Below are 57,671 nucleotides of genomic sequence, written 5' to 3'. Positions count from 1 at the left end.
CAAAAAGGTCCTCAGGCTGAAAACATTTCCGCGATCTGAACCTCGAGTTCAGTAATCGATTAAAAACGGGCCCTTGTGAGGGTGTGTAAAAACACTCTCTATACCGACAAAATACCCGCACCAATAAGTGCGGGTATTTTTTTATGCGTCATCTCAAAGGGGAACCCCGGCAGCAGAGCACTCTGTTTCCAGAAAGCTTAGATGATTATGTCTCGGCAGATAATCCTGTCAGGGTTATCGATGCCTACATGGATTCATTGGATATGCTAGCTCTGGGCTTTACTCAGGCCGCTACCAAACACACCGGTCGCAAACCCTATGACCCGGCCGACCTCCTTAAACTCTATACCTACGGGTACCTCAACCAAGTGCGCAGTACCCGCAGACTAGAGAAAGAGTGCCACCGCAACGTCGAAGTACTGTGGCTGATGAAGCGATTGGCGCCCGACTTCAAGACACTGGCTAACTTCCGTCAACAAAACAGCAAAGCCATACGCGAGGCCTGCCGCGGCTTCATTCAGTTTTGCCGTGACGCGAGCCTACTTGATAGTCGGATGATAGCGATTGATGGCAGCAAGTTCCGAGCGGCCGCCAGCATGAGTAAAACGTATAACCGTAAGCAGTTCGACGCGCTCCAGAAACGTTTAAACCGAAAGATTGATGATTACCTGCACCTGATGGCTAAATCCGAGCAATCGGATATGAACGAGAAAGGCTCCATCCACGAGGCATTGGGTCAGCTCCAGAAGCGCAAAGTAAAGCTCGACGGGCTCTCAAGCTCTCTAGATGAAGGGGCATCACAGTGCTGTGAAACCGAGCCTGAGGCCAAGCGTATGCGCTCCGGCCGGGAAGGCATTGTGGTTGGATATAACGTACAAAGTGCCGTTGACGTAGAGACTGGCCTGATCGTCCATCATGATGTCACGACCGAAGGTAGCGACAACCGTCAATTGGAGCCGATAGCAACGGCTGCAAAGTCGGAGCTTGGTGCAGATACACTTCAAGTTCTCGCCGATGCAGGCTACTCCAATGGGGAGCAGTTGGAGCGATGTGAGGAGCAAGGCATCGAACCCGCAGTTCCGGTCAATCGCGCTGTTAACAATAAGGGGAACTACTTCCAGAAAAGTGAGTTCACCTACGACAGTGAGCAAGATCAGTTTACTTGCCCAGCCGGTCAGTTGTTGACCTACCAGACCTACAATCGCAAGAAAAAGCACCGCCTATATGCCCGGACTGGTTGTAACGCCTGCCCCTTGCAGGGCCGGTGCACAAGCGCTGATAAACGCTGGGTCACCCGACACTTCAATGAAGACGCACTGGATCGTTCCCAGCAAAGAGTTGATGAAAATCCAGGTTTAATGCGGTTACGAAGTGCCGTTGTCGAGCGTCCGTTTGCTCAACTTAAGCACAATATGGGTATGCGGCGTTTCGGATGTTGGGGGCAATCCGGTGCAGAATCAGAAATGGGGTTGGCGGTTATGGCTTACAACTTAAATCGCATGATCAATGCTCTTGGGGTCCAGAGAATGCTGCAACTGATCTGATAGATGGGTTGTAAATTAGCCGCGCTCAGAAACAAAGAACCCTGCCAAATGACAGGGTTCTTTACCCGGGCCTGAGGGAACTGTGTTTTTACACAGCCTCCTTGTGGCCCGTTTTTTTTTGCCTGGGAATACGGCCTGACTTGAAACAGTTGATTTCCTAAACTTCTGTTGCATCCTTGTAACGGCGAATAAGTCCTTTGTATAAAGCCCGCTTTGTGCCGATAACTGGCCTAGGTCACGGCACGTCTAACGTCCGCTTTGAGCAATAGTTCGCTTAGAGCGCCGCAATCCGAGCTTCCGCAAAGGGCCAGAACTAGTCATGAGGACTGATTGCGTGAACGACGGTTTAGGGTCGGTGCGTGACGTCTACTGTACAGGCCCCCTTCCTTAGCGGTTAGGAAACAACCCTCACGAAGAAGCCTTTCGCTCAGCGGCGGTTCGTCATATCAAGCCAAGCATAATTTGCGCCCGTTAACAGACAGGGTGTACAACCAGAGGAAAAAGGGGTCTGTCCCAATTTTTTCATCCCCATTTTTTCACGGGCATCAGCCCAGGAGGTCCCGCCATGGCAGACAAACAGCTTCCGCAGAACTACGTGCAGTTTCGCAGCCGCTACAAGCGCCTCGCCGGCGCCGTCGACGAACTCGGCAAGGCGGCGCGGGACGAAGGCCCGCTGGACGAGAAAAGCGCCCAGCTGATCCAGCTCGCCGCCGCCGTCAGCTCCCGCTCCGAAGGTGCTGTGCACAGCCACGCCCGCCGCGCCCGCGATGCCGGTGCCAGCCCCGACGAGATTCGCCACGCCGTACTGCTGCTCGTCAGCACCATCGGCTTCCCCGCCGTGATGGCCGCCCTCAGCTGGGTCAACGACGTGTTGGAAAAAGGGTGACGCGTGACAGGTTGCGTGCAAAAGCAGGTAGGGCTTCCCTGAGCGGAGCCCTACCTGGATAGAGGGAAAAAGGGGGCGGTACCCTTTTTAGCACGAATCCCTCTTGAACAACTTGTTAGGTTTTTCTACCTAGATAAACGAAGAAAACACTTACAATACGTTTTTAAAAACACGAAGTAGGTAACGCTTGAAACTTAGCAACCGTTTAAAACTAGTCGAAAAAATGGTCGAAGCCCACTATATACACATTTGGGACTGTTGCTGCGATCATGGTTTTCTAGGGGCTTCCTTATTATCCAAAAAAACCAAAGCTACTGTTCATTTCGTTGATATTGTGCCGGATTTAATCGATGAACTCGAAACCAAATTGAAACGATTCTTTTCTGGTTCAGCATGGGAAACTCACTGCTTAGATGTATCCCTGCTTCCGCTGCAACGCTATGATGACAATCATTTAGTTATAATTGCAGGAGTTGGTGGAGATTTAACCGCTAAATTTGTTGAGTCAATTTGCACAAGAAACCCAAAATTAAACATCGATTTTTTACTATGTCCAGTTCATCACCACTTTTCTTTGCGACAAAAACTAATAGAGCTTAATTTGGGCTTAAAAGATGAAGCATTAATAAAAGAAAACCAGCGTTTCTATGAGGTTATTTTAGTTTCATCTGATGAAACAAATAATGAAAGCATCACCGCAGTCGGAAAAAAAATTTGGTATTCTGAATCGGCTCAAGAGTACTTAAATCAAACTTTAAATCACTATCAAAGAATACAGCAAGGACAAAAAAATGATGTCCAACATATCATTGATGCCTACAGCAAAGTGAACTTCGGCTGATTAAACCTAACGAATGAAATGGACTCGCCCTCTCTAGACTGCGAAATTGCAGAAATTGGGGTCAGAGAGAAATTGGGGTCTCAGAGTAACCTTTCTGCAAGGACGCGAGGTTCCGCTTCGTGCCGGTAGCTCGCTTGGAACACTGCAAGCCGAAGGTCTGCAAAGGGCCAACTCCTGATGAGACGACAGATTTAGGCTGGGCCACTCTGTCAGACAACACCTCCGCGCACAGACCGGACGTTGCGGGGATCCTCCCCGCTCGTCACGTTGGACCCCAAAGAGACATTTCATAGATCTTGATCTGCACAAAGAGCTGCCAGACGATAATTGCAAAGGAGGACTATACTTATCGGCACTATCGAGCAGTGTCTAAACTGCTAGGTTGTTATGTTTATTCTGAATCGCTTCGCTTCCGAAACTGCAGCAATATTGATTGGTATTGCAATATGGAGGATGTTTTGGTCGATGTTTAGCTCAAACTCAACTTCAAACACCTCCCACGATGACCATATTCATTTACCTCCCCGATACGTCAAGGATTATAAACCCGAGTTCCTTTCCGACTTGGAGCTAAAACGATTGAATCGACTTGTCAGAACCGAAGGTAAAGGAAAATCACTCAAGCAAATTCAAGCAGAGCTGATCAGGCGGGGCTTTTCAAAGCGAGAGATAGCTAACTTTCGATCTGAAGCTACCGAGGAGGAAAAGTACAAAAGAGTTAATTGGTCTGAGGTGTAACAGTAAGTGCCCCGGCTTGAGCCGGGGGATTCTATTTTATTGGTAGGACAGGACTCGCTTCCATGATCCAAACCATCGTATATCCCTTAGTGGCCGCCGTGCTCTTCGCAATTGCGATACATATACAACGACAGGCCACCCGCTCGCTAGACGACCGAACCGGTACCGTTGTGAGTGTGCTTTCAATAGCACTTTTATTCTGGTCGATTTCGGGGTGGCGTTTTGACCTATCGTATTGGTTCTCGGATGCCACACCATACTTTCTCGTAGCAGGAATTTTTTTCCCAGCCCTCGCGCAGCGCTTGCAGATTGTCTCGACCAAACATATCGGCCCCGCTCTTACTGGCGCGCTTGGCTCTTTCCTACCCTTATTCGCCGCCATTCCTGCGGTGTGGTTCTTGGGCGAGCATCTCACGCTACAACAATATTTCGGGATCAGCGTTCTGATTGGAGCGCTCTTTGTGGCAGCTATTGTGCGCGGTGTCAGCTGGCATAACGCAGGATTCTATTTGCTGTTCCTACCACTCGCAGCGACGCTTTCGCGGTCGATCGGATTCCCGATTGCCAAGGCGGGTTATAATCAACTTCCGGAGCCGCTTTTTGGCACGCTCGCAATGTCCACCGCATCTGCGGTAACGATTCTCGTGATGCGAATCATCTCTGGGTCTCCGGGCAAAGTGTTGGCTCTTTCGAAAGGACACGCATTCTTTGCCCTTAACGGCATATTGATCGGACTGGGTTTTATGCTGGTCCAGTTTTCTTTGAGTGCGGGTGCTGTCACGATTACCGCATCGATCGTCTCCAGCGTGCCGATCTGGACGCTGTTGTGCGGCGCACTCGTGTTCAAGAGTGAGTCATTGACGTGGAAACACGGCGTTATCGGGGTGGGAGTCTTTATTGGCGCGGTGATGATTGTTACTGGAGGAACGTCATCGTAAATCGGAATCAACGTGCTCAAACTGATGCGATCTTAGCTTGGCAACGCGGCGCTTTGGATTGATCCGAAGATTCAACGCAAGTTCGCAGTAGATCCGATAAACACGCCTGTGATTAACGGGGTAATGTTCAAGGTTACAGAGGTACTGGTAGCATTGGCCGAAACCCCAGTCAGTTTGCTCGGTAGTCAAACGAATGAGCCAATCCCCACTTCTGCATTTTCGTCTTCAAGATCTCTGAGTCGAGCCATCAAAGATACGTCCATGCCGCAATACTTGGCTCGCCACTTATCGAAGGTGGCGTTGCTCATGCCGTGTTCGCGAAACAGCTCTGCAAAGGGCACTCCGCTCTCGGCTTGCTTTCGAATCGCCAGGATTTGGCTGTCGGTATAACGTGACTTTTTCATGCAGAATTTCCTGCGTTTAGATTACGAGAAAATTCTACTTTTGACTCCTGTTAATTTTCGGGAGGATTAAGAAGCAGCAATTTCCTGACTACTGACCGTTCCAAAATATCGGCGCACGCTCTCTTGCCAGAACCAACCCCGCTATAAGCTCATTTTTGGGCACCGAAATACCAAGTTCATTCGCTCGCGCGACGATAAAGCCATTCAAGGATCCAATCTCTGTCGGCCGCTGGGCTCTAATATCCTGAAGCATTGATGGCTGATGGAAACGATGTTCCTGGCACGCAGAATCGATAAGAGAATGAAGCGCTTGTTCATCAACTGCGACTCCACTCGCAGTCGCGACAGCCACCGCTTCATCTGCCAGGGCATGCGCCTGAGATTTAAGCTCAGGTGTATCGTTAACCAACCCTGGTGAACCATCAGAAAGGGCGCAGATCGCATTCATTGCTACGTTGAAGCAGGCTTTTTGCCATATTTTTGGGGCGACGTTTTCCTGGTACTCTGCGGTCAGACCCGCAGTCACGAACATGTCTGCCAAATCTCGAGCTGCCTGTGACTCTATGGCTGATCTCAGGTTCAGGGGCCCCATCCATGTATCGCTGAATCCTTTGGATCGCACCACGCCGGGTTTAACCAATGTGGCTGGTATCATCGTTACACCCTGTACGATCGGCAAATCAGTACAAGCTGCGAGTCGCTCTCCGTTAGCCAAACCATTTTGAAGAGTGACCAAAACAGAATCGGGCGAGAGCTTGTTCAACACTGACTGGATTGCAGCCATGCTTTGATATGTCTTGGTGAAAAGCAGTACATATCGAGCTGCCGTGGCCTGGTCCGGTGTTGCTGCACTCGGATAGGTTTGCACTTTTCCCTGATCGTTCTCTAACGTCAAGCCATCACGTTTGATGACTGCAGCTGTTTCTGCACTCCGGTTTACCAGCTGAACAGAGCATCCAGACTGACTCAGCATGCCGCCGATATATGAGCCCAAAGCACCTGCCCCAAGAATCATCACATCGTTCATCAGTTTCCCCTTCCCGTTATTTTTCGCATCTAAAAACTGAACAGTCCTGAGCTATAGTTTTAAGCCATAGATCTGGTCAGAATCGCGCTGTTTGGTTGATCGATTCCAGGAAGCCAGCGACCAAGTCCAGAGTAATTCTGGCTTATCGATAAAGTCAGCATCAACGCGTGTTTTCAAAGGCCTGGCGGGCTAAATCGAGAGCACAGAATACTAGGATGACTTTGTCGGTAAGCCTCACAGGGCGTGCCCTGAAACATAGATCCAAGGCGCAGTGTTGCGAAGGACGACGGCCATTAGCCGCTAGAACCGCCTTGTCTCTCTGTATTTCCGGGCAGGCTGAAAATGCCATGGGCAGATTCGCGCTTGCTCAGTACTTCCAGCTCGGATCTTTTCGGTCAATTAAACGAAGCAAAGCGGGCCATTCCGGATGCCGGACTTTAGCGCCAGCCTGAGCTTCTCCACCTTCAAACTGCTCACGTGTTTTCTCCATGACCGCTTCAGGAATACGCTTTAATGTTCCGGCAGACATAGCATTTAGCTGAATTCGGGTGTTCTGTATAAAAGCCATATGGCGGACAAAGGCCCAGGTACAGTTGGGACCACCCGTTATCAAACCGTGGTTTTTCAGTACCAGCGTATGATTTTTGGCACCGAGGGCCTGAGTGATGCGAGGGCCTTCAGATCCATCAAGTACGATCCCTTCAAAGTCGTGATATCCGACACGTTCGTAGAACTGGCAGCCTTCCTGAGTAACCGGCACAACATCTTCGTCAATCGCGCAGATCGCCTGGCTGACCGGTTCATGGGTATGAATAACCGCATGCAGATCCGGGCGAGCCTGATGAATCACAGAATGGATTAGAAAGCCTGCACGGTTAACCGGCCAGTCGGTTTCGCTGAGGATGTTACCGTCCATGTCAATTCGCACCAGATCACTGGCCCTGATCTCATCGTACAGCATGCCGAAAGGATTGATCAGTACATGATCGGTGCCGGGAATTCGGCGACTGATGTGGTTATATACCACCGATGTCCAGCCATAGTGCGCAACCAGCCTATAGGTTGCAGCGAGTTCCAGTCGGACCTCCCACTCCTCGTTGCTGATACCCGCCGGTGGAGCAGGGAGTTCTAGGTCGAAGCGATTCTGTCTATTTATGTTTGTCATATCGGCTACGTTTCGGCTTGGTTTTTAGGTGGTGTTAACTCTGAAAGGCTAGGGTAGAAACTGGAACCAAATAGATCAAACAGATAGTATTTATAATAAATATAGAAACCATCTATCTTATGTCGAAAATTGACCTGAATCTGGTTCGGACCTTCGTAGTTCTGTACGAGACGAGGAGCGTAACGAGCAGTGCTGACAAGTTAGCCATCACCCAGCCGTCGGTTAGCTATGCGCTTTCCAAGTTGCGCGAACTGTTTGATGACCCGCTGTTCGTCAGATCTAAATCGGGTATGGAACCAACGGCACTGGCGACTGAACTGTTTAACGTGTTTAGCCATTCACTCGGCGAGATCGAACATAGTGTTGAACGGCTCAGAAATTTTGATCCCCTGCTATCTGATCGCCGGTTTACGATTGCACTGACTGATCTCGGAGAGATGGTGCAACTCCCTCTGATATTCAATGCCTTAAATGAACAGGGCCCCAACATTAGTTTGAATGTGGTTCCGGTTCAGATCGATAAAGTGGTCGACTGGATGCAGAGCGGTAAGATAGATGCCGTTATTTGCAGCACCAAAATACTGGATAAGAGAGTTCAGCGTAGCGTTATTCATAGTGACAGCTACGTTTGTGTTGCCGGGCTGAAATCGAAGATCAATACCCTGTCGCTTGAGGCATTTGAAGCGGCGCAACATATCCAGGTAAGCCGATCTCTGGGACATGGCTTTGTAGACGAGGTTATTCTGGAGAAATCGATCCGGCGCGAAGTGCGTTTATCAGTTCCGCACTTTAGTTCGCTGCCATCCGTATTGGCCAGCAGCGAGTTGCTCGCGATTGTGCCCTCTTATATCGCGCAGCATTATGCTGACGAGTATGGGCTAAAGGTATTTCCACTCCCCTTCCCTGTGAGTGAGGTAGAGATCGCCATTTACTGGTCGACGAATAAAGACAGCTCAACCTCTAATCAATGGTTCATTCAGGTGGTAAAGGATGCGCTTAAGGATGGATGGTATTCCTTGCGATAGACACGTAGAGGCCGGCCTCGAGGAAAATTACTCGGTAGAATCCCCCCCGGATATTAGCCGTATTTTACTGCGATAAGCACGGGGTTGCTTGCGGCGTCGCGAGACCGGGAATCCGTCAGTCCGGGAAGAAAAGGCCCGCCAAGGTTGTCTTGGCGGGCCTTTTCCTGACACTGGATTTAGCTATGAGCTTTTAACTCGGCTCAAGCATAAAGACATCAAAGAATTTCGATAGCTCCGCGTGAGCCGACACGGGCAATATAGCGGCGACATGTTGATCAGGCCTTACGATCACAATGCAGCCCGCGGAACGGTCAATGCCGCGCAGGTCATAGATGTCGTTGCCTTCTTCGGCTTGAAACACCTTTTCATAATCCCGCAGCCCGTATTTTCCTTTTGCAGGCCACAGATAGTCTTGTAGGTCGTGCATCGATAAATCCTGTTGCTGGAAAACAGCATAGGTGTCGAAGACCGAGTCAATATCAGCCCCCTTAGGCGTGTACTTCTGCACCGGTGAGGATTGATCGTTGGCGAGGAAGTCGATGAATTGATACGCCGCCGATGACGGATCTGTGGGGCTTTGTGTGTCGCCAAACAGGAAGATGCGCCAGCGGCCATCTGCCTTTACAAGGTGTCCAAGGTGCTGGCTTCTGCCATCGGCTACACGCGTTGCTTCAGCTGAGTGGAAGCGTTGACCGATATTAAAACCACTGGCCAAGTGCTGGTTTTCCTGTCCCGTGCAGATGAATGACGGGAAGTACTCTATAGAGGTACCGGCAACAAAACCGCTTTGCCGCTTCATAAAGGCTTCGATTTTGCGTGTGTCGATTTTTGCCTTGTCTGACTCTTCGGCGGCGGTTGGGCGAGTAGCGACCAGTTTGGACAGCTCACGGTCAGCGTCGATCAACTGCTGGGCTACTTTGCGTCGCTCAGTACTGTAGGTGCTTAGCAGCTTAGGATGACTTCTGCCCTGAAGCACTGCAGCCAGCTTCCAGCCCAGGTTAAAGGTATCAGGCAACGAGGTGTTCAACCCCCATCCTCCTTTCGGGCTATGTGTGTGGCAGGCATCGCCAGCGACAAATGCGCGAGGGATGATCTCATCTGAACTGCCTGCCGGTCGGTTGTCAAAGCGTTCGGCAATTCGTTGGCCAACCTCATAGATTGACCACCAGGCCACCTCTTTTACATCCAGCGTGTAGGGGTGAAAGATCTTCTGTGCTTTCGCAATGATGTCTTGCTCGTTCAACCGGACATCCGATGCGCGTTTATCTTTGCCAAGCAGATCCAGTTCTACGTAGAACCTGCACAGGTAGCCACCCTCGCGAGGGATAGTCATGACAGCGCCGTGGTCTTTGGACTGGATGAAGCTCTTCACGCGGATGTCGGGGAAATCTGTATTTAGCAGAATGTCCATCACGCCCCAGGCTTTGTTGGCGGAATCGCCCTGCAGAGGGATGCCCATACTTCTGCGAACACTGCTTCGTGCACCGTCGGCGCCAACGATGTAACGCGCTTTAACGGTTTCGGTTTTTCCGGCACCAGCCTCGTCGACTCTCTCGAACGTTGCCGTTATGGGATAGGCATCCAGATCCTGAGTGAGACTCTCGTCAATCTCCATCCCGATCATCTTGCGGCTGTAATGAGGCAGCAGATGGGTGACCGATTTTTCCATGCCATCCGCCAGGAGCTCGTGCAGTCGCGCCTGGTTAACGATTCCGTGCGTAAACTCGGACAATCCAGCTCTGTGATCAGCGGTCTTGTAAGTCCGCTTAATGTTCTCGGGATTGCTCTCGTCCGGTTCCCAGTATGTGTTCTGTTTCAGTTGGTAGGTCTCTTTAACCACCATTTCGCTGCAGTTAAAGGCCTCCATGATCTCCTGGGTGCGGCAAGAGATGCCATCCGCGCGCCCAAACAGCAAGGGTCCTGGTGCCATGTCGACAATACATGTCTTAATGTCTGAGAATACGGACATCTGTCGTGCCATCGTCAAACCCGCAGGACCAGTGCCGATAATGAGTACATCCACTTCATCAGGCAGGTCGACAATCGGTGGGGCTGGGTACGGCTCTCGTACTTCATCCGGAACTTCATAATTGCCGGGTTTGAAGCCATTCAGATGGTATTGCATGACGAGATCTCCTGATTTTTGTTCTTCTAGTTATGGGCCGACATTTAATTAATATGTTAACAATATTTCAGACAATGCAGCCCGATGCAACCCTGTGTACGCATCGCCGTTTCAGACATTAGACGTATGAAAACTATTAAATATTGTAGGCGTTGACTTCACCTGCAACTGTATCGGATCCAGCAGCACTAACGGGCTCAGGAACCCACACTCAGTTTTCAATCCCAGCATACAGCTAACCTAAAAAAGCCAGCGCCGTTAACCGACGCTGGCTTTTTGACTGGAGCATACTGCTAACGCATTACTTCAGATCGAAGCGGTCTGCGTTCATCACCTTGACCCAGGCGTTGACGAAGTCATTGACGAACTTCTCTTTGTTGTCGTCCTGGGCGTAAACCTCCGCGTAGGAGCGCAAAATGGAGTTGGAGCCAAACACCAGGTCGATCCTTGTGGCGGTCCATTTCACGGCATCGGTCCTGCGGTCACGAATCTCGTAGAGGTTCTTGCCCACCGGCTTCCAGCTGTACGCCATATCGGTCAGATTGACGAAGAAGTCGTTGGTCAGCTGCCCTTCCCTATCGGTGAACACGCCATGGCTGGTGCCGCCGTGGTTGGTACCCAGCACGCGCATGCCTCCGATCAGTACGGTCATTTCCGGCGCTGTCAGCCCCATCAACTGGGCACGGTCGAGCAGCATCTCTTCCGGTTTAACCACGTAATCCTTCTTCAGCCAGTTACGGAAGCCATCGGCCAACGGCTCCAAGGGTGCGAAGGAGTCGGCATCGGTCTGCTCGGCACTGGCATCGCCGCGTCCTTTGCTGAAGGGTACGCGGATATCGAAGCCCGCCTCTTCCGCGGCCTTTTCGATAGCCACACTCCCGGCCAGCACGATGATGTCCGCGATGCTCGCGCCGGTTGCGTTGGAGATCTCCGCATAGGCCTTGAGGACCTTATCCAGTTTTTCCGGCTCGTTACCTTCCCACTCCCGCTGCGGCGAAAGCCTGATGCGTGCACCGTTGGCACCGCCGCGCATATCGGAACCACGGAAGGTACGGGCGCTATCCCAGGCCACACTGACCATCTCACTGATAGACAGACCCGATTTGGCGATATGCTCACGCACCACCTCTTCGGTATATGCGGTGTTACCTGCCGGTACCGGGTCCTGCCAGATCAGGTCTTCCGCCGGCACTTCCGGGCCGATATAGCGCGCTTTCGGCCCCATATCACGGTGCGTCAGCTTGAACCAGGCGCGGGCAAAGGCGTCCTGAAAACGCGCCGGATCCTTGCGGTAGCCCTCCAGAATCTGCCGGTAGGCCGGATCCATCTTCATCGCCATATCGGCGTCGGTCATAATCGGGTTGTAGCGGATGGAGGGATCTTCCACGTCGACCGGCTTGTCTTCTTCCTTGATATCCACCGGCTCCCACTGGTTAGCGCCGGCCGGGCTCTTTTTCAGCTCCCACTCGTGATCGAGCAGCATATCGAAGTAGCCCATATCGAAGCGGGTCGGGTTGCTGGTCCAGGCACCTTCAATGCCGGACGTAACGGTGTAGCGCCCATGGCCGCTCTTGTTGGGGTTCTTCCAGCCGAAGCCCTGTTCTTCCACGTCCGCCGCTTCCGGCTCAGGGCCGAGCGCGTCGGCATCGCCGTTACCGTGACATTTACCCACGGTGTGACCACCCACGGTGAGCGCGACGGTTTCCTCGTCATCCATCGCCATGCGGGCGAAGGTCTCGCGTACCTGCTCGGCGGTCTTCAGCGGGTCAGATACCCCGTTGACCCCTTCCGGGTTTACATAGATCAGGCCCATCTGCACTGCGGCCAGCGGGTTCTCCATGGTGTCGGGCTTGGCCACATCGCCGTAACGCTCATCGGACGGAGCCAGCCACTCTTTCTCTGCGCCCCAGTAGGTATCTTTTTCCGGGTGCCAGATATCCTGGCGGCCGAAAGAGAAGCCGAAGGTTTTCAGTCCCATGGATTCATAGGCCACGTTGCCGGCCAGGATGATCAGGTCCGCCCAGCTGACCTTGTTGCCGTACTTTTTCTTGATCGGCCAGAGCAGACGGCGGGCTTTATCCAGACTGACGTTATCCGGCCAGGAGTTGAGCGGCGCAAAACGCTGGTTGCCGGTACCACCACCGCCACGACCGTCGGCGATACGGTAGCTGCCCGCCGCGTGCCAGGCCATGCGGATCATCAGGCCACCGTAGTGGCCCCAATCGGCCGGCCACCACTCCTGACTGTCGGTCATCAGGTCGTGCATATCCTTTTTGAGCGCATCGAAATCCAGCTTGCGAACCTCTTCGCTGTAATCGAAGCCCTCGCCCATGGGGTCGGTCTTGAGATCGTGCTGATGCAGGATGTCGAGATTCAGTGCCTCCGGCCACCAGCCGGTATTCGAATGACCACTGGCGGTATTGCCTCCATGCATGACGGGGCATTTACCGGCGGAGCTGTTGTTGTTCTGACTCATGATGAACCTCTCTCTGCTCGGTTGATGAATCTGCGCTGATCAAGTCGAGTCACAGTTGATAGATGCTTACGCAAAACCTGCGCATCTGGATGGTCAAACTGCTGATCCCGTTAATTGCGCATCAGGTGCTTTCAACTTAGCAGTCACTCCGGATTTTGAAATTTTTATATCGCTATAGCCGGGATTAAGAGTTTCTATAGCCCGGACAGTGAGCCGGCTGGAGGGATTAAGCGAACGCTCCCGATAATCGCCCAGGCACCCGTTCATCGCATCTCTGATGCTCTGCTGATTGTTGAATTCGAGTCACCTTCTAGACTTAGACGTATCAACTATAAGAACGGGGCGGTTCAGCCCCCTACTGCCAGGGAGCCTGACTATGTTGATGCAAGGAAAATCGATCTATGTCGCTGCGCTCGAGGACAATAACTACGAGCTGGTCTTTGCCAGCGGCCATAGCGTCAATACGCTGAACCAGGCCACACTGGCCGAGTTACGCCAGGCTGTTGAATCCCTGAAACAGCAACCCGAAGCCCGGGGCCTGATCCTGCGCAGTGACCTGGACAGCTTTATCGTCGGCGCCGATGTCACCGAGTTTCTGCCTATCTTCGCCTCCGGTGAAGCGGCCATTCGCGAGCTTCTGGAACAGATCAACGGGCTGTTTTGCGCCCTGGAGGCTCTACCCTTCCCGACGGTCGCCGCGATTCAGGGCCAGGCACTCGGTGGCGGGCTGGAGCTCTGTCTCAGCTGCGATTACCGCGTCGGCACGGACACAGCAAGGCTGGGCTTTCCCGAGGTAAAACTGGGTATCTATCCCGGCTGGGGCGGCACCGTGCGCCTGCCGCGGTTAATCGGGGTCGATAACGCCAACGAGTGGATCTGCGGCGGTGGCGAATACCCGGCCGCCCAGGCGATGGCAGTGGGGGTGCTGGATGCGGTGGTAGAAGCGGATCAGCTTGTTGAAGCCGCCCTGGCGCTGCTGCGCGACTGTCAGGAATGCCGGTTTGATTACCAGGCCCGGCGCAGCGAAAAACAGCGCCCGATAAAACTGAACGCCGTGGAGCAGACGATGGCGTTCGAGTCCGCCAAAGGACTTATTGGCGCCAAGGCGGGGCCGCACTACCCCGCTCCGCTGGCCGCCCTGAAAACGATCCAGAAGCATGCAAATCTGGCGCGGGATGAGGCCCTGGCGGTGGAACGCGAGGGCTTCCTACCCCTGGCCACCCACCCGGTCACTGCCGCCCTGGTGGGCGTCTTCCTGAAAGACCAGCTGGTCAAGAAATCCAGTAAAGCTTACACGGCCCAGGCGGCCCCCGTTCAGCTGGCCGCCGTGCTCGGGGCCGGCATCATGGGTGGCGGTATCGCCTACCAGAGCGCCTCCCGCGGCACCCCGGTGCTGATGAAGGACATCAATGAGAAGGCCCTGCAACTGGGCCTGGACGAGGCGGCCAAGCTGCTGAACAAACAGGTCGAGCGCGGCAAGATCGATCCGTTGAAGATGTCGAAAGCGCTGAACAATATCCGACCGACCTTGAGCTTCGGTGACTTCGGCAAGGTGGATCTGGTGGTCGAGGCGGTGGTGGAGAATCCGAAGGTCAAGAAAAGCGTCCTGGCCGAGGTCGAAACCCAGCTGCCGGAAGCCACCGTACTCGCCTCCAACACCTCCACGATTTCGATCACCGAGCTGGGCTCGGCGCTTAAACATCCCGAGAACTTCTGCGGTATGCACTTCTTCAACCCGGTGCATCGCATGCCCCTGGTCGAGGTGATCAGGGGCAAGCAAACCTCGGATAATGCCATTGCTCGCACCGTCGCTTACGCCAGGGCACTGGGCAAAACGCCGATCGTGGTGAATGACTGTCCCGGGTTTCTGGTCAACCGTGTGCTGTTTCCCTATTTCATCGGTTTCTCGGCGCTGCTGCGCGATGGCGCGGACTACCGCCAGATCGACCGGGTGATGGAAGGCTTTGGCTGGCCCATGGGGCCCGCCTATCTGCTCGACGTGATCGGTATCGATACCGCCTGCCACGCCGATGCCGTGCTTGCCGCCGGTTACCCGGATCGCATGGCACATAGCGAGGAGACGGTGATAGAGCGCCTGTTCAGCCTTGGTCGTCTTGGCCAGAAGAGCGGCCAGGGTTTCTACCGCTATGAGCCGGACCGCAAGGGCAGGCCGAAGAAACTTATCGATGCTGAACTGGCCTCGCAGCTTGATGGCGTCATAGGCCAGGCGCGGGAGTTCAGCGACGAGGAGATTATCGCCCGCATGATGATTCCGCTCTGTATCGAGACGGTGCGCTGCCTTGAAGAGGGGGTCGTAGGCTCCGCGGCCGAGGCGGATATGGCACTGATCTACGGTATCGGCTTCCCGCCCTTCAGGGGCGGAGCGCTTTACTACATCGACCAGCAGGGTCTCGAGCCTTTCTGCCAGCAGGCGGACCAATTCAGCAGCCTCGGCAAGCTGTACCAGCCCACCGACGGCATGCGCGAGATGGCCAACGCCGGTAAAACCTATTTTGGATGGGAGGGTAAAGCATGAGCCTTCAACCCAAGGATGTTGTGATTGTCGATGCCCTGCGTACGCCCATGGGACGCTCCAGGGGCGGCATCTTCCGGAATGTCCGCGCCGAGACGCTATCCGCCGCCTGCATCCGCGGCCTGCTGGCTCGTAATCCCCAGCTGGACCCGGAGCTGATTGAGGATGTGATCTGGGGCTGCGTTAACCAGACCCTGGAACAGGGCGCCAATATTGCCCGCAACTGTTCGCTGCTGGCCGGCCTGCCCCACAGTGTCGCCGGCCAGACCATCAACCGGCTGTGCGGCTCATCGATGTCGGCCCTGCATACCGCCGCCCAGGCGATACAGAGTGGTAACGGCGACCTATTCATCGTCGGTGGCGTTGAGCATATGGGCCACCTGGCGATGGATCACGGGCTGGATTTTAACCCGGCACTGTCAAAACAGGTCGCCAAAGCCTCGATGATGATGGGGCTGACCGCTGAAATGCTGGGCAGAATGAACGGCGTCAGCCGCGAAGAGCAGGACCAGTTCGCCGCCCGCTCGCACCGGCTCGCCTACCAGGCGCAAACGGAAGGCCGCTGGCAACGAGAGATTCTGCCCATGGAGGGCCATGATGAGCGCGGCTTTTTGACACAGGCCGAGCACGACGAGGTGATCCGGCCCGATACCACGGCCGAAAGCCTTGCCACCCTGAAACCGGTGTTTATTCCCAAGGGAGGCACCATCACCGCCGGCAGCTCCTCGGCGATCTCCGATGGCGCCGCGGCCCTGCTGGTGATGTCCGCCGCCAGGGCCGACGCGCTGGGCTTAAAGCCCCGGGCGCGCATTCGCGGCATGGCGGTGGCCGGCTGTGACCCTTCGATCATGGGCTACGGCCCAGTACCGGCAACCGAGAAAGCATTGCAGCGCGCCGGTCTAAGCCTTAACGACCTGGAGGTTGTTGAGCTCAACGAGGCGTTCGCCGCCCAGGCGATCTCTGTGTTGAAAGGACTGAAGCTGCTGGATCAGCTGGATACCAAAGTGAACCTGAACGGCGGGGCCATCGCCCTGGGGCACCCACTGGGCTGCTCCGGCGCCCGAATCACCACGACCCTGTTGAACGTGATGGAGCAGCAGGATGCCTCACTGGGCCTGGCGACCCTGTGTATCGGCATGGGACAGGGAATTGCGACAGTTATCGAGCGGGTGGGTTAAAACAGAAAAGCCGGGCCCTGTGAGCCCGGCTTTGTTAAAGGCTGACGCCTAGAGCCCATGCAACAGAATTGCGTTGGCTTCCGCCGATGCATGTCGCTCCCCGATAATCGCCTGGTATTCCGGAGAGTCGTACCAGTCCCTGGCACCTTGCGGCGAATCCCATTCCAGTATCACTGTGCGGCTGCCGTGCCAGTTGCCCTCGAGTACCTGTGGAGCGTCATCCACCATGATGATCCGCCCGCCGCTATCGGTGATCGTTTTGACCACCTTGGAGATGTAAGCATCGTATAGCGGTTGGTCGAGCACCTTTTCGGTAAACAGTATGTATCCCTTGGCCATAGGGTACCTCCCGATACTGTGCGTGACTCGGACACCAAACCGGGCAGGTTCTGTGTTCCGAAGAAGGCCTCAGACGTTGGCCTGCAGCCCTCCTCTCACCAACAAGTATGGCAGATGTTAGCTGACACCTAAGCCGCCGGTTCTGCGCGACGATCCGCCTTTTCCTTGCGCACTTTGATGCGGTTGGCCTTGATGCTCTTGCGGATCATCGGCGCGATGGTCAGCCCCTGCACCACGATGGAGAAGATCACCACCATGTAGGTGATTATCAGCAGCAGGTTATGGATATCGACACCGCGCACCAGCATTTCACCACTGGGGATAGACGCGGCCATCGCCAGCGCCAGGCCACCTCGCAGGCCACCCCAGGTGAGTATTTTCACCGAGTTGACGTCGTAGCGGCGGAAACGTCTGAACACGCTGAACGGAATACCAACACTGATAAAGCGCGCCAGCAGGACCACCGGTACCATCAGCAGGCCGATGCCCACCTCCACCAGAGTTACATTCATGGTCACCAGCATCAGGCCGATCAGCAGGAACAGCAGCGCATTGAGAAAGCTGTCCGTGGCATGCCAGAAGTTGTTGATGTACTGGGAGCCTGACGGATCATTCGGGTCTGCCACCTTGGCCCGGGTCACGTTGCCGATAAAGATACCCGAAACCACCATCGCCAGCGCACCGGAGATCTCCATCATATTCGCCAGGGCAAAACCGGCGGAAGGGATCATCAGGGTTATCAGCAGACGGATGTTCGCATCCCCGCGGGAGTTGCACAGCAGGAAGTGACCGATCAGCGCCAGCACAAAGCCAAAGGCGATACCGCCAAGCGCATCACTGAGGAACAACTCTGCGACCCCGGCAAAGGTCGGTTCGGTACCGGAAAAAGCCACCGCAAAGATGGTGGTGAACACCACAAGGCCGACACCATCGTTAAACAGCGACTCGCCCTCCACCTGGATCGAGATTCCCTGGGGCGCGTTCATCTGTTTGATGATCGCCAGCACGGCGATGGGGTCGGTGGGGCTGATCAGGGCACCGAACAGCAGGCAGTAGATCAGTGGTATCGACCAGCCCAGCACCGCGAGCAGCCAGTAGGCGAGATAGCCGACAATGACTGTCGATAGCAGAGTCGAGAACAGCACCAGCACCGTGATTTCCCAGCGTTGTTTGCGCAGCGCATGCAGGTCGATCTCCAGCGCACCGGCGAACAGCAGAAAGCCAAGCATCCCCTTGAGGAGCAGCTGGTTGAAGTTAAGGCTGCTGAGTACGTTGGTGATCGATGCCGCCATATCGTCGCCGATCAGCTTGAAGGACAACATCACAAGCAGGGAGATCACCACGGATCCCGTCGTTATAGCAATAGTTGTCTGAAGTTTCAGAACATATTGGTTGGTGTAAGCGATTAATACGGCCACAGCCGATAACAAGCAGAGTAGGTACCATGCATTCATGGATTGTTTCCTGACGTTCAATTGAGAAAGCGGTGTCGCGATAGCACTCCTGTTCGGCCGGGCAACAAAAAAGCGGCCGGGTTACGCGATAAAAGAGAACACCCCGCAATGAAAACTGCCGGGCGTAGAAATCTGTAGATGACTCGGGGTTGTGTATCCCCGCTGAGGAAACGGGGAAAATTGATTAACATCAATAGTATCACAACAGCCTGCCCAATAGCGGCGTTTGTATAGACCAAAAGCGACAACACTTTGTATTCCCTATTGATCAATAGGCTTTTTTCAACAACTTAGCTCGCCAATGAAATTATTAATGATTGACACTATCAACAAAAACCCTCAAAGTTGACTATATCAACCATCTAGCAACCCAAATCATTTATGTCCGACCGCACACTAAGCGATGCACTACACCGTCTTATGCACGCCTACCGCAGGCAGTTACGCGAGACGATACAAAGCGAGGGTGTCGAACTGCCGATCACCCATATCAGGGTGCTCAAGGGTGTATGTCGCAATGCCGGCAGCACTGCTCACTCCATCGCCACTAACATGCAGCGCGATAAGGCACAGATCACACGGGTGCTCAATGAACTGGTGAGTAAAGGTTTTGTGGTCCGGGTCAGCAACCCCAGGGATCGCCGCAGCCAGGTGTTAGAACCCACGGCTCAGGGCACCGCGTTGCTGGACACCCTGGAAAATCTTGAAAAGCAGGTCACGGCACAGATGACCCATACCCTCTCCGAGGACGAAATTACCACCTTTGTCCGGGTCGCGAATCTGATGACAGAGCAAGCGGGACAGACATCCGCAAACACGAGGAAAACCTAACCATGAGCAAACCCGCCCCCCGCGAACTTGAAGTTATCCGGTCTGTCCAGCTCACCCCGCATATGCAGCGCATCACCCTCGGTGGCAGCGGCATGAGCCAGTTTCCGGACAACCAGGAAAGTGCCTATATCAAGCTGTTTTTCCCACGCGATGATGGCGAAAAACCGATGGTGCGCACCTATACCGTACGTCAGCAGCGCGCTGGTGAGATCGATGTGGATTTCAACCTGCACGGCACCAGCGGTCCGGCATCGCGCTGGGCCGTGGAAACCCAACCAGGCGATCGGATTCTGGTCGGCGGCCCCGGCCCGAAAAAAATGATCAACCCGGACGCCGACTGGCATCTGCTGGCCGGGGATATGACCGCCCTGCCCGCGATCAGCGTCAACCTGGAACAGCTGCCCGAAAACGCCTGCGGCCATGCGGTCATCTCCATTTTGCATGAAGATGATATCCAGGCCCTGAAGCACCCTGAACAGATCAAGCTGCACTGGGTGGTCATCCCGGAACCGGACCCTGAAGGTCAGCTCCTGCTGGAGTACATTGCCAATCTCGAACTGCCGGAGGGACAGCCCTCGATCTGGACCGCCTGCGAATTCACCAGCATGAGAGCGCTGCGCAAGCACTTCAAGGACAGCTGGCAACCGGCGCGGGAAAACCTCTATATCTCCAGCTACTGGAAACTCGGTCGCAGTGAAGATCAGCACAAGGTGATCAAACGCCAGGACGCCGAGGCTGCCGATCAGTAGCCCCGTGCCCGGCGCTCACTCAGAACTGATCCTCATCGATCTCCATCAAATTGGCCGAGCCGGCACTGGCGGCCTGTGCCAGGTAGCCGCAACGTACCAGCAGCTGTTCGGCGTAGGCGGCAGCGACCTTCTGGCGGGTCTGCCAGAAGGCTGAATTGTCGCTCTGTTTTTCCCGTTCCGCGGCACGCTGGGCACTGCGCAGCAGCATCCAGCCACCACAAAGGTAGCCAAGCAACAGCATCAGGTTGACGCTGCCGGCTGCCGGCGCAGCCGGGTCCTGCCCCGCAGCCTGCATCAGGTGACCGACACAACGTCGTGCCTGGTTCAGCGCCTTTTCCAGTCCCTCGCGCAGTGGCGCCGGTGCGTCCGGACAGGCCTTGAGGCTGCCGCTGATCTCTTCGAACAGATCTTCCAGCGCAGCGCCCCGGTCAGCCGCAATTTTGCGTCCGATCAGATCCAGCGCCTGGATACCGGTGGTGCCCTCATAGATCGGCAGAATGCGGGCATCCCGGTAGAGCTGGGCCACGCCGGTTTCTTCGATGTAACCCATGCCGCCGTGCACCTGCATCGCCAGTGAGCAGACCTCCTGTGCCAGCTCCGTCAGCCAGCCTTTAACCAGCGGGGTGTAAAGTGCGACCCGCGCTTCGCGCCGGGCCTGCTCCTCGCCCTCTACCGCCCGGGCACGATCCACCTCAGCGGCCGCCTCGTAGGCAAAGGCGCGCATCGCCTCGCAGGAGGCGCGCATCTGTACCAGCATACGGCGCACATCCGGGTGGTTGATAATGGTGACGCGACTGCCGTCTTTCAGCGTGCCCTGTACCCTCTCGCGGGCATAGTCGCGGGCAGCCTGGTAGGCACGCTCGGCCACCGCCAGCCCCTGCACGCCCACCGACTGGCGCGCGCTGTTCATCATGGTGAACATGCAGGTCAGTCCCTGATGAGGCTCACCCACCAGGTAGCCGACCGCACCGCCGTTATCGCCGTAACTCATGACACAGGTGGGACTGCCATGGATGCCCATCTTGTGCTCTATCGCCAGCGGCCTGAGGTCGTTACGCTGGGCCGGCACTCCCTGGTCATCGAGCAGGTATTTGGGCACCAGAAACAGGGAGATCCCTTTTACGCCGGCCGGTGCATCCGGCAGACGGGCCAGCACCAGGTGGCAGATATTCGACGCCATCTGGTGATCACCCCAGGTGATAAAGATCTTCTGGCCCTGAATCAGATAGTGATCGCCCTCCGGCTCCGCACGGGTTTTCAGTGCCGCCAGATCGCTGCCGGCATCGGGCTCGGTCAGGTTCATCGTCCCTGTCCATTCGCCGCTGATCAGTTTCTCCAGCCAGATCGACTTGAGTGTATCGCTGCCGTGATGCTCCAGGGCATCGATGGCACCGAAGGTCAGCAACGGGCAGAGCGCCCAGGCCAGATTGCCGGATTGCCAGATCTCGCTGGTGGCGGTGGAGATAAGGTTGGGCAGTCCCTGACCGCCGTACGCTGGATTTTCCCCCAGCGCGGGCCAGCCGGCCTCACAGAACTGGTGATAGATATCGGCGAATCCCGCCGTTTCGGTGACACCGGTTTCGCCCAGTTGCGGCGGCTGCCGATCCCCCGTGACGTTGCTGGGCGCGATCAGATTTTCGCCGAATCGGGCGGCCTCTTCGATGACTGCCGCTACTGTATCGCTATCGAGCTCCTCACCCTCCGAACCCTCCGCCGGCCGGGGCAGACCGATCACATCATTAAGCAGAAAGAGCACTTCTTCGCGTGGATACCGGTAGTTATGCATGGCAGCAAACCCTCCCGAGTTTTACTTTCTGTATAGCTCAGAATCGCTACCGCCGCCTTTAAAACCACCCCAAAAACTTTCATATCAGAAACTTGAAAATCCCGCAAAAACAGGCATTTGGTGACTCCCCTCACCCTCACCAGGCGTCGGGAACCAGCTCCCGCAGCGCGGCAATAAACACCTGGGTCCGGCGCGGCAGCTGGCCATGGGGATAGAGCAGATAGACACCAAGATCAGGCCCCTGCCAGTCGGGAAAACAGGGCACCAGCGTCCCCGGATGATGCTGCTGGCGTAACGCCACCATCCAGTGAGGCAGCAGGCCTATGCCACCGCCGTTGACGATGGCATCCACCTGAATAAACGAGCGATCCACCGCAAAACAGCGGCTCGGCGCAGCGGTTCGATACCGCCCTTCCCGCGGATGCCAGAGATCCGCTCCCCGATTATCGCGGCTCAGATTGACCCAGCAATGGACCCCCACATCACGGGGATGCTCAGGCCGACCCAATCGATGCAGATAATCGGGATGACCGTAAACACCCTGGCTCAGGTTACCAAGCTTCTCACACCGCATCGCGGTTTCCGGTTCACTCCCCACCCAGACACAGACCCCGTCCACCAACTCCGGGCCCGGTACCGTCACCTGGGTGCTCAGGTTCATCTCCAGCGCCGGGTAACGCTCCATGAAATCCAGTGCCAGCGGGCCCAACCAGCCGCGCAGCAGCATGTCGTGGCAGTAGACATCAAGGAATCCGCTGACATCCTCACGCAGTTCATCCAGCGCCAACCGGCTCTGCGCCGCCTGCTTCAGGATCTCATCGCAGTAGCCATAGAACAGGTGCCCCGCCTCGGTGGGGATCAATCTGTTCGACTCCCGGCGTAACAATCGCTGTCCCAGTGACGTTTCCAGCTGGCGTATGCGTCGGCTCAGGGTCGACTTCGGCAGATCCAGTGCGCGGGCACTGTCGGTCAAACTGCGGCCCTTCATCACCGCGGCAAAAGCCTCCAGCTCCTGTAGACCAAACACTCTTCACACCTCCGGGCGTTCCACTTTTTGCAACAGAGCGTCTTACTTTAGCACCTGCTTTATGCAAATACGAAACATTATCATTACCACTATCGAATGAGTTGAAGTTTATCCGCGAACAATCAGGAGTGAGTGATGCCCGTACCTCAGAACACCAGGGATGCCATGCCGTTTTCAGGACTGGCCCTGGCCGTCGGCCTGGCGATGACCGCGGCCACCGCTAACGCGGACGAGAGCATTCAGCTGGATGATCTGGTGGTAACGGCCAGCGGCTTTGAGCAGGAGATCACCACGGCACCGGCCTCGATCAGCGTCATCAGCAGCGAAGAACTCGAGACACGCGCCTACACCGACCTCACCGATGCCCTGCGCAGCACTCCGGGCGTCACGGTCACCGGCGGCGGCGCCGGCGATAACGGCGTGGATATCAGCCTGCGCGGGATGCCGGCAAGCTATACCCTGCTACTCGTTGACGGCAAACGGGTGTCCGGCCGCGAAAGCCGTCCCAACGGCAGTGCCGGATTCGAGACCGACTGGCTGCCGCCGCTGGAGTCGATCCAGCGGATCGAGGTGGTCCGCGGCCCCATGTCCACGCTGTACGGCTCCGACGCCATCGGGGGTGTGATCAACGTAATCACCAGGAAGGTGCAGGATGAGTGGCACGGCAATCTGCAGCAGGATGTCACCCTGCAGGAGAACCAGGACTCCGGAAACCAGTATCAGACCAGCTTCAACCTGGCCGGTCCCCTGGTTGAAGACCGCGCCGGTCTGCAGATTTACGGTCGCATCTACAACCGCGAAGAGGACCAGATCGAAAACGGCTACGAAGAGAAAGAGCTGCAGAACTTCACTGCCCGCCTGTCACTGACGCCAACCGACAGCCAGGAATTCCTGATCGAAGGCGGTATTACTGACCAGGAGCGCACCTCCCTGATGGGCGCATCAGCTCCACAAACCGGTTGCCGGGGCGGCTGTACCGACTCTTACACCGAACACACCAACAAGCATTTCAGCCTGGCGCATACCGGCCGCTGGGAGTTCGGCACCACCGACTCCTATATTCAGCGCGAGACCACCAGGGACAAGTCGCGCCAGATCGAGATCAGTAATACCAACGCGAAAACCAGCCTGGTTGCCCCCATCGGCTACGATCATCGTCTAACCCTTGGCGCCAGCTTCGAGAAAGAGGAGCTGGACGATCAGACCACCAACCGCATATCGGAGCGTACGCGCATCGAGAACAGCCGCTGGGCACTGTTCACTGAAGATGAGTGGATGCTGACCGACAAGCTGATACTGACCGGCGGGGCGCGCCTGGATAACGACGAGAATTACGGCGACCACATCAGTCCGCGTGTATACGCGGTGTATCAGCTGGCGCCGCAATGGACAGTGAAAGGCGGTATCGCCGGTGGCTACCGCGCACCGAACCTGCGTGAAATCACCCCGGACTGGGGCCAGGTCAGCCGCGGCGGTAATGTCTACGGCAACCCCGACCTGGAGGCGGAAACCTCCCTCAACAAGGAGATCGCGCTCTACTACAACGGCTTTAACGCCGTTGATGCCTCGCTCACCCTGTTCCACAACAGCTTCGACGACAAGATCACCCGCATCACCTGCCCGACAAGCATCTGCACCGATGGCGCCAACCAGTTCGGCGCCGACCCGACCTACCGCGTCAACGTGGATGAAGCCGTAACCCGCGGGGTGGAGATCAGCCTGGATATGGCGTTGACCGACCGCCTGGACCTGAGCACCACCTATACCTACACCGACTCCGAGCAGAAAACCGGGGAGTATAAGGGCGAGCCGCTGACCCAGCTGCCCCGGCACCTGTTCTCGGCCAACCTGGACTGGCAGGCCAGCGACACGCTGACCCACTGGACCCGCCTCACCTACCGGGGCCGGGAGAGCCAGCCGGTCTCCGGGCCTTCGCAGGACGCCATCGTAGCCCCTTCCAGCACACAGCTGGACACCGGCCTCGGCTACCAGCTGAACGCACAGGCCAGCCTCAAGGCGGGTATCTACAACCTGTTTGACGAGGAGATCGGGTACGACGAGTACGGCTATGTGGCTGATGGCCGCCGCTACTGGATGGCATTGAATATCAATTTCTGAACCTGAACCGAGCCTGGAAACAAACGGAGTAACCCATGTTGTTTAAATCTCTGGTCCCCTCACTGCGACAGCTCACCGGAGCCCTTGCGCTGGGAACCCTTCTCGCCGCCCAGGGCGCACAGGCTGACGGCCGTACCCTGGAGACCCGCTTTGGCAGCGTCAGTGTCGACGCAGACGTGCAGCGGGTTGTCACCCTCTACGAAGGCGCGCTGGATGCAGCGGTCGCCGTCGGTATCAAGCCCGTCGGGGCGATCACCACCCGCGGCGGCGACGGCGTCGCCAGCTATATCCAGTCTCAACTGAGCGATACACGGATTGTCGGCACCGCGCGGGAGACCAACCTGGAATCGGTGATCGCACTGCAGCCGGACCTGATCCTGACCTCTTCCCGGCTCAGCAAAGAGCAGTATCAGCTGCTGAGCGCGGTGGCCCCTACCCTGGTTCCCGACTTCAATATGTTCGAACAGGATGCCTGGAAAAAAGAGAGCCTGTTCTTCGCCCGCGCACTGGACCGGGAAGAGCAGATGAAGCAGGTGCTCGGCCAGATCGACCAGCGTACGGCACAGGTTAAGACCCGCTTCGATCAGGCGCTGCCAGACAGCGGTCGCCAGGCCACTCTGGCCCGCTGGATGCCCCAGGGCGCGCTGTTGATGTCGGATAAACTCTTTGCCGGCAGCCTGCTGACGGCCGCCGGTTTCGAGATGCAGGATGCCGGCATCATCCAGGCCGGTCGTCCCCATAGCTCGCCCTTGAGCCAGGAAAAACTGTCACTGATCGATGGCGACTGGCTGTTCCTCGCCACGCTCAATGAGGATGGTGAGCAGGCGCTGGAAGCGGCACGCCAGTCACCGGCGTTCCTGCGCCTGGACGTGGTGCAGAATGACCATGTCATTCCGGTTGATGGCCAGCTGTTCAGCAGTGCCAGCGGCCCCCTAGCCGCCGGCGCCATCCTCGACAGGCTGGAGCAGGCTATCGAACAGGCCGGTCAATGACAGGTACTGCCTCTTTTACCCCCTTTACCCCGCCGTTTCTGGCTGCGGGGCTGCTGCTGTTGATCGTCTGCCTGGCCAGCCTGCTGCTCGGTGCCGGCGATGTCTCAGTGAGTGACGCCCTGGCGGTCCTGTTCGGTGGCGGCAGCGACGAAGCCCGGTTTCTGGTACTGGAACTGCGCGGCCCACGGACACTGGTCGCGCTGGTTGTGGGCGCGTCGCTGGGCTGTGCCGGTGCACTGATGCAGACACTGTCGCGCAATCCACTGGCGGAGCCGGGCCTGCTTGGCATCAGTGCCGGCAGCACCTTCGCCGTGGCCGTCACGCTGATGCTTGGTGCCAGCGCCGCCACGCTGACACTGTATGTATCCCAGCTGGGCGCCCTGGCCGGCTGCCTGATTGTACTCGCCGCGGCGCGGATTCAGGGCGTCGGTAACGATCCGGTCCGTCTGGTACTGGCGGGCGCAACGCTCACCGGGCTGCTGCTTTCCTTAACCTCGCTGCTGTTGATGTTCGATCAGCGCAGTGCCGACGAGATCCGTTTCTGGGTCACCGGCAGTGTGGCCGGCCGCGACCTGGCGGACCTTTATCGGTTACTGCCATCGCTGGCACTGGCGCTGCTGCTGAGCCTAGTCCTGGTGCGTCCACTGGCGGCGCTGTCGCTGGGGGAACGGGCAGCACAGGGCCTGGGACACCATCCCGGGCGCATCCGCTTTCTTACCGTACTGGTAGTCGCGCTGCTGGTGGGCTCCGCCACCGCCGTGGCGGGCCCGATCATCTTTATCGGGCTGGTGGTGCCCTATCTGGCCCGCGCCATCGCCGGTCCCGATATCCGGCGCACACTTTGGCTCTGTCTGCCGATCGGCCCGATTATTCTGGTCACGGCGGATATCCTGTCCCGCCTGCTGGTCGCGCCGGCGGAGCTGCCGCTTGGAGTACTGACAGCCCTCATTGGCGCCCCCTTGCTGCTGCTCGTGGTACGCGGCAAACGCCTGCCATCGCTCTAGGAAAGTCGATATGAATACAGTTTCTCCGCCAGCCTCAACGTTGTTTACGCCCCCGGGATACTGGCTGCTGACGGGACGCCTGGGGACGAGGAGCGTTTCGCTGCTGATCCCGCAACGAGCCACGCTGGTCAACGCGGTACTGCTGCTGCTCATCCTGGTTGCAGCCACGGCGTCACTCAGCCTCGGTGAGCTGCCCCTGTCTCCATCCGAGGTCTGGCAGGCAATACGTGGTGAGGGGCCGGCGCTGCAGCAGCTGGTGGTGCAGCAACTGCGTCTTCAGCGCGTACTGGCAGGTGTGGCCACCGGCGCGGCCTTTGCCCTCTCCGGCTGTCTGATGCAGACACTGTCCCGCAACCGGCTCGCGACCCCCGGTATTATCGGCATCGACAATGCCGCCACCGCGTTTGCCGTGGCCTCGGTGCTCGGTACCGGTCTTGCGCTGACGCCGCCGGCCATGTCACTGGTGGGCGCAGCGACCGCCACCGCACTGGCGTTTGGCCTGTCCGGCGACTCGGGCAGACGCGGTTACCGCTTTATCATCGCCGGCGTTGCCATCGGCGCCGTCGCCGGTGCTCTGACCCAGTTCATGCTGAGCCGGGTGGCCATTGACGATGCCAACGCCGCCTTCCCCTGGACCGTGGGCAGCCTTAATGCCCGCAACAGCGAAGCCACGCTGCTGCTGGGGCTGGCATTACTCCCCTGTCTGCTGCTGGCGCTGCGCTGGGCCTCTGCGCTGAAACTGGTGCAGGTGTCCGACGCGGTCAGTCTTGGCCTGGGCGTCAACCTGAAACAGGTACGCCGCAACGGGCTGATGCTGTCGGTACTGCTGACCGGTCTAGCGGTGGCGGTTGCTGGCCCGGTGGGGCTGGTTGCGCTGATCGGCCCCGAGCTTGCCCGCACCCTGTGCAAACATCGCGGCGTGCCGTTGCTGGCCGCCACGCTCTGCGGCGCGCTGATCATGCTGCTGGCCGATCTGGTCGGCAGGCTGATGCTTTCACCGCTGGAGATCCCGGTGGGCATCGTCACCGCCGTGGTCGGCAGCCCCTATCTGCTTTGGATGTTGTTAAACCCCTCTTTCAGGAGCCAGCCATGAACGCCTTCTTTTCACCCGGCATTGAACAAACCGAAAGCCAACAGTGCGCGCCGCTGGCCGCAAAGGCACTGACGGTCGCCCACGGACAGCGGGTGATTATCGACGGACTCGAGCTGCAACTGCCAAAGGGAAAAATCACCGCCATTGTCGGCCCCAACGGCTGCGGCAAATCCACCCTGCTGAACGCCCTGTCGCGGGTACTCAAACCCCGGTCAGGCAGTATCCTGCTGGATGGCCGGGACATTCATCGCGAGCCGGCCCGCGAGGTGGCACGTAAGCTGGCACTGCTGCCCCAGGAGACCAGCGCACCGGAGGGGATGACCGTCTCGGACCTGGTGCGCTTTGGCCGTCAGCCTCACCAGGGCTGGCTGAACCAGTGGTCGGAAGAGGACCAGTACGCCGTCCGCAAGGCGATCCGCGCGGCGGACCTTGAGGGCATGGAAGAGCGGGTACTGGATGAGCTCTCGGGGGGGCAGCGCCAGCGCGCCTGGATCGCCATGGCGGTGGCCCAGGCAACCCCGCTGCTGTTGCTGGATGAACCCACCTCGGCGCTGGATCTGGGTCATCAGATAGAGGTGTTCGAGTTGATCCGCCACCTCAGCCGGGATCACGGCAAAACCCTGGCGATGGTGGTTCACGACCTGCTCAGTGCCTGCCGCTATGCCGACCATCTGGTCGCCATGCGTGATGGCGAGATCATCACCCAGGGCGCACCGGGCGAGATACTGACACCGGATCTGGTACATAGGCTGTATGGCGTGCACTGCGATATCCTGCCGGACCCAGCCACCGGCAGCCCGATGCTGGTCAATGTGCGCCGGGCCAAAAGGTCGCTTTCCTTGGGATAAAACCCCGCGGGTGAACCCCTTGATCAAGGCCCGCCGGCAACTTTCTAAGCTGGCGGGAGACCGCTCTCCCACTCTAATTCATAGCAGCTCCCCTGCCTCTCTATCCGGAACCTCAGGATCGCCCGACGGTTGTATAAACCGGGGCAGATAGCGCTGGGTTGTTAACAGCCTGACGTGCTTAAGACTCTTTTAAGTTTACCTCCCTAGACTCTCCAGGTAATGAGAAGGAGTCAGCGCATGATCGCACCTAAACCCGTTCCGGAAACCCGCGAAAAAATGTACCTGCACGGCCCCGGGGATCTTTCCAGAGCGCGCATCGAGGCATTTATCCGTGAACGTTTTGCCGCGATTCACTCTGCCTGGATCGATGATTTCCTGCCCACATTGATCAGTACCCGGAATGATCGCAGCCAGTTGCTCGCCGCCGCGGGGTTCCAGTGGGCGAGCGATAACCCGCTGTTTCTCGAAACCTATCTGGATACCCCGGTCGAATCCTGCCTGCGGGAGTTCAGCCACTCCCCGGTGTCACGCCAGACGATTGTCGAGTTCGGCAACCTGGCGACCACCACGCCCGGTGAAATCCGTAAACTGATTCTGGTCCTGGCGAGCTATTTCGGTCAGCGCGGAATGGACTGGGCTGTGCTGACCCTGACACCGACCCTGATCAACAGCTTCACCCGCCTTGGACTGGTCCTGCACTCCCTGGCACCGGCGCGCCCGGAGCTGCTGAAAACCTCGCGCAGTTATTGGGGACGCTACTACGACCTGAACCCCAGGGTGGTTGCCATCAACGTCCGCGCCAATAAGCCCCGCCTGCAACTGCTTGAACGTCTCAGCACTACACGCGCTTCCCTTTCGACCTCCCTGCTGCCACCGGAGCCTGTTAATGATCGATCACTTTTTCTCTGAGCTGGAGCGCCTCGCCCGGCAACAGCCCGATACCCCCGCGCTCCAGGATGAGATCAGCAGCATTAGCTGGGGTGACCTGCCGGGCGCCATCGATACCCTGGCCGAGCAGCTTCGTACCGCGGCAGGAGAGCGCATCGCGCTGCTGGCCGATAACAGCCGCCACTGGGTGCTGACCGATCTGGCCGCCCTCAAGCTGGGCCGTGTTGTTGTACCGGTTCCGCTGTTTTTCAGCGCAGCCCAGCGCGATCACCTGCTCGAAGCCAGCGGTATCGACACCCTGATCAGCGTCAGCGATGACCAGTTGATCATCCAGCACCTGCCGGCCAGGGCTACTCCCCTGCATCCGGGCACGGCAAAAATCACCTTCACGTCGGGAACCACGGGCACCCCCAAGGGCGTCTGCCTGAGCACAGATCAGCAGTTGCAGGTTGCCCGCTCGCTGGCCGAACGGCTGCAGGGTCTGGCACTTTCTCGTCACCTCTGTCTGCTGCCGCTGGCGACACTGCTGGAGAACATTGCCGGTGTCTATACGGCGCTGCTGCTTGGCGCAACTCTGGTCACACCATCGTTGAAAACCCTGGGTATCCAGGGCTCGAGCGAACTCGACCTGCGGGCGCTGGCCAGCAGCCTGAACAGCTATGCGCCAGACTCGTTAATCGCACTGCCGCAGATCCTCTCGGCCCTGACCGGCGCTGTCGAAGCCGGTGTCGCGGTACCAACACTCAAATTTATCGCCGTGGGCGGTGCCCGCGTGGGCGCGGATCTTATCGAGCGCGCCCGTCGCTGCGGCTTGCCCGCTTACGAGGGGTATGGCCTGTCCGAATGCGCGTCCGTGGTCAGCCTGAATACACCGGACCTGGATAAGCCGGGCACGGCAGGCACACCGCTGGCGCACAGCCGACTGCATCTGAATCCCGAAGGCGAGCTGATCATCGACGCCAACCTGATGCTGGGTTATCTCGGCGAGCCGCCCCAACACGGCCCCTTCGCCACGGGCGACCTGGTCGACATCGATGCGGACGCTTTCCTGTCGGTCAAAGGGCGCAGGCGCAATGTGCTGATCTCCAGCTTCGGCCGCAACCTGAGCCCCGAGTGGGTGGAATCGGAGTGGCTGGCGCAGCCCGGCATCCAGCAGGCGGTTCTGTTTGGCGAAGCGCGCCCGTTCAACACGCTGCTGGTGTATGCGCCCAGCCTGGGCGACAACCGCCTTGAGGAGATCCGGCAGCGACTTAACGCCACACTGCCCGACTACGCCCGGGTCGGTGGCTGGCACCGGGTGAGCGAGCCGATGAACACCGGTAACGGCCTGTATACCGCCAACGGGCGCCCGCGCCGGGACGCCATAGCCACGCGTTACCACGACGAAATCGAGTCTTTCTACCTGCCTGAAACCCAGGCCTGGAGTTAATCATGTCTTTCTACGAAACCCTGCAACAGGAAACCGAAACCGCCCGTGCTTACCTGCTGCAGTCACCCATCATCCAGGCGTGCACACATGGCGATATCAGCCGCAACCAGTACATCGCCTTCCTGACCCAGGCCTATCACCATGTAAAGCACACCCTGCCCCTGCTGATGGCCTGCGGTAGCCGGATCGATGAGCGCCAGGAATGGCTGCGCGAAGCGGTGGCGGAATATATCGAAGAGGAAACCGGGCACCAGGAGTGGATCCTTAACGATCTCGCCGCCTGCGGTGCCGACAAAGAGGCGATCCGGCAAGGGCAGCCGGCAATGGAAACCGAACTGATGGTGGCCTACGCCTATGATCTTATCCAGCGGGTCGACCCGGTCGGCTTCTTCGGTATGGTGCAGGTGCTCGAAGGCACCAGCGTCAACCTGGCCACGCCGATGTCACACATTATTCAGCAAACCCTGGGCCTGCCCGATGCCGCCTTCAGTTATCTGCGCTCTCACGGTTCCCTCGACCAGGATCATATCCAGTTTTTCGCTGGACTGATGAACCGCATCGACGCGCCTGAACAGCAGCAGCGCATCATCCACAGCGCACGCGTTTTCTATCACCTCTACGGCAATATCTTCCGCAGCCTGCCCAACGAATAAGGAGCCCGTTATGCAGTTCCAGGATCGTCACATTCTTATTACCGGCGCATCGGGTGGCATCGGCGCAGCCCTGGCACTGCAGCTGGCGCGACGCGGCGCGCGGCTGCTGCTGCACGGCCGCAACCAGAAAGCGCTGCAGGAGATTGCCGCGGCCTGCAGCAACGAGGGCTGTCCCAGCGTACTGACCTGTGCCGCCGACCTCACCACCGAACAGGGGCGCCAGCGCTTGGTCGATACGGTGTCCACGTCGTTCACCGCACTGGACACCCTGATCAACAACGCCGGTACGGGCTGTTTCGCGCTTTTCGAGCAGCAGTCCCCTGAGCAGATCGAAACCCTGATCAGCACCAATATCACGGCGCCGATACTGCTCACACGAGCGCTGATCGGGCCGCTGATGGCCAACGCTGATCCCCGTATTCTCAATATCGGTTCCGCCTTCGGCGCGATCGGCTTTCCCGGCTACACAACCTACTGCGCCAGCAAGGGAGCCCTGCGCCTGTTCAGCGAATCCCTGGCACGGGAGTACGCGGACACCTCCCTCAAGGTGCAATATCTGGCACCCCGGGCAACACGCACCGCGATCAACTCGGAACGTGCCAACCAGATGCTGAAGGCCACCGGTAGCCAGAGCGATGCTCCGGTTACCGTTGCCGAAGCGGCTATCAAGCTGCTGGCATCGGGCAAGGCCCAGGCCGCCATCGGCTGGCCCGAAAAGCTGCTGGTACGGCTTAACGGGCTGCGTCCGGAACTGATAAGTGCGGTACTGCGCCGCCAGCTAAACAAAATCAAACCTTACGCCCAAGTTCCCGAACCGCCACTGGCTGAGCGAAGCTTCGCGAAACAGCCTTTAAAACAGAAAGGAGCCTGACCATGAAACCGCTCGTGTGCTTACGTTCCACCGTTATCGCCCTGCTTTGCGCACTGACCTTCTCTGCGCAGGCAGCCAGCAGCGAAGCACTGCTGCCGATCCAGCGACAGTGGGCCAAAATCCAGTATGATCTGCCGGAGAAAGAGCGTGCCGGCGCCTTTGCCACGCTGGCCAAACTGATTGAAAAGGCACGCCAGGACTCCCCGGGAGATACAGAACTGTTAATCTGGCAGGGTATCGTCGTCAGTTCCCAGGCCGGTGCCGAAGGTGGACTGGGTGCGCTGAAACTGGCCAAGCAGGCGCGTGAGCTGTTTGAACAGGCGATCGATGAGAACCCTGCCGCACTGAACGGTTCAGCGCTGACCAGCCTCGGCACGTTGTATCACAAGGTTCCGGGATGGCCGCTTGGCTTCGGGAACGACGAGAAAGCCGGTGAACTACTCAGGCAGGCGCTTGAAATAGCCCCGGACGGACTGGATGCAAACTACTTTTATGGCAGTTACCTGTTTGACGAGGGTGACAAAGAAGCCGCCCGCGAGGCACTGCAGAAGGCACTGGCAGCGCCCCCCCGTCCGCAGCGTCCCAGGGCGGATGCCGGTCGCAGAAACGAGATAGAACAACTGCTCAAAAAACTGGGCTAAGGAACAGGCATGCGAATACTGGTGGTCGAAGACGACCGCTTGCTAGGTGATGGCATCAGGTCTGCGCTGCAAAAGGCCGGCGAAACCGCCGACTGGCTCACCTGTGCCGAAGACGCCTGGCATACGCTACAGCTGGAGCACTTCGACTGCCTGCTCCTCGACCTGGGCCTGCCCGGCATGGATGGCCTGGAGCTGCTGCGCAAGTTGCGCCGTAGCGGCAACGAGTTACCGGTACTGATTCTCACCGCCCGCGATGCCATTGAAGACCGCATCGCCGGGCTCGATGCCGGCGCCGACGACTACCTGCTCAAGCCCTTCGACCTGGCCGAACTGAAAGCACGACTGCGCGCGGTGACACGCCGCTACAAGGGCTACAGCGATACAACGCTGCAGATCGGCGAGTTACAGATCGACGCACAGGCACAGAGCGTCAAGTACCGTGGACAGCCGGTCACCCTGTCCCGGCGGGAATATGGACTGCTGCAGACGCTGGCCGAAAACGCCGGCCGGGTACTCAGCCGGGACCGGCTTGAAGAAACCCTGTATGGCTGGGGCGCCGAGGTGGAAAGCAACACCCTGGAGGTGCATATCCACCACCTGCGTAAAAAGCTGGCATCCTCACTGATCCGCACCGTGCGTGGTGTCGGCTACATGATCGACAAGGCGGAATAGATGCGCTCGATCCGCCAGACCCTGACCATCAGCCTGCTCAGCTTCGGCCTGCTGGCCGGGTTAACCACCGCCACCCTCGCCTACTTCGCGGCCAAGGAGGAAGCCGAGGAGCTGTTCGATGCCCAGATGGCCCAGATGGCCCGTCTGATCGAACAGCTGGCGCCGGACGACGCCACCCTGCCCCTGGTGATCATGAATGAAAAGCAGTGGCAGCCGGCACACCCCTACGAAGAGCAGCTTTCCTACCGCATCGTCTCCAGTGCTGGGGATATTCTGGTTGCATCGCCAAGCTTTCCCGACTGGGTGGATCACGAGCCGGTGGATGGCTACCACGACCTGGATCACCCCGGCGAGAACTGGCGCATGTTTACGCTGATTGGCGAGCAGGGGCAGAACCATATCCAGGTGGTGCAGAGCGACAAGGCCCGCACCGAGATCGCCACCAAGATCGCCCTGACCAACACGCTGCCGATACTGGTTTTTCTGCCGCTGCTTTGCGTTGCGATCTGGTGGCAGATCGGCCGTAACCTGAAACCTCTGGTGACATTGAGTGAGGAGGTCTCCGAGCGTGGCTCCGGCCACCTGGACCCGGTGCGCATGCAGGAGGTGCCCACCGAAATCAGTGGCTTGGTCAGTGCGCTGAACCGCATGCTGCAGCGGCTCAAACTCAGTTTTGAGCGCGAGCGCCGTTTTACCGCCGATGCCGCCCATGAGTTACGCACGCCGCTGGCGGCGCTGCAGATCCACTGCGAGAACCTGTTCGCCGATCTCAGGGATGAACAGTGCCGCGGCAGCTGCGACCAGATTCTAACCGGCCTGAAACGGATGAACCGGGTGGTTGAACAGCTGCTCCACCTGAGCCGCCTCGACCCGCAGGAGCGCCTGCCAGAAAGCGCACCGATCAACCTGACCGGACTCTGCCGCGAGCTGATCGGTCAGCAGATTCCCTTCGCGATCGCCCGCGATATCGACCTGGGACTCACCGCCCCGGAAGACGACATAAGCGTGGATGGCCACGCCCTTTACCTCAGCATTCTGCTGCGCAATCTGGTGGATAATGCCATCCGTTACACGCCCACCGGGGGTGAGGTGACGCTGGAGCTGGTCACTCAGGATGGAAGGGTTCAGGTGAGCGTCATCGACTCGGGGCCGGGGCTCACTGACGAGCAGAAACAGCGGGTGTTCGAGCGCTTTTACCGGGGCAAGAACAACAGCGACGGCAGTGGACTTGGCCTCTCCATCGTCCATCAAATTGCCGAGCTGCACGGCTCCGAGATCCAGTTGCTGGATCGGCAGGACGGTCAAACCGGGCTTGTCGCCCGGTTTACTCTGGCAGGCTGAAGCCCTCTGCAGCCAAACCTTATCGGGCCGCACTCACTCCAGTTTCACGCCCGGTTCATGCAGCGTTTGCTGGGCCAGTGACTCGCCCTCGGCAGCCATAAACGCCAGCGAGCAGTGCATACCCGCCGGCAGTGCGTAGTCGCTATTGGGCATTTCGAGCAGTACCCCGAAGGTACGGCTCGACGGATCGAACACCCTGTCGATGGCGGTTATCTTGGCCTGGTAGCTGCCCCCCTCGGTCAGTTCAGGGGTGACCTCTGCCAACATACCCATCTGCACTTTGGGATACATATTCACCGGCAGATAGACTTCAACATTGAGCGGATCGATCTGGGCGATGGTCATCAGCGGCGCCTGGTCATAGGCATACTCGCCCTTGGAGAGCTCAACCTCCGTGACCACACCATTGACCGGGCTGCGGATTATCCGCCGCTCCAGCCGTTGCTGCGCATGCTGACGTTCCACTTCGGCGATCGCTTTCTCCCGGCGATGTTTATCCAGGGTCAGTTGCGTCAGGCGAACCTCAACCCTGGCCTGGTCATAGTCCTTTTCAGAGACGACGTTCTTGGCTTTCAGGGTTTCAAAGCGCTCGAGCTCTTTCTGCCGAAACGCCACCTGAGCACCGGCGGAGCGGATATCCTCGTTGCTCTGGGCTTTCATTTTGGCCAGATCGACCATCAGCTTTTCCAGAGACCGCTCCAGCGTCGCGACCACCTGCCCCTCTTCGACACGCTCTCCGCGCTTGACCATCACCTCATCGAGGATGCCGGCTTCCGAACTGCCCAGCTTGATCGTCGCCTTGGGTTCAATAACACACTGGAACTCCTGCTGCTCAGCCGCCGCTGCTAATGGCGATAACGCCCCAAGCAACAAACCAAAGCCCAAGCCCAGACCCGAAGTGACAGCACGGCACTGACGTTGTTTCGATTTCATTCCATGTCCTCAATACTGCATCCAATCCTGCTCAAATAACGCAGCGTGCCCGCACTGACCTCGGCTGTGTACATCAAGCCACTCTTAAGACCAGGCGGTAAGACCAGGCGGGTCAAGGTTACTTGGCCGCCAGTTCAACTCACCTAGAGTTCAACCGACCAACCGGCTAGTCCCTCGAATGGCGGCTCTGGCCCCAGGCGCTGCGTTCCCTTCCCATGGTAGAGAAGTATAGCTTGGCATCCTCGGCCGGGATGAGCTGTCCGGTTTCTTCATCGAAGACCAGGGCTTCTTCCCAGGCACGCGGTGTTGCTCTCGGCTTGCCGGCATTGGCGGTTGTCACCGTCGCAGTGCTTTGGCTGGTGGTGGCGGAGTCTGTGGTGATATCCAGGCGCGTGCCCGAATTCAGGTCGTCACTCATCACACCCGATTCATCGTGGCCGAAGCCCAGCAGGTGACCCAGCTCGTGGCGCAGCACGGTGAGCAGATCCATCAGGCCAGTGGCTGAACCATCGCCATCAGCGCCGAACTCCTCATCCGCATCCGGGGTTTCATCCACAAACCAGCCGTAACCGGCGGCGTTTACGTCGATCAGGATGGTGTTGCCATCGACCTCAGCCAGCGCATCGCCCTCCAGGTCAACAATCCGGATCTCCACAACGCCCAGCGCGTCAAGCTGGCTCTGGGTGACCAGACCGCTCTGCAGCCAGTCGTCGTAGGCGGCATCGAGGATCGATTCCGCTTCCACTTCGGTCAGCTCCTCTTCACTGAGCTTGGGCGCTGTCACTAGAGAGGAAACGGACTGGGCTGCGACCATCTGCTGCACTGCTTGCTGCGCCTCCGCCAGCGGTTCCGCGTTTGGATCGTTGGTACCGATATAGAACTCGTCAAAGGTCGCGCTACCGCCAATAGCTACCAGGCCGAATTGACCATCCACCAGACCGGAATTGAAACCGTAACTGGCAACGAAGGAGCCATTGACGGTGATGTTGACCGAGGCTCCTTTGAAGCTCAGTTTGAGCTGATGGTAAGCATTGTCGGCCAGATCCTTGGAGATCGACAAGTCGATCGACAGGCCACGCTTCGGATCCACATGACCGATCAGCACCCGATCATTCGGTGCATCCACGGCGATGAACTTGAAGTCATTCGCAGCGTAGTAATCGAAGGCCAGGCCGCCGACACCATCGCCGAATACCCTGGTTTCCAGCTCCAGGTAGGAGTCAGCCTCAATGGTGACACCCAGATCCACCAGGCTTACCGCAGTATCACCCGCAGCCGGTGTGCCCGCATAAGTGCCACCAGTCTGGCTCCAAGCACCGGTTTCGCCCTGCGGTAAGGTTTCAGAGCCATCAAAAGTATCGGTCTCTTCAAAGGTGATCTGCGGCGGCAGGATCTGCACCTTGAAGTTGTCCACGGTACCTGAGCCGCTGTCCATGCCAACACCGACATAGCCCTTGTTGAGCGGTATCGGGTTAGCGTCCTTATCCAGTTCTGGTGCGAAGGTATAGGTGAACCAGTTCACTCCCTCGACAATCAATGTCACGTTGGTGCCGTTCACCGCGATCAGGATCTCATACTGCTGATTCGGCTTAATCCGAACCGGCTTATTAGACTGGATCACCTCATGCCAGCCGCTGGCATCACGGTAGCCCATCTCGATCTTGTTGTTGGAGATGTTGATACCGGCGTACTTGAAGTCGATATCGGACTTATAGTCGAAGATGATGTAGCCGTTAGCCTTGGAACCACCGGTGGGCTTGTTCACCTCGATCAGTGCACTGACCTCGTAATAGATCGGCAGGTAGTCATCCAGGTTGTAGAAGGCCGATGCCTGCTCACCGTTGGCAGCAGAGATGCTGAGCCGGCCACCGCTGACAGAGAAGTTGCCGGTATCACGCACGAACAGGTCCATCGATGCGTTGTTGAAGTCCGAGGTTCTCAACACATCGCGGCGGCCACCCGGTACGTTACCCGCCTGCGGATCGGTTGGGCCACCGGTCTGATCCTGCCAGTAACCATGATCCTTCTGAGTTACCAGCCCCATTTCACCGTAGATACCACCCTGCTGCTGGCTCACATTCGAGTAGCGTTCGTTGTGGTTGGACTGCCCGGTATCGGCATAACGGGTCATATCCACACCGTCGCCGAAGGCCTGGGCGAACAGGAAGTCGAACAGGTGCGGCGGCACCTGACGGCTCACCGTGGCAATACCGAACGGTGCGAACGGCACGATAAAGCTGTTGAACTCGCCGACCCAGTCGATCAGGCGGTCGCCCTTGGTGTTACCGATCAGGATATCCAGGCCGGCGCCGCCGAAGACACGATCCTCGTAAACCAGATGGGTATCCGGAGTTTCATCGGTACCACCCAGCGGCAGTTGCCCCGGACTATTCTTCGGCGGGTACTCCGGATTCACGGTGCCGAGCACATCATCCGCATTCATCAGATCGTTACCGAAGCCACCGTAGATATGGTCGCGGCCGGTACCGCCGACGATCCAGTCGTTACCCAGGTCGCCGAAGATCACATCGTCACCGTCGCTCTGACGGAACTCCGCCGGCACATCCGGATCCGGTGTGCGGCCATCCGGTTTGAAGGCCACGTAGCCAAGCACACTGACACCCTCATCGCTGCGAGCGTTGAGGAAGTACTGGTAGAGATCGCTCCCGCCGGTTATGCCGTCATGCTCGGTATCCGGCAGAGAGCCGTCGGCGTTCACATCACCGCTCCAAACGGAGCCTGCGTCACTATCGAACAGGATCACCCGACGCGGATCATACTCATCGTACAGGAAGAACTCGCCGAGACGGCTCTGTACCGGCTTCGGTGAGTTCCAGGCGTCGTTATCATCGCCGAAGTGCAGGATATCGCTCGGGTTATACGGACGTGAGAAGTCGGTGCGGATCAGGCCGATAAATTCGCCCGCCTCGTTGAAACGCGGTGCGTAGGACTCTTCCAGTGCTTCGGCACCGCTGATCGCGTCATCGCCGGAGCCGCCGTGGATGAAGTCCTGACCCAGGCCACCGAAGATCACATCGTCAGCGAACATCTGGTTAGACGCGTTCGGATCCGCTGCCCCCAACTCGATATCGGTCAGGTTGTACGGAGTCAGGTCCACCGATTTCTTCAGTGCACCGGCCACGTTGATCAGCTCGGACTGAACATTACCCGGCGTGCGGATCAGCTCGTTGAGCACGTTACCCTGGCTGGTACGGGTATCCGGGTCATCGGCCAGCAATGCTTCTATACCGTTGAGGCTTTCCGCCAGTTGCGGATCGGCGGTATTGCGACTGGTGAAGATACGGCCATCATCGCCGAGGATACCGTCGATACCGGTACCACCGGAGATCCAGTCGTGGCCCCAACCGCCGATGATGTCGTCATCGTCCGCGTCACCGAAGGCGATATCGAAGCCACCGCCGGAGTAGATGAAGTCGTCGCTGGTTTCGCCGTGGATCTCGTCGTTGCCGCCAATATCGAAGCGAGTCCAGATACCGGTATCGCAGCAACAGAGGCCAAACATCGGCCGCATATCATCATCGGAAGTATCTTCGGTGGTCGCCGGGTCTACCAGTGAGAAGTTGGACGGATCGAAGTCCGGGCCGCCCGGCGTGTAATCCAGTAGGCGGATACCGCGTACTACGATCTTCTCGCCACCGTAATTATCATAGTTGTACTCGACGTAGAGCGGGCCGTTCGGGTCAAGATCCAGAACATCGTTACGATCGATACCCACGATACGGATGATATCTGCGTTATCGCCGGCAATGGCGTCGGAATCGCGGCCGTGCTTACTTTCGTATGCAGTACCATCAGTCACCGTGACGATATCGCCACCGTATTGATCAACGCCATCTACTTGACCAAGGGTCGGATCAAAACCGTTATTACGATCGATCTGGGTACCCGCGCCACCGAACAGAATATCGCTGTCATCCGGTCTCAGATCGGCACCGGTCCAGTCCGGATTCAGCAGTGCCGCATGGTCGTCATCCAGGCTGAAGTGGCTGGAGGAACCACCGACGATATCGTCCTGACCCAGGCCACCGAAAACAACGTCCAGACCGCCGCCGCCTTCGATATAATCCTGGCCGTCAGTGGCTGCCTCGAAGCTGGCGATAACGGTCAGGGCCCCGATCGGATCGTCGATACCGGGCTCGTTCACGCCAACCCTAATGGGCTCACGTCCTGCGCCCACATGCTCGATAGCAGCCACCGCATCGTCGATAGCACCGTCACCCTGGATTACATCGTTGCCCAGCTGACCGAAGATGGTGTCGTTACCGGCACCACCAGCGATGTAATCGTTACCGAAGCTACCCACACCGGCAAGACCGTTATTGATATCGAAGGTGTGGTACTGAGCGTAATCGATCTCATACTCGGCCCACCACTGCGGACCATCAGGATCGCGGTAGTCACGCTTAATACCGTCGGTGAGCAGACGACCGGAGGTGTATTCGTAAAGCGAACCGTCTCCTTCCGAATCATAGGCGTAGAGCGGATCCATATAGTCCAGCCCCATCTGCTCAGCCGTCAGATCCGTACGTGAGTAAAGCACGGCACCGGCCAGCGTCTGGAAGCGGGCGTTAAGGATATCGTCCAACAGATCGCCATCATTGATGATTCCGTCCTCGCCACTCATACGGCTCAGAGAAACGTTATCACCGAAGATCAGATCGTCGCCTTCGCGGCCATCGATCATATCGTGACCGCCGCCCCCGATCAGGATATCGGCGATAGCCGTACCGAAGATGATGTCGTCAGCGCCGTTCTGCGGCTCAAGCGAATTGATCTCCAGTATTGTCTCAAGTGCCGTCGTCTGGATCTTCTGTGGCAGCACCGGCGGCAGGTTCGGATCGGCCACCAGTTGCACCACCTCACCGTGATCGCCGAAGATGATGTTCTGAACATCACTCAGACCCAATTCAACTGCCGCCTCTTCCTCCGTCAGCATATCTGAGAGCAGGTCGAAGTCGCGGCCATCACCCTCAATAACATCGGTACCGGCAATCAGATTATCGCTGACCGGGTACGGGATACGCACCGGAGCGAAGGTCTGGTCGCTGGAGCCGAGGTTCGGGTCGATGGTCGGGGCCGGGTTGGCGTCCACGGTGACGATCGTGAGTTCGCGGGTGAGGATATTCACGTTTACGCCGCTATCACCGTAGATATGATCTACGCCACGCTGGCCCAGGATCGTATCGTTGCCGGAACCACCCGCCAGGTGATCGCCCGCCTGACTACCGATGATCAGGTCATCACCGGCACCACCGTAAGCGGTGATACCGACGTTAAGGATGCCATTGGCCGACGGGTCCCCTGCGAACAGCAGAGAGGCATCGATGATATCGTGGCCGGCGTAGCTGAACGCATTGGCCAGCGGGAAGACCCACTCGTTATCCTCATTCTGGTCATCCGGCAGTTCGGGGAACGGATCAAACGGCTTCTGGCCGAACTCCTGACCCAGGCGGTCGAACGACCGACCGGAGTACCAGGCGCCATCCTGGCTGGTATCACCGTAGATCACCAGCGGACTCAGCGGACCACCGACCAGGGCACCGCGATCATTATTACGGACCACGAAGTGGTCACCGCCAACCCGCGGGCCCGCATCGGTCGTGACATCGGTGCGGGTAATGGTGACGATACCCGGGATAACGCAGTCCTGAATCGCCATGCCCTTGAGCACCAGTTCGCTGCGCAGGAGTGTTAGGCCATCCTCGGTGAAGAAATCATCAATCCGATCAATGGTAAAGCCTCCGGCTACACCATCAATGTAGATAATCTGATCGGCTGCAAAGCCATCATCGCTCCAGCTGTTACCATCGGTGCGAATCAGACGGTTCACCACATGCTCGATATTGCTAAGCGTTGTGGTCGTGACAGTCGCTGTAGACAGGTTCACGGTGATATCAGTGGTATTGGCTGTGATCGCCGAGCCGGAAAGGATCATCACCGCATCGGTACCCCAGTTGGCAAACTCGCCGTCAGGAGTCTCTACGCCGATCGCTGCATCCGAAGAGCTGGCGAAGCCAAGAATAGTGCGGGTCTCGGTCTCGGCACCGATCTGGATGATCTGGCCAACCTCATAGCCATCTTCCTGCCAGCTGCGGCCATCGTCACGCAGCAGATAGCTGTTGCCATCGAACTCGCTTTCCTCATAGTCGACAACACCGGCGGTATAGTCACCCAGGTTTTCGACCGGCAGGTTACCGCCGCCATGCAGAGTGGTCAGGCCGCCATGCGGGCCCTGAACCCAGAAGCGCAGATTTTCAACGGCCGCAGCATCCTCGGTCGCCTGGCCAAGCACGCGCATGGTCGCGCCATCAATCTCCAGAATGCGATACTGGGTAGCCGAACCGAAGTCACCTACGTTGAGCAGATGCCCCTCGATAAAGCCGAGCTCCTCCCAATCGGTCTCGGGACCGTTGAGGGTGAAGATCGCACCATCGCTCTTGCCATCGATATCCACATCCAGCACAGAATCGACCAGCTGATCGAAGGCAACCAGTTTGACGTCAGCGAAGCCGTTGAGGGCCGGTAGACCACTGATATCCCCAGACAGCACCAGAATAGAGTTATCGTTCGGGTCGGTGATTTCGATGGTCGCCGGTGGCGCATCCGGGTTGGTGACAGATTGCGATGCATCGACAATGGCCTCGACTGTGAAGCCGTCGTAGGTCACGCCGTTGATGGTGATCTCAACCTCCTGACCGACCAGGAAGCCCTGGGCCAGCCAGTCGTAGTTTTCAAGCCGTAGAGCCAGATCGCCGATCGGACCGTCGCCATCTGTCAGAATCGCCACAGAGCGGAAAGTGTTCTGGGCTGACACAAACGGCGCCGGGTTTAGTGTGCCGCTGACATCAAGGAAGTCGTTACCCTCACCCAGCAGCAGGTTGAATACCTCGATGGTGCTCTGGATCGCCGCGGTACCGAAACCGCCGGCGCCGAAGTTGACCTTGCCGAAGCTGATGCCGCCGGCCACCACAAGTTCGGCGTTGATCTCAACGAACTCGATGGTGTCGCCTTCAGCAACCCAGCTTCCCTCCGTATCCAGCGTCAGGGTCGTGCCATCTTCGGAGATTGCCAGGATGGTGTAGGTGCCATTATTGACATCGAAGCCATCACCGTCATCGGCGTTGATACCGATGGTGTCACCCACATCAAAGCGCAGATTGAAATCGATGGTGGCCTGGCTGACGGTGAGGTTGGTGCCATCATCGCTGAAGTTCAGCAGCCCGAAGTAGGATCCGGTTTCACCGAAGGTCGGGCCGCTGATCACACCCAGGTTCAGGTCATCGGCCATGCCGAAGCCACGCAGGGTGGTCTCGGTCATGCTGCCGACGCCATCCGCCTGGCTGGAGTCGTTGAAGATATTCAGCACATCGATCTGCTGGCTCTCCGGCGGCTGGGCACCGATAGCGATCAGGAAGGCGTCCGTCTCGCCCGGCAGCTTGACGCCGTTGCTCAGCGAGCGGTCAGCACCGGTCGGGCCGCCCTCCACCGCCAGCGGGCCGCGCAGCTTGGAAAGCAGATGGGTGGATACCGGGAAGATCTTCACGCCGTCCCGGGTCGGCGGCACGATATAGTCATCGTCCGCTTCCAGCACCACGTTCTGCAGTTCATGATAATTAGTGGTGGTGAAGGTCACTGTCGCGCCGATACGCACCACCGAAACTTCGTGGCTGCCAGCGGCACCCAGCCAAGAACCACTCAGCAATCCGCCTGTACCACCAACATGGATCAGCTGCAGTTTGGCATCCTGGCTGTCGTTATCGCCGCGGATCAGCTGGATCTTGGCCTCGATATCAGGGTTAACGCCACTGGTGTCGGAGATCCGTACCCACATGCCCTCAAGGAAACCGGGCTCCAGCCAACCACGCTGGCCGCCGCTAAGCTGCAGATCGAGGAACTCACCCGGGAAGCTCTTGGCGTCGGTTTCTTCACCCCAGACTACCGTGCCTTCGAGCAGGAAGGCGTTGCTGACATCGGCAAGTACCGCCGGGGCGATGGATGCGCCGCTGGCTGTCCAGCTGCCGGTTGCAGTCAGCGTCATCACACTGCCATCAGCCGAGAGCGAAGCGATCTGGTAATCGCCATCGTTGCTCACTACCTGGTCGATGGTGGTCGCATCAGTAGTCTGACCTGCGGCGGCCCAGTTGCCATCAGCAACCAGTGCGGTAAGCACAATCTCTGTGGCGCTGACCGAAAGGATCTCGTAAATGCCGTTATTGCCGTCGAAGCCATCCGTCGCGGTCGCGGTGATCTGGATAGTCTGGCCGGCGGCAAAGCCATCCGCGCTGAAGTCGCCCGCGTCGCGCGAAATCGTCAGGTTAGTGCCGTCATCAGCAAAGGTGACCACATCGGAGTAGAGCTCGTCCGCAATGACCTGGCTTCCACCCAGACGGATAGTCTGGCCTGCAACAGGCACCAGCTCACTGAGTACCACATCATCCGGTGTCAGGCCGGTTTCTGCCCAGTCCCCGTCTGAGAGCAGAGCGGTCAGGATGATGGTGTCACCACTGACAGCCTGGATCTCAAAGTCGGCGTTGTTGGCCGAGAAGCCGCCGGCGCCGGTAGCGTCGATACGCAGCTGCTGACCTGCTATGAAGCCAAGCGAATCAAAGTCAGCCCCATCAGCTGTCAAAGTCAGGTTCGTACCGTTGTCCTCGAAATTCAGGACGCCGGTGTAGCGTTCCTGTTCCGCCAGGCTGGCGCCGTAGAAGCCCTCGTCGATAAAGCTGCCGAAGTCAGAGTCGGTGCCGCGAGTCAGGGTCAGGTTGCCATCGTCGTCGGTGCCGAAGATCAGCGAACCATTGAACATCTGGTTGACCTGCTCGCCGCCGATGACCGCGTAGTCCTCGGGTGTAACCGCCAATCCGCCGATCTCGACCACATCGGCCAGGCCGTCGGTGAGTACGGCGATATCGACGCTGTCGCTCGGAGCCTTGGTCAGGCGGATGTCGTAATCGTCAGTCTTACCACTGCCGGCCGGGATATCACGGATCAATTGAGTGCTGCCGCCGCTCTCCAGTACCACCGCGCCAGCGGTTTCGTTATCCCAGACCTCAACGTCCAGCAGTTGCAGGCCGGAACGCAGGTTCGGGAAGATGTAGTCAGCATCGGTGGTCAGTTCACTACGCTGGAAGTCGATAACGGCGATCTGCACGTCTTCGCGGACGAAATCATCGCGCGCGTCGATACCGACGCTGATGGCATCACTCCAGTTACTGCTGTCGAAGGTAGCCCGGGCGACAATAAACTTATCGTCCGAAGTGTCGTCTGGCGTGTCCGCACCGGCGATCTGAATCGGGCCATCGTCATCGCCCAGGGCACCGGTCAACAGCGTGAGACGGCTGTCACTGTCGATGTTGGTGAACTGGATCGCCTTGTCGGCGAAGTCGTTCAATACAATATCGACAACCACAGTGCCCGTGGTGGCCTTGGCGAGTTCGATCTGGATCTCGTCGCCAAGCTTGGTATCACTGTCACCCTCAATCACGATGGTCTGACCGTCGTCCTCACCATCAGCGTCCACCTCGGTGATGTAGACTCCCGGGGTGTCGTTGTCGTAGACCTCCACCTCAACATTGCGCACATCGGCGGCATCGTAGATCTCCACATCGGAGATAACACTGTGCTGGATGACGACGATACGGTCGCCTTCGGAGCGCAGGTCATCCGGCGCAAAGACGTAGACCTTCTGCTCCTGATCCCAGTTGCTCGCATCGAAGGTCAGGACCACAGAGCGGTTGTTGATCTGGGTCGGAATGCCGTTGATGATTACCGTGCGCTGGAAGTCACTGTTGGTCACCATGTCAAACGGATCCAACAGATCCAAGGGAGCAACGGTAGATAGCCAGATACTGTCGCCCAGCGCATCATCAAGCGGATCCGGGTTGAGGTCGTAGGGCAGCCCGGTCAACGGATTGATGGTGCGCTCCTCCTGCGGAGACAACGCGGCCGATACAGTTACGTAGACGACCTCATCACCCTCAAGTTCCTGCGACAGGCGCACAGTGTAGAAGTCGGCGAACTGATCTTCCTCCTCGGCCTGTTCACGAACCACGGTGCGGCCGAAGGTCGGCGCGTCCTCATCCTCTTCACTGATAACCACGAGGCCTTCATCGGCGGTAGAGACGTTGTAATCGAAGCCATCGACCACCAGACCGTCGTAGAGCACATCGTCCGAGGAGACGAGATGGTTGACGGTGCCGGAGACACCTTCAAGTTCGCGGGTGACGATATCTTCATTGACGTCACCGGTAACGTTGATCGTATCTGAACCAAGGCCGCCTATTACCCGGTAGGAAACACCGAAGGCGGTGGACTGAACGAAGAACTCGTCGTCGCCCTCCAGGCCGTCCACTTCCAGCACCTCAATGGTTGAGAAGCGCACGTTAAGGCCGGCACCGAAGATCCCCTTATCGGTGATGACAATATCATCGGCGAATTCGGTACCCAGGATCACCAGCTTGTCGAAGCCGGTACCGCCCTCGACGGAGACCGGTGCGTTGATGTTGTAGCGCACCTCATCCTGACCGCCACCGGCACGGATATCCGGCGCCTGAGCAACGGAGAAGCCAAGACCGATCTGCGGCGCGGCCACGCCCTCATCATCAAGCAGGATAACATCGTCGGTGGTGGTCTCTGTCAGCAGCAGATCAAGGAAGTTGATACCGCCGTCATCGTTAACATCGAAGCCGGTGCTGAGCTTGGCCTTCAAAGCAGCCTTGTACGTATCACTGGCACCGCCGGTACCGAACACAGACTCGAGTACTAGCGCGTCGATGGCGTCATCGGTACTCATGATGGTCGGATCGTTGAGATCCAGATCATCGAGGGCACTGCCGGGGTTGTCGATCTCTGGAAGACCGCGCTGGATTCGGGCCAGAGCGGTGAGCACCGCTACACCGTCATCCAGGTCGTCCTGGTTAGTTGCGCCATCGCCGTTCCAGTCAAAGTCGGCGGTAGCCGCCAGGGCAAAGGCGCGAACGATAAACAGGTCGTTGTCATCATCGCCTTCCAGGCGCAGTTCGGCCTGGTTTGAGTAGACACGGAACTCGTCATTGCCGGTACCGCCCTGGGCCACCAGCGGTGAGGATGAACCCGGTGACAGCCAGCCACGGGTCGTAGCGACCAGTTCAGGGAACACATCCTGCGGCAGCAGGTTACCCATCGCCTCGTTTCGGTTGGCCCCAAAGATCTGGCCGATCTGGAAACTGTCGTTACCGGAGCCGCCATCCAGGGTGGTAATAACGGTGGTGTCGTCAGTAAAGAAGGCGTCATTACCGCCACGACCCTCGACCAGCAGGCGGCCGTTGATACCGGTGTCGTAGTTGATGCGCTGAACCTCATCGGAGGTTTCATTGTTCTGCACCACATCCTCGTACTCGTCCAGGTTGCCGTGCAGCAGGGCAACGTAACCGGCACGATCAGCGGTGGCCTCCGGCGTTTCATCACCCTCTTCGCTTGGCAGGAAGGCCGCGGCGCGGAGCAGGAAGATATCGTCGGTCGGGTATGGCTGGCCCTGTTGCGGGTCGCCAGCGCCCTGCAGGCCGTCACCGTCGGGATTATCCAGACCGTAGATGGTCAGGGTATCGACACCGTTGTTCTCTGCGCCCGTATCGAGCACGTTGATCACGTAGTTGCGGGTGTCATTGCCGTTGGAGCCGAGGGTGTAGACCTCGTAGCTGTCGCTATCTGACTGACCGTCGAGCGTCAGTGTATGCTCGGCCGAGGTGGTGACATTGGGGCCTGTCTGGGTATCGCTATCCTGCAGGTAGTAGACAATGAAGCGGTCTTCATCGAGTACGTTGGCGTCCACGTCGGCGGAGAGGTGATCGCCATCGGCAAACACCGGTGCCACCTGGGTGCCGTAGGCGCGAGTTTTTGAGCCAAGGAAGATGTAACCGTCTGAGCCCTGGAAGTCTCCACCGCCAACGCCGCTGGCATCGCCGAACTGAATCAGGTCGACATCATTGTGGCCAAAGATCTCGGTGATGTACTGCGGCGCATCGCCATAGGGCACTGCCACGCCGACCGGGTTTCCACCCTGCTTACTGCCTGGAGTAGTCAGCACTGCACCAGCGATAAGCATGCCGCGCAGCACAATGGTTGTGCCGTAGGTGGGGTCCGGGTCGTTGGCAAACAGATTGCCGTTAACCGCGTTCGCATCCCCAAGGATATCGATATCCTCGGCGGCGATGATCTCGCTGTTGGAATCAGTGGCGATGTTGTCACCGACGATCAGTTTGACGGCGCCTTTCTCAGCGAAGATCTGACCGTGAAGCACAATGCGCTCAGCATCCGGGTGTCCCTGGCGGGCGCTGCTCTCGGCGAAACGGGCGGCACCACTGTGGATCAACAGGAAGTGTTCATCAAGCTGATTGCTATCAAAAACAGTCAGGCGGATATCGCCCTCATAGGCATGAGCCAGTACCAGGCGCAGTTCAGCGTCGACTTCTGACAGATAGATATTCTCTGTCGCCTCAAGGCCGACATCGTCACCGCCGGCCTCCAGCCCTGCCGTATCGGAACCGCGGCGTGAATCGATCTCCAGATCGTTACTGAAGGTACCGATGCTGGCGCCGGTACCATTGGCGTCCAGATCGATGGACTGCCCCATGACGTCGGCGTCTTCCAAGCCTTCACCGGCCTGGGTGACAACAACGCCATTGGCGTTGGTCTCGCCGCTGCGACCGGCGTCAAGAATCGATCCATCGACGGTACGCATGGCGATGTTTTCGAGGCTGTGTACTGTGCCTATGCGCAGGTCACCGTCCAACTCATCGATAAAGATGCCACCGTTGATCACATCGCCGCTGGTATCGAAGGCAAACAGCGCCCCCTGATTGCTATCGGTGCGGTCGACATTGATTTCGAGGTAGTCGAGCTCCCGGCCAATGCCGCCTTCAGTGCTGGCCGGGGTCTGGCCCGGAACCGCGTTGATGCCGCTGGCGAGGAGGATATTGATACCGCTGGCATCAACACCAGTACGGCTGTCGGCATCGAGAATCAGCTCACCGGAGCGCAGTTCAACATCTCCAGCGGTGGAATCGATGCGGCCTACCCGCATATCGCCCTCGATTTCGCGCGCGAGGATGTCACCGTTGGTGGTCAGGAAGATCTGTTCGATCTCCTCGTCAGCGACTGAACCGTCGACCCAGTCGACATCAAGTACGATGTCGAAGTTGACGGTGGTATCCGGATCTTCAACCAGTACAGCCGCACCATATTGCTCACCGCCAATGCCTGTGGTGGCGTAGGTACGGTTCTCGTTACCCGTGTAAGTGTCGCTGGTGCTGACATGTCCTATGTCTATGTCATCGCCGGCACGGACCTCGGTGAAGATCCAGTTGGAGTCGATCTCGTAGATGCCGTAATCCGCGAGCGTACCATCTGTCAGATCGATGGCCTGGTTGGTGGCACGCAGGATATTGTCGTAGGCAGGACCGGTGCCATCGGGACGGAAGTGGTTTTCGACCAGGCGCAAATCTTCTGTATGACCGCGGTCGGCGACGGTCAGGCCCGGAACATCACCCTCGTCGATCACCTCGCGCATGTCGTTGACGATGATCGAAACATCATCCCCGGCGAGGATCGCGCCGATAACCGCATCCTGAGAGAAATCCCCCCCCTGGGTGCCGTCGGCGGCATCGAGATAATGCAGATCGAGGACAACATCGATGGTCGCTTCAACCTCTATCACCGGCACGAACAGTTCGTTCGGGTCCATGGACGGAGTTATTTCCGGGTTAATCCCGGCATCTGAGGCATCACGGAAGCGCACCAGCTCGACAGCTATCGGGATACGTCCAATAGCGTTGACCTCGTTCTCATCACCGGCAGCGCCGACCTTGGTATCTATGTCGTTGACGGTGCCGATGGAGCCGCCGATGGCATCGAGGTAGATCTCGTTGGTGCGGATGACCTCGCGATCGGCGTCGGAAAGGATACTGCCACGCTCGTTAAGCACGGTGGTAATACCGATCGGGTTCTCGATCCAGCCATCCAGTGAAATATTGGACGAGGTAATCTCATCCGGCTGCAGGTTGAGAATATCGATGGTGGTACGCACCCAGTTGTGCAGCACATCAAACTCGAAGGTACTGCCGGAGTCGGCAGTCTCATTACCGAGCGTGATGCCGTTGGCCGGACTGTCGACCGGGCCGGGTACGCGATCGGCACGGATCTCGATGTCCGCCGGATCGAAGCCGCCCTCGATCTCACTGCCGTCGAGGACCACATCGATGCGATTGACAATCAGGTCCAGCGCGCTGTTGTTCTCAATGTAGACGGAGTCCCAGGTACGTTGAATCTCGAACAGGCCGGCGTTACCCCAGATGTAGCTGAGCGGCGGTACCTGGGAGCCATCACCGCTCCCATCCAGGTTGCCCAGCTCGCTCTTGTAGGTCGCGTGGAATTCAGCACTGCCGGTCGTATCGTAGAGGATATCCGCAAGCTCGATGCTGCCGGTCAGGGTGTCACCGATCTCCTTGTCCTGGTTCTCGCCAAGGAACTCGATGTTCTCAAGCTGGATAATTTTGCCGGTTTCATCGACCACCAGTATCGGGTTCGGCTCGCCGAGCATGATGACGGTGGACTCCCAGAAGATCTCACGCTCGAAGTTCTCATTACCATTGCGGTAAGTATTACCAGTATCAAGCCAGGCGCCATCGCGGGTCGGGTCGCGGTCGAAGCGCTTAATATCCACCAGGGCATCCACATCAAGGCGTGCTGTGCGGATGATGGATTCATCGCGGCCAACGACCTTCGATTCGGTGTCGATATCGATTCGAGCCGTGGAATCGGTGTCGCCACCTACACCGCTGGTCTTACCGAACGGATCGGCATAAAGATCCAGGTCGTCGTAGCGGGCCTGCAGCAGCACGGAGGCGTTGCCGGTAATTTCTGAGCCGGTGTCTAGGATCACACGGGCCGAACCGCGCAGGGTGATATCACCGCGGGCATCAGAATCGGCACCGAGGGCGGATGCACGGGAGCGTGAATCGGCGCGGGCGTCGATAATGTTAACCGCATCCACCACCACGGTACCGCCAAACAGCCTGGCGCCATCCTCAAGCGTAATCTCGGTCAGTGCGCCGGCAGTGCTCTGACCCAGGTCATCGTTGACACTGCGATGAACGCCAATGCGCACACCCTTGCCGCTGCTGTCGTTGGCATCGGAGTCAGCGCCGAGGCCTACCGCCTTAGCCTGGGCATTGGTGTCGCCGGTAACATCCGACTCGCCGCTGATATCCAGCGACTTGACGGCCTGGATGCGGCCATCGAGGTTAATGTCGTTATAGAAGCCGATCTTGGCGGTGGCAACGGAGTCTACACCGGCCCCCAGGCCACCGGAGTTAGTCGAAGCGTAGGCATCGCCGGAAACCTCGATTCGGCCATGTACAAATACATCGCCGGCATCCGGGTCACTGCCGTTTGGTACAGTCGGAACCAGACCAGTCGCCAGGATGCTGGTGTACTCACCGAGGTCGATGGTGCTATCGACATCGATCTCAGCCTCAGCGTTAGCGTCACCGACGGAGACGAAGCCTCCCCCTGAGTTGGCGGAGATCGCCTTGGTAGCGCCGCGGATGTCGGTAAAGAGCTCGACGCGGTTACCTTCAATCAGCGTCAGCGTGTCCCCATCGGCACCAGCCTCAACGGTCAGTCGGCCCTCGATCAGCACATCGGTGGTACCGTTGGCGGACTGCACATCAATAAAGCCGCCACCACCACCAGAGGCGGAGGCGGTGATAGTGCGATCACCCGAAGGCGCGCCAACAAAGTTACCGGCGCTCTTGAGGTCAAAGCTCTGGGTGCCCGAGCCGTCGCTGATATCCATAACCACGGCCTTGGCACCACTGCCTACAGAGGTGAAATCCACTCCCTGCACGACAAAGGTGTGCGGGCCACCAGTGAGGCTATCCGGGTTCAGGGTGATGGCAATGCCATCCAGTGCGTCCTGAAGGGTAAGTGCCAAACCGAAGCTGTTACCGCCGTCCGTGTTCGTTACATAGTAGGTGCGGCCTGCTTCCAGCAGCGGCAGGTTCTGATCCTCAACTTTCTGCAGTGACTGGAGTGTTTCGGAGTCGGCAACCGGTGCCAGGGCGATGACTGGCTGATCAAAGTCAGCAGTTATATTCCCCCTGTCAGCTGTCACGTAACCGTCAGTTCCACTGGTGAAGCCGTTATCTGCAGTCAGAGTGATAGTGCTGCCACTAGCCCCACTCAGGATGGTATAGGTTCCGTTACGAGAACCTGCATTGGTGATGGTGAAGGTTGTGCCATTAGTGAAGCCATCCTGGGCCCAAGTTCTACCGTCATTGCGGGTGATTCTGTCATTATTGTTACCAGCGCCATCATTCGTGAAGGTCATCGAGGCGTTGAAGATGGTGGCGTCGATATTGCTGAGCGAATCTTCGCCGCTGGTCAGCACCAGTGTAGTGTCCGTAGCCGAAGCGATGACATAAGTGCCATTAGTACTGGCATCGCCACTGTCGGTGATGATCAACCGCTCGCTGCTGTCAGCGCCGAAGCCGTCGTCAGTCCAGCTGCCACCATCGAGGCGCACGATACTGATGGAGCTACCGTTACGTACGAAGTCGACGGCCAGGTCATTCAGAAGATCATTACGCTTCAGCTGGATAGTGGTGCCGCCGTCAGTAACGGTGGCGATGCGGTAGATACGACCGTTAACCAGTGGCGAGAGCTCACCTTCATTGACCTGTGCGGCCACGAAGCCGTCGGTTGCATCGTTCAGGGTCGCGCTGACAGTGAGGCGGATGGTGTCTGTATTGGCTCCGCTGAGGATGGTGTAGACACCGTTGTTGCCGTCTTCCGAGCTGCTGATGGTGAACTCGTCACCATCCAGGAAACCTGATTCGGCCCAGGTCTTGCCGTCATTACGCGTGATCTGGTCGCCGGCGCTGGCCGGGGTGAAGTCGGCGGTACCGTTGTCACGCTCGACGGTGGCGCCAGACTCGACACCATCGACAAAGCCACCGCTGCTGGACAGGGTCAGGGTGGCGCCACTGACACTATCTATGGTGTAGGTGCCGTTGTAAGCCCCGGCGTTGGTAAGCGTGAACTCAGTACCGACAGTAAAGCCATCATCTGCCCAGCTGCGACCGTCGGTGCGCGTAATCTGGTCGCCCGGAATCGACTGGAGGAAGTCGCCCACGGCCGGGAAATCTTCCGGATTCGCCGGCTCACGCGACACTGTCACGGTATCGTCGCCATCGCTGAAAGCACCGCTGCTTTCCAGCACGATGGTATCGGTATCCGCACCGCTGACAATGACGTAGCTACCGCTACGTACCCCGGCATCGCTAAGGGTGAGGGTGTCGCCATTAGCGAAGCCCTCGCTGTCCCAGGTTTTGCCACCGGCCAGTGTGATTCGGTCACCACCACCGGGCTGGATAAAGTCGCCCTGGCGCTCACCACGATCGGCGCTTGCATCGGTCTCGCTGCCGTCAGCGAAGCCGTTGGCTGTAGTCAGGCGGATGGTCGTGCCACTGGCGCCACTCGCGATGGTGTAGATGCCATTGTAAGCGCCGGCATCGGTCAGTTCGAAGGTCATGCCATCGACAAAACCGTCGTCCTCCCAATTACGACCGTCATCGCGTGTGATCTGGTCAAACTGGGCGAAATCGCCCTGCTGAGTGCCACGATCGGCTGTAGCGCCCGCTTCATCGCCATCGGCGCCGAAGGTGGTGGTGGTGAGGGTAAGCGTCAGGCCGTCGACGCTGGCGACGGTGTAGCTGCCATCGAAGCCACCCGCATCGCTGATATCGAAGCTGGTGCCGACGATGAAGCCATCAGCGACCCAGTTACGGCCGTCATTGCGGGTGATCTTGTCGTACTGATCGAAATCCCCCTGCACTTCGCCGCGATCGGCTCTGGCAAGACCGGCACTGCCATTACCCGCGAAGGTTGCGCTGGTGAGAGTGATTGTGCCTGTAGCGGAACCGCTACTGATGGTGTAGGTGCCGTTGAAATCGCCGGCGTCGGTGAGTGTGAATTCAACACCATCGGCAAAGCCATCGTCGGCCCAGGTTCGACCGTCGTTACGGGTAATCTGATCGCCGCCGCCGTTGGCGACAAAGTCCATTGCGGAGACGAATATGTTGGCGGCGAGGCTGGCGGCAGCGTCAACGCCATCACCCAGAGTAATAGTGTCGCTGGTGACGCCCAGAATCGTATAGCTGCCGTTGGCATCTCCGCTATCACTGATGAGCAGGGCGGCGCCGATATCAAAACCATCGGCCAGCCAGTCGCCACCGTCGCGGCGGACAATCTCAAGGTTGGTGCCGACACGAATGTAGTCTACCTCCACGTCTGCAGCGGAGGTGGAGTCAAAGCTGAAGTCAGCGATAAGGGTACTGGCAACCAGGTTCTCGACAGCATCGATGCCGTCGATCAGGGTCAGGGTATCACTGGTCGCATCAGAAACCAGATAGCTGCCATTGGCACCGAGGGCATCACTGATGACCAGCATTTCGCCACTAGTGAAGCCGTCGGTAAGCCAGTCTCCACCGTCATCGCGAGTAACCACAACGGTGGCGCCGTCACGGATAAAGTCTATATCCAGGTCATCGACCGAGGTGCCGTTAAAGGTCATATCGGAGGTGATGATATTGGCGGCGATATCGCTGATGTTATCCACGCCGTCAGCGATGGTCAGTACAGCGTCGGTGGCAGAATCAATGGTATAGCTGCCGTTTGCGCCTTCGCTGTCGGTGATTACCAGGATCGCTCCGGTCACATCGAAGCCGTCATCGACCCAGCTGCCGCCGTCGGTGCGATGGATCTCCAGGGTACTGCCTTCGCGGACGTAATTGACGCCGATATCGTTGAAGGTATCGTTGCCGTCGAAGGTCATCAGCGAGCTGAAGGTCGTGGCCTCAATGTCGGCTACGGAGTCGATGCCGTCGGTGATGATCAGGGTATCTTCACTGGCTGAGACAACCTCGTAACTGCCATTGGCTCCCGGACTTCCGGAGATCACCAGCGCCTCTCCGGGCTGGTTAAAGCCATCATCCAGCCAGCTGCCACCATCCAGTCGCACGATTTCGATATTGCTACCGTTTCGCACGTAAGCTACGCCAATATCTTCGAAGGTCTCGACACCATCGAACTCCAGTTCGGTGTTGACGATGGTCGCCTCTATGCCATCTGCGCCGCTTCCGCTGGCCAGGGTCAGGGTGGTAGCGGTGGCTGCGGCGATGACATAACTGCCATTGGCGTCATTGTCGCTGTCATCACTTATAACCAGGGTTTCGTTGGCGCTGGCGCCAAAGCCGTCCTCCAGCCAGTCGCCGCCGTCAAGGCGTATGATGCTGACCTCCGAACCGTTACGGACAAAATCGATCGCTATATCGTTTATCTCGCCATTACGGATAAAAGTCATCGAGGTGCTGAACTTCGGTGAGTCAACGGTGTAGATCACCTGATCGCCGACGGCGAAGGCTGCGGTACCGGTATCCGGGTTGGTACCTATGTATATGTTGTTGGCGCCGGCGTCGTGGTTGATGTTGCCGCTGCCGTCACGGCTGGGGATGTACTCTCCCTCATCTTCGACCACGGAGACATCTACGGTATTTGCGGTGAAGGTCGCCTCGTAGCCGCCCGGCAGATAGGTGACAGCGTCGCCGACCTCAAAATCATGCGAAACGTTAACCGAGTCGCTGTCGATGTCGCTGGCATTGACCGTCTCGGTCTCAAGCGGGGCATCCTCGTCCGCCAGCTTGATGGTGTTGTCGTCGATGACAACAACACGGTAATCCTCGCCGTTTGTAAGCCCCCCGATACCGGTGCCCGTCTGGCTATAGAACTTGACGATGGCTCCGTCGACCAGGTTATGGGCTACCGGGAAGATAATGACGTCGTTGACCAAGTCGACGCTGGTAGCATCCGCTATAAACTGGGCACCAATCTGGATCTGGCTGGCATTGTCGCCCTCACCTTCATCAGCGACCACGATAGTGTAAGTCTCACCATCGACCAGACTAGTGATATCGCCATTAGCGCCGTTGAGCACAATTTCACCGCCGCCTTGAGCGTTATAGATAACGGTGTCGTTGGTGGATAGGCCGTGGGGAAGCGCGAAGGTTATGGTCTCTGATTCACTGCCAACCTTGTTAACGTCATCGGCAGCATTAAATGTGCCGTCACTGGTTTGGACTGTGGGCACGTTGTGCTGTGCGGATATTGAAATCAGACCGCCGGTCGAGCGAATCAGTGCCGAACCGCCAACAGTGACATCAACATCCACATTGGCGGTGGAGCTGCCCTCATAGGTGTTGATATTGACGCCACCGCCTGAGGAGGATTTGGTGGTGGCATCTGCATCGGTCTCACCCAGTGCCGTAACGGTGATATCACCGCTGGTGATGATATGACGGCCAGTGGCAGCGATCTTGGCTGCGGTGTCCCCCTGAGAGTTGGCGCTGGCATCAGAACTCGATGCACTGACCAGGCCACCACCGGTTGAGATGACGTTTGCAATGGTGGCGTCATTACCCTGCGCCAGTACCGTGATCGAGCTGGCACCTGCAAGCTCATCGAGGCCGTCCACAACCCGGACATCACCGAGCAGTTCTGCCGTGGTAGAGCCCTTGGAATAAGACACAGGGGTCGCGCTGCCCACAGCAATCAGACCGCCTGTAGTGGCTTCGGTCTTGGCAATGGCATCGTTATCTGAGGTAGCACGAACGGTAATCGCAGCGTCCGGCGAGGCGATATCGGCATTGGAGCCGATCCGTGCCAGTGTATCGGAGTCACTGGTGATCTCAGCGTAGGCGTTGGAGTCGTTGACGCCGACCAGACCACCGGCCACCGCACTCGATACCGCCTCAGCGGTATTCGCGGCAATGGCTTCAACACGGATCGAATCCGAACCGCTGATATCGATGTTGGCATTTGCCTTGGTATCAGCACCCACCTTCGCAACCGGCTTGCCTTCGCCGATGGCCACCAGGCCGCCGGTGACGGTATCGGAGTCGGCACGGGCATCGCTGTCGCTGACCGCTTCGAACACCACGCTGCCGCTGGTGATAATGCTTGAACCGCTGGCCGCAGTCGCCTCTACCGAAGCCGTATTGGTGACTGTG

General features: G+C 58.1%; 32 protein-coding genes and 1 pseudogene (2 of these 33 running past the window's edge). 22 read left to right on the top strand and 11 right to left on the bottom strand.

Features of this window, described 5'->3' with window-relative positions; all coding sequences use genetic code 11:
• From cspE to ACQUQP_RS07710, 5 genes are all read left to right on the top strand, one after another.
• Positions 1 to 39 carry the final stretch of a transcription antiterminator/RNA stability regulator CspE gene (gene cspE, locus ACQUQP_RS07730; RefSeq protein WP_188745573.1) on the top strand. The gene continues 171 nt to the left of window position 1, outside the view, so the window shows 39 of its 210 coding nt (coding positions 172-210); its start codon lies off the left edge, out of view; its stop codon occupies positions 37 to 39.
• 104 nt (positions 40 to 143) lie between these two features.
• A complete protein-coding gene (locus ACQUQP_RS07725; protein WP_432696279.1) occupies positions 144 to 1,544 on the top strand; it encodes an IS1182 family transposase in 1,401 nt (466 codons plus the stop codon).
• A 565-nt stretch (positions 1,545 to 2,109) separates the two neighbouring features.
• The gene (locus ACQUQP_RS07720; RefSeq protein ID WP_432698221.1) at positions 2,110 to 2,430 is read left to right on the top strand and encodes a carboxymuconolactone decarboxylase family protein; all 321 of its coding nucleotides are present in this window, start codon (positions 2,110 to 2,112) and stop codon (positions 2,428 to 2,430) included.
• A gap of 187 nt (positions 2,431 to 2,617) precedes the next feature.
• The gene (locus tag ACQUQP_RS07715) at positions 2,618 to 3,271 is read left to right on the top strand and encodes a tRNA (adenine(22)-N(1))-methyltransferase (RefSeq protein WP_432698220.1); all 654 of its coding nucleotides are present in this window, start codon (positions 2,618 to 2,620) and stop codon (positions 3,269 to 3,271) included.
• A gap of 800 nt (positions 3,272 to 4,071) precedes the next feature.
• Complete coding sequence (locus tag ACQUQP_RS07710) at positions 4,072 to 4,947, top strand: EamA family transporter (RefSeq protein ID WP_432698219.1); 876 nt, start codon at positions 4,072 to 4,074, stop codon at positions 4,945 to 4,947.
• 30 nt (positions 4,948 to 4,977) lie between these two features.
• On the opposite strand, the pseudogene ACQUQP_RS07705 reads toward ACQUQP_RS07710, so the two are convergent.
• The 3 genes and pseudogenes from ACQUQP_RS07705 to ACQUQP_RS07695 all read right to left on the bottom strand — a co-directional run.
• Positions 4,978 to 5,351: pseudogene (locus ACQUQP_RS07705) on the bottom strand (transposase); the annotation flags it as partial.
• An 88-nt stretch (positions 5,352 to 5,439) separates the two neighbouring features.
• Entirely contained in the window at positions 5,440 to 6,378 is a 939-nt protein-coding gene (locus ACQUQP_RS07700; protein WP_432698218.1) for a ketopantoate reductase family protein, read from the bottom strand.
• 367 nt (positions 6,379 to 6,745) lie between these two features.
• Positions 6,746 to 7,543, bottom strand: coding sequence for a class II aldolase/adducin family protein (locus ACQUQP_RS07695; protein WP_432698217.1), 798 nt, complete (start codon positions 7,541 to 7,543; stop codon positions 6,746 to 6,748).
• Positions 7,544 to 7,662: 119 nt separating this feature from the next.
• Between ACQUQP_RS07695 and ACQUQP_RS07690 the strand changes: the two genes are divergently transcribed.
• A complete protein-coding gene (locus ACQUQP_RS07690; RefSeq protein WP_432698216.1) occupies positions 7,663 to 8,568 on the top strand; it encodes a LysR family transcriptional regulator in 906 nt (301 codons plus the stop codon).
• Between the two features lie 190 nt (positions 8,569 to 8,758).
• On the opposite strand, the gene ACQUQP_RS07685 is transcribed toward ACQUQP_RS07690, so the two are convergent.
• Both ACQUQP_RS07685 and katG read right to left on the bottom strand, forming a co-directional pair.
• Positions 8,759 to 10,693 carry an FAD-dependent monooxygenase gene (locus ACQUQP_RS07685; protein WP_432698215.1) on the bottom strand — a complete coding sequence of 645 codons (1,935 nt, stop codon included), beginning with the start codon at positions 10,691 to 10,693 and terminating at the stop codon, positions 8,759 to 8,761.
• Positions 10,694 to 10,994: 301 nt separating this feature from the next.
• Positions 10,995 to 13,169, bottom strand: a complete 2,175-nt coding sequence (gene katG / locus ACQUQP_RS07680) for a catalase/peroxidase HPI (protein ID WP_432698214.1) — start codon at positions 13,167 to 13,169, stop codon at positions 10,995 to 10,997.
• Between the two features lie 376 nt (positions 13,170 to 13,545).
• On the opposite strand from katG, the gene fadB reads away from it, so the two are divergent.
• Both fadB and fadA read left to right on the top strand, forming a co-directional pair.
• Entirely contained in the window at positions 13,546 to 15,705 is a 2,160-nt protein-coding gene (gene fadB, locus ACQUQP_RS07675; protein WP_432698213.1) for a fatty acid oxidation complex subunit alpha FadB, read from the top strand.
• Complete coding sequence (fadA, locus tag ACQUQP_RS07670) at positions 15,702 to 16,880, top strand: acetyl-CoA C-acyltransferase FadA (RefSeq protein WP_432698212.1); 1,179 nt, start codon at positions 15,702 to 15,704, stop codon at positions 16,878 to 16,880. Before fadB ends, fadA begins: the two co-directional genes overlap by 4 nt.
• Before the next feature lie 48 nt (positions 16,881 to 16,928).
• Here the strand turns inward: fadA and ACQUQP_RS07665 are convergent, their stop codons facing one another.
• Together ACQUQP_RS07665 and ACQUQP_RS07660 are read right to left on the bottom strand one after the other, a co-directional pair.
• Positions 16,929 to 17,219, bottom strand: coding sequence for a DUF1330 domain-containing protein (locus tag ACQUQP_RS07665; RefSeq protein WP_432698211.1), 291 nt, complete (start codon positions 17,217 to 17,219; stop codon positions 16,929 to 16,931).
• 128 nt (positions 17,220 to 17,347) lie between these two features.
• Complete coding sequence (locus tag ACQUQP_RS07660) at positions 17,348 to 18,559, bottom strand: cation:proton antiporter (RefSeq protein WP_432698210.1); 1,212 nt, start codon at positions 18,557 to 18,559, stop codon at positions 17,348 to 17,350.
• 495 nt (positions 18,560 to 19,054) lie between these two features.
• On the opposite strand from ACQUQP_RS07660, the gene ACQUQP_RS07655 reads away from it, so the two are divergent.
• Both ACQUQP_RS07655 and ACQUQP_RS07650 read left to right on the top strand, forming a co-directional pair.
• Entirely contained in the window at positions 19,055 to 19,504 is a 450-nt protein-coding gene (locus ACQUQP_RS07655) for a MarR family winged helix-turn-helix transcriptional regulator (RefSeq protein ID WP_432698209.1), read from the top strand.
• A 2-nt stretch (positions 19,505 to 19,506) separates the two neighbouring features.
• Complete coding sequence (locus ACQUQP_RS07650) at positions 19,507 to 20,253, top strand: siderophore-interacting protein (RefSeq protein ID WP_432698208.1); 747 nt, start codon at positions 19,507 to 19,509, stop codon at positions 20,251 to 20,253.
• 19 nt (positions 20,254 to 20,272) lie between these two features.
• Here the strand turns inward: ACQUQP_RS07650 and ACQUQP_RS07645 are convergent, their stop codons facing one another.
• A complete protein-coding gene (locus ACQUQP_RS07645; RefSeq protein ID WP_432698207.1) occupies positions 20,273 to 22,039 on the bottom strand; it encodes an acyl-CoA dehydrogenase in 1,767 nt (588 codons plus the stop codon).
• A 136-nt stretch (positions 22,040 to 22,175) separates the two neighbouring features.
• On the bottom strand, positions 22,176 to 23,066 hold the full coding sequence (locus ACQUQP_RS07640; RefSeq protein ID WP_432698206.1) for a LysR family transcriptional regulator: 891 nt from the start codon (positions 23,064 to 23,066) through the stop codon (positions 22,176 to 22,178).
• Positions 23,067 to 23,201: 135 nt separating this feature from the next.
• On the opposite strand from ACQUQP_RS07640, the gene ACQUQP_RS07635 reads away from it, so the two are divergent.
• The 12 genes from ACQUQP_RS07635 (at position 23,202) to ACQUQP_RS07580 (ending at position 35,616) form a co-directional block, all read left to right on the top strand.
• On the top strand, positions 23,202 to 25,184 hold the full coding sequence (locus tag ACQUQP_RS07635; protein WP_432698205.1) for a ligand-gated channel protein: 1,983 nt from the start codon (positions 23,202 to 23,204) through the stop codon (positions 25,182 to 25,184).
• Between the two features lie 35 nt (positions 25,185 to 25,219).
• Positions 25,220 to 26,176 (top strand): ABC transporter substrate-binding protein, encoded by a 957-nt coding sequence (locus tag ACQUQP_RS07630; RefSeq protein ID WP_432698204.1) that lies wholly within the window; start codon positions 25,220 to 25,222, stop codon positions 26,174 to 26,176.
• Positions 26,173 to 27,180 (top strand): FecCD family ABC transporter permease, encoded by a 1,008-nt coding sequence (locus tag ACQUQP_RS07625; protein WP_432698203.1) that lies wholly within the window; start codon positions 26,173 to 26,175, stop codon positions 27,178 to 27,180. Before ACQUQP_RS07630 ends, ACQUQP_RS07625 begins: the two co-directional genes overlap by 4 nt.
• Before the next feature lie 10 nt (positions 27,181 to 27,190).
• Positions 27,191 to 28,273 carry a FecCD family ABC transporter permease gene (locus tag ACQUQP_RS07620; RefSeq protein ID WP_432698202.1) on the top strand — a complete coding sequence of 361 codons (1,083 nt, stop codon included), beginning with the start codon at positions 27,191 to 27,193 and terminating at the stop codon, positions 28,271 to 28,273.
• Complete coding sequence (locus ACQUQP_RS07615; protein ID WP_432698201.1) at positions 28,270 to 29,121, top strand: ABC transporter ATP-binding protein; 852 nt, start codon at positions 28,270 to 28,272, stop codon at positions 29,119 to 29,121. Before ACQUQP_RS07620 ends, ACQUQP_RS07615 begins: the two co-directional genes overlap by 4 nt.
• 237 nt (positions 29,122 to 29,358) lie before the next feature.
• Positions 29,359 to 30,030 (top strand): thermostable hemolysin, encoded by a 672-nt coding sequence (locus ACQUQP_RS07610; RefSeq protein ID WP_432698200.1) that lies wholly within the window; start codon positions 29,359 to 29,361, stop codon positions 30,028 to 30,030.
• A complete protein-coding gene (locus ACQUQP_RS07605; protein ID WP_432698199.1) occupies positions 30,008 to 31,438 on the top strand; it encodes an AMP-binding protein in 1,431 nt (476 codons plus the stop codon). The genes ACQUQP_RS07610 and ACQUQP_RS07605 overlap by 23 nt, the downstream gene beginning before the upstream one ends.
• A 2-nt stretch (positions 31,439 to 31,440) precedes the next feature.
• Positions 31,441 to 32,091 carry a TenA family transcriptional regulator gene (locus ACQUQP_RS07600; RefSeq protein WP_432698198.1) on the top strand — a complete coding sequence of 217 codons (651 nt, stop codon included), beginning with the start codon at positions 31,441 to 31,443 and terminating at the stop codon, positions 32,089 to 32,091.
• 10 nt (positions 32,092 to 32,101) lie between these two features.
• Complete coding sequence (locus ACQUQP_RS07595; protein WP_432698197.1) at positions 32,102 to 32,962, top strand: SDR family oxidoreductase; 861 nt, start codon at positions 32,102 to 32,104, stop codon at positions 32,960 to 32,962.
• 2 nt (positions 32,963 to 32,964) lie between these two features.
• Positions 32,965 to 33,603, top strand: a complete 639-nt coding sequence (locus ACQUQP_RS07590; protein WP_432698196.1) for a hypothetical protein — start codon at positions 32,965 to 32,967, stop codon at positions 33,601 to 33,603.
• A 9-nt stretch (positions 33,604 to 33,612) separates the two neighbouring features.
• The gene (locus ACQUQP_RS07585; protein WP_432698195.1) at positions 33,613 to 34,275 is read left to right on the top strand and encodes a response regulator; all 663 of its coding nucleotides are present in this window, start codon (positions 33,613 to 33,615) and stop codon (positions 34,273 to 34,275) included.
• Entirely contained in the window at positions 34,276 to 35,616 is a 1,341-nt protein-coding gene (locus tag ACQUQP_RS07580; protein ID WP_432698194.1) for an ATP-binding protein, read from the top strand.
• A 33-nt stretch (positions 35,617 to 35,649) separates the two neighbouring features.
• Here ACQUQP_RS07580 and ACQUQP_RS07575 read toward each other — a convergent pair whose 3' ends face one another.
• Together ACQUQP_RS07575 and ACQUQP_RS07570 are read right to left on the bottom strand one after the other, a co-directional pair.
• Positions 35,650 to 36,549, bottom strand: coding sequence for an efflux RND transporter periplasmic adaptor subunit (locus ACQUQP_RS07575; protein WP_432698193.1), 900 nt, complete (start codon positions 36,547 to 36,549; stop codon positions 35,650 to 35,652).
• A 166-nt stretch (positions 36,550 to 36,715) separates the two neighbouring features.
• On the bottom strand, positions 36,716 to 57,671 hold the 3' portion of the coding sequence (locus tag ACQUQP_RS07570) for an LEPR-XLL domain-containing protein (protein WP_432698192.1). Its footprint extends 19,715 nt past the window's final position; 20,956 of the gene's 40,671 nt are visible here — the last part of the coding sequence; the start codon falls outside the window, past its right edge; the stop codon is at positions 36,716 to 36,718.

Origin of the sequence: Marinobacterium sp. YM272, assembly GCF_050908845.1 — a bacterium.
Classification (GTDB): domain Bacteria; phylum Pseudomonadota; class Gammaproteobacteria; order Pseudomonadales; family Balneatricaceae; genus Marinobacterium_D.
Note: the sequence above shows the minus strand (reverse complement) of the source record. Positions and strands in the feature narration are given on the sequence as shown.

What these genes read in the sequence shown, in the direction of transcription:
- ACQUQP_RS07620 (WP_432698202.1), top strand. Translation starts at nt 27,191, where the DNA reads ATGAATACAGTTTCTCCGCCAGCCTCAACGTTGTTTACGCCCCCGGGA.
- fadB (WP_432698213.1), top strand. Translation starts at nt 13,546, where the DNA reads ATGTTGATGCAAGGAAAATCGATCTATGTCGCTGCGCTCGAGGACAAT.
- ACQUQP_RS07595 (WP_432698197.1), top strand. Translation starts at nt 32,102, where the DNA reads ATGCAGTTCCAGGATCGTCACATTCTTATTACCGGCGCATCGGGTGGC.
- ACQUQP_RS07625 (WP_432698203.1), top strand. Translation starts at nt 26,173, where the DNA reads ATGACAGGTACTGCCTCTTTTACCCCCTTTACCCCGCCGTTTCTGGCT.
- ACQUQP_RS07720 (WP_432698221.1), top strand. Translation starts at nt 2,110, where the DNA reads ATGGCAGACAAACAGCTTCCGCAGAACTACGTGCAGTTTCGCAGCCGC.
- ACQUQP_RS07710 (WP_432698219.1), top strand. Translation starts at nt 4,072, where the DNA reads ATGATCCAAACCATCGTATATCCCTTAGTGGCCGCCGTGCTCTTCGCA.
- ACQUQP_RS07600 (WP_432698198.1), top strand. Translation starts at nt 31,441, where the DNA reads ATGTCTTTCTACGAAACCCTGCAACAGGAAACCGAAACCGCCCGTGCT.
- ACQUQP_RS07630 (WP_432698204.1), top strand. Translation starts at nt 25,220, where the DNA reads ATGTTGTTTAAATCTCTGGTCCCCTCACTGCGACAGCTCACCGGAGCC.
- ACQUQP_RS07635 (WP_432698205.1), top strand. Translation starts at nt 23,202, where the DNA reads ATGCCCGTACCTCAGAACACCAGGGATGCCATGCCGTTTTCAGGACTG.
- ACQUQP_RS07685 (WP_432698215.1), bottom strand. Translation starts at nt 10,693, where the DNA reads ATGCAATACCATCTGAATGGCTTCAAACCCGGCAATTATGAAGTTCCG.
- ACQUQP_RS07695 (WP_432698217.1), bottom strand. Translation starts at nt 7,543, where the DNA reads ATGACAAACATAAATAGACAGAATCGCTTCGACCTAGAACTCCCTGCT.
- ACQUQP_RS07725 (WP_432696279.1), top strand. Translation starts at nt 144, where the DNA reads ATGCGTCATCTCAAAGGGGAACCCCGGCAGCAGAGCACTCTGTTTCCA.
- katG (WP_432698214.1), bottom strand. Translation starts at nt 13,169, where the DNA reads ATGAGTCAGAACAACAACAGCTCCGCCGGTAAATGCCCCGTCATGCAT.
- ACQUQP_RS07650 (WP_432698208.1), top strand. Translation starts at nt 19,507, where the DNA reads ATGAGCAAACCCGCCCCCCGCGAACTTGAAGTTATCCGGTCTGTCCAG.
- ACQUQP_RS07590 (WP_432698196.1), top strand. Translation starts at nt 32,965, where the DNA reads ATGAAACCGCTCGTGTGCTTACGTTCCACCGTTATCGCCCTGCTTTGC.
- ACQUQP_RS07700 (WP_432698218.1), bottom strand. Translation starts at nt 6,378, where the DNA reads ATGAACGATGTGATGATTCTTGGGGCAGGTGCTTTGGGCTCATATATC.
- ACQUQP_RS07585 (WP_432698195.1), top strand. Translation starts at nt 33,613, where the DNA reads ATGCGAATACTGGTGGTCGAAGACGACCGCTTGCTAGGTGATGGCATC.
- ACQUQP_RS07615 (WP_432698201.1), top strand. Translation starts at nt 28,270, where the DNA reads ATGAACGCCTTCTTTTCACCCGGCATTGAACAAACCGAAAGCCAACAG.
- ACQUQP_RS07605 (WP_432698199.1), top strand. Translation starts at nt 30,008, where the DNA reads ATGATCGATCACTTTTTCTCTGAGCTGGAGCGCCTCGCCCGGCAACAG.
- fadA (WP_432698212.1), top strand. Translation starts at nt 15,702, where the DNA reads ATGAGCCTTCAACCCAAGGATGTTGTGATTGTCGATGCCCTGCGTACG.
- ACQUQP_RS07645 (WP_432698207.1), bottom strand. Translation starts at nt 22,039, where the DNA reads ATGCATAACTACCGGTATCCACGCGAAGAAGTGCTCTTTCTGCTTAAT.
- ACQUQP_RS07580 (WP_432698194.1), top strand. Translation starts at nt 34,276, where the DNA reads ATGCGCTCGATCCGCCAGACCCTGACCATCAGCCTGCTCAGCTTCGGC.
- ACQUQP_RS07575 (WP_432698193.1), bottom strand. Translation starts at nt 36,549, where the DNA reads ATGAAATCGAAACAACGTCAGTGCCGTGCTGTCACTTCGGGTCTGGGC.
- ACQUQP_RS07690 (WP_432698216.1), top strand. Translation starts at nt 7,663, where the DNA reads ATGTCGAAAATTGACCTGAATCTGGTTCGGACCTTCGTAGTTCTGTAC.
- ACQUQP_RS07655 (WP_432698209.1), top strand. Translation starts at nt 19,055, where the DNA reads ATGTCCGACCGCACACTAAGCGATGCACTACACCGTCTTATGCACGCC.
- ACQUQP_RS07665 (WP_432698211.1), bottom strand. Translation starts at nt 17,219, where the DNA reads ATGGCCAAGGGATACATACTGTTTACCGAAAAGGTGCTCGACCAACCG.
- ACQUQP_RS07610 (WP_432698200.1), top strand. Translation starts at nt 29,359, where the DNA reads ATGATCGCACCTAAACCCGTTCCGGAAACCCGCGAAAAAATGTACCTG.